The organism is Corynebacterium felinum (genome assembly GCF_030408755.1).
GTDB classification, from domain to species: Bacteria; Actinomycetota; Actinomycetes; order Mycobacteriales; family Mycobacteriaceae; genus Corynebacterium; species Corynebacterium felinum.
The window spans coordinates 3,171,388-3,229,058 of record NZ_CP047209.1 but is presented as its reverse complement, the minus strand read 5'-3'; the positions used below and the strand labels follow the sequence as shown (position 1 = coordinate 3,229,058).

At 54.4% G+C, this 57,671-nt stretch carries 48 protein-coding genes (2 of these 48 only partly in view); 15 read left to right on the top strand and 33 right to left on the bottom strand.

The features are described from left to right. The 5 genes from CFELI_RS13545 to CFELI_RS13525 form a co-directional block, all read right to left on the bottom strand. Positions 1 to 1,138, bottom strand: the 5' portion of a protein-coding gene (locus CFELI_RS13545; RefSeq protein ID WP_277103276.1) for an N-acetylmuramoyl-L-alanine amidase. 44 nt of this gene lie to the left of the window's left edge; only the first 1,138 of its 1,182 coding nucleotides appear in the window; its start codon is at positions 1,136 to 1,138; the stop codon falls past the left edge of the window. 110 nt (positions 1,139 to 1,248) lie between these two features. After that, positions 1,249 to 1,572, bottom strand: coding sequence for a thioredoxin (gene trxA / locus CFELI_RS13540; protein ID WP_277103277.1), 324 nt, complete (start codon positions 1,570 to 1,572; stop codon positions 1,249 to 1,251). Positions 1,573 to 1,668: 96 nt separating this feature from the next. After that, a complete protein-coding gene (gene trxB, locus CFELI_RS13535) occupies positions 1,669 to 2,598 on the bottom strand; it encodes a thioredoxin-disulfide reductase (RefSeq protein WP_277103278.1) in 930 nt (309 codons plus the stop codon). Positions 2,599 to 3,009: 411 nt separating this feature from the next. After that, positions 3,010 to 3,639: an RNA polymerase sigma factor gene (locus CFELI_RS13530; protein WP_277103279.1), complete on the bottom strand. Its 630-nt coding sequence runs from the start codon at positions 3,637 to 3,639 to the stop codon at positions 3,010 to 3,012. Positions 3,640 to 4,230: 591 nt separating this feature from the next. Continuing rightward, complete coding sequence (locus CFELI_RS13525; RefSeq protein ID WP_277103280.1) at positions 4,231 to 7,749, bottom strand: murein biosynthesis integral membrane protein MurJ; 3,519 nt, start codon at positions 7,747 to 7,749, stop codon at positions 4,231 to 4,233. Positions 7,750 to 8,103: 354 nt separating this feature from the next. On the opposite strand from CFELI_RS13525, the gene CFELI_RS13520 reads away from it, so the two are divergent. Continuing rightward, positions 8,104 to 8,229 (top strand): hypothetical protein, encoded by a 126-nt coding sequence (locus CFELI_RS13520; RefSeq protein ID WP_277103281.1) that lies wholly within the window; start codon positions 8,104 to 8,106, stop codon positions 8,227 to 8,229. Positions 8,230 to 8,456: 227 nt separating this feature from the next. On the opposite strand, the gene CFELI_RS13515 is transcribed toward CFELI_RS13520, so the two are convergent. After that, positions 8,457 to 8,897: a hypothetical protein gene (locus CFELI_RS13515; protein ID WP_277103282.1), complete on the bottom strand. Its 441-nt coding sequence runs from the start codon at positions 8,895 to 8,897 to the stop codon at positions 8,457 to 8,459. A 275-nt stretch (positions 8,898 to 9,172) separates the two neighbouring features. Here CFELI_RS13515 and CFELI_RS13510 point away from each other — a divergent pair, with 275 nt between their 5' ends. Beyond that, the gene (locus CFELI_RS13510; protein WP_277103283.1) at positions 9,173 to 9,463 is read left to right on the top strand and encodes a hypothetical protein; all 291 of its coding nucleotides are present in this window, start codon (positions 9,173 to 9,175) and stop codon (positions 9,461 to 9,463) included. 15 nt (positions 9,464 to 9,478) lie between these two features. Here CFELI_RS13510 and CFELI_RS13505 read toward each other — a convergent pair whose 3' ends face one another. Next, positions 9,479 to 12,271 (bottom strand): hypothetical protein, encoded by a 2,793-nt coding sequence (locus tag CFELI_RS13505; RefSeq protein ID WP_277103284.1) that lies wholly within the window; start codon positions 12,269 to 12,271, stop codon positions 9,479 to 9,481. Further along, a complete protein-coding gene (locus CFELI_RS13500) occupies positions 12,268 to 13,131 on the bottom strand; it encodes an NUDIX hydrolase (RefSeq protein WP_310129445.1) in 864 nt (287 codons plus the stop codon). Before CFELI_RS13500 ends, CFELI_RS13505 begins: the two co-directional genes overlap by 4 nt. A 697-nt stretch (positions 13,132 to 13,828) precedes the next feature. Between CFELI_RS13500 and CFELI_RS13495 the strand changes: the two genes are divergently transcribed. Beyond that, positions 13,829 to 15,301, top strand: a complete 1,473-nt coding sequence (locus CFELI_RS13495) for a CCA tRNA nucleotidyltransferase (protein WP_277103316.1) — start codon at positions 13,829 to 13,831, stop codon at positions 15,299 to 15,301. 204 nt (positions 15,302 to 15,505) lie between these two features. Further along, positions 15,506 to 16,114 carry a YqgE/AlgH family protein gene (locus tag CFELI_RS13490; RefSeq protein WP_374724752.1) on the top strand — a complete coding sequence of 203 codons (609 nt, stop codon included), beginning with the start codon at positions 15,506 to 15,508 and terminating at the stop codon, positions 16,112 to 16,114. 93 nt (positions 16,115 to 16,207) lie between these two features. Here CFELI_RS13490 and CFELI_RS13485 read toward each other — a convergent pair whose 3' ends face one another. The 3 genes from CFELI_RS13485 to CFELI_RS13475 are packed head-to-tail and all read right to left on the bottom strand — an operon-like array spanning position 16,208 to position 17,865. Beyond that, positions 16,208 to 16,516 carry a hypothetical protein gene (locus CFELI_RS13485; protein WP_277103287.1) on the bottom strand — a complete coding sequence of 103 codons (309 nt, stop codon included), beginning with the start codon at positions 16,514 to 16,516 and terminating at the stop codon, positions 16,208 to 16,210. A gap of 34 nt (positions 16,517 to 16,550) precedes the next feature. After that, on the bottom strand, positions 16,551 to 17,507 hold the full coding sequence (locus CFELI_RS13480) for a bile acid:sodium symporter family protein (protein ID WP_277103288.1): 957 nt from the start codon (positions 17,505 to 17,507) through the stop codon (positions 16,551 to 16,553). 16 nt (positions 17,508 to 17,523) lie between these two features. Further along, positions 17,524 to 17,865 (bottom strand): Rieske (2Fe-2S) protein, encoded by a 342-nt coding sequence (locus CFELI_RS13475; RefSeq protein ID WP_277103317.1) that lies wholly within the window; start codon positions 17,863 to 17,865, stop codon positions 17,524 to 17,526. A gap of 227 nt (positions 17,866 to 18,092) precedes the next feature. Here CFELI_RS13475 and CFELI_RS13470 point away from each other — a divergent pair, with 227 nt between their 5' ends. From CFELI_RS13470 to CFELI_RS13460, 3 genes are all read left to right on the top strand, one after another. After that, on the top strand, positions 18,093 to 19,199 hold the full coding sequence (locus CFELI_RS13470) for an NADH:flavin oxidoreductase/NADH oxidase (protein ID WP_277103289.1): 1,107 nt from the start codon (positions 18,093 to 18,095) through the stop codon (positions 19,197 to 19,199). A gap of 2,757 nt (positions 19,200 to 21,956) precedes the next feature. Further along, positions 21,957 to 22,109 carry a hypothetical protein gene (locus CFELI_RS13465; RefSeq protein ID WP_277103290.1) on the top strand — a complete coding sequence of 51 codons (153 nt, stop codon included), beginning with the start codon at positions 21,957 to 21,959 and terminating at the stop codon, positions 22,107 to 22,109. A gap of 360 nt (positions 22,110 to 22,469) precedes the next feature. Then, positions 22,470 to 22,631, top strand: a complete 162-nt coding sequence (locus CFELI_RS13460; RefSeq protein ID WP_277103291.1) for a hypothetical protein — start codon at positions 22,470 to 22,472, stop codon at positions 22,629 to 22,631. A gap of 316 nt (positions 22,632 to 22,947) precedes the next feature. On the opposite strand, the gene trpA is transcribed toward CFELI_RS13460, so the two are convergent. From trpA to CFELI_RS13420, 8 genes are all read right to left on the bottom strand, one after another. Then, the gene (gene trpA, locus CFELI_RS13455) at positions 22,948 to 23,796 is read right to left on the bottom strand and encodes a tryptophan synthase subunit alpha (protein WP_277103292.1); all 849 of its coding nucleotides are present in this window, start codon (positions 23,794 to 23,796) and stop codon (positions 22,948 to 22,950) included. 19 nt (positions 23,797 to 23,815) lie between these two features. Beyond that, complete coding sequence (gene trpB, locus CFELI_RS13450) at positions 23,816 to 25,066, bottom strand: tryptophan synthase subunit beta (RefSeq protein ID WP_277103293.1); 1,251 nt, start codon at positions 25,064 to 25,066, stop codon at positions 23,816 to 23,818. Between the two features lie 3 nt (positions 25,067 to 25,069). Next, positions 25,070 to 26,548: a bifunctional indole-3-glycerol-phosphate synthase TrpC/phosphoribosylanthranilate isomerase TrpF gene (gene trpCF / locus CFELI_RS13445; protein WP_277103294.1), complete on the bottom strand. Its 1,479-nt coding sequence runs from the start codon at positions 26,546 to 26,548 to the stop codon at positions 25,070 to 25,072. Next, on the bottom strand, positions 26,535 to 27,563 hold the full coding sequence (gene trpD / locus CFELI_RS13440) for an anthranilate phosphoribosyltransferase (protein WP_277103295.1): 1,029 nt from the start codon (positions 27,561 to 27,563) through the stop codon (positions 26,535 to 26,537). Before trpD ends, trpCF begins: the two co-directional genes overlap by 14 nt. An 88-nt stretch (positions 27,564 to 27,651) precedes the next feature. Continuing rightward, entirely contained in the window at positions 27,652 to 28,293 is a 642-nt protein-coding gene (locus CFELI_RS13435; protein WP_277103296.1) for an anthranilate synthase component II, read from the bottom strand. Further along, positions 28,290 to 29,870, bottom strand: a complete 1,581-nt coding sequence (locus tag CFELI_RS13430; RefSeq protein WP_277103297.1) for an anthranilate synthase component 1 — start codon at positions 29,868 to 29,870, stop codon at positions 28,290 to 28,292. The genes CFELI_RS13435 and CFELI_RS13430 overlap by 4 nt, the downstream gene beginning before the upstream one ends. Before the next feature lie 3 nt (positions 29,871 to 29,873). Next, positions 29,874 to 31,223 carry a tryptophan synthase subunit beta gene (gene trpB / locus CFELI_RS13425; RefSeq protein ID WP_277103298.1) on the bottom strand — a complete coding sequence of 450 codons (1,350 nt, stop codon included), beginning with the start codon at positions 31,221 to 31,223 and terminating at the stop codon, positions 29,874 to 29,876. 385 nt (positions 31,224 to 31,608) lie between these two features. Continuing rightward, entirely contained in the window at positions 31,609 to 32,172 is a 564-nt protein-coding gene (locus CFELI_RS13420) for an SdpI family protein (RefSeq protein WP_277103299.1), read from the bottom strand. 526 nt (positions 32,173 to 32,698) lie between these two features. Between CFELI_RS13420 and CFELI_RS13415 the strand changes: the two genes are divergently transcribed. Then, complete coding sequence (locus CFELI_RS13415) at positions 32,699 to 33,967, top strand: dicarboxylate/amino acid:cation symporter (RefSeq protein ID WP_277103300.1); 1,269 nt, start codon at positions 32,699 to 32,701, stop codon at positions 33,965 to 33,967. A 203-nt stretch (positions 33,968 to 34,170) separates the two neighbouring features. Here CFELI_RS13415 and CFELI_RS13410 read toward each other — a convergent pair whose 3' ends face one another. Both CFELI_RS13410 and CFELI_RS13405 read right to left on the bottom strand, forming a co-directional pair. Next, the gene (locus tag CFELI_RS13410; protein WP_277103301.1) at positions 34,171 to 34,671 is read right to left on the bottom strand and encodes a hypothetical protein; all 501 of its coding nucleotides are present in this window, start codon (positions 34,669 to 34,671) and stop codon (positions 34,171 to 34,173) included. A gap of 823 nt (positions 34,672 to 35,494) precedes the next feature. Then, on the bottom strand, positions 35,495 to 36,454 hold the full coding sequence (locus CFELI_RS13405; RefSeq protein WP_277103302.1) for a hypothetical protein: 960 nt from the start codon (positions 36,452 to 36,454) through the stop codon (positions 35,495 to 35,497). A gap of 272 nt (positions 36,455 to 36,726) precedes the next feature. Between CFELI_RS13405 and CFELI_RS13400 the strand changes: the two genes are divergently transcribed. The 3 genes from CFELI_RS13400 (at position 36,727) to CFELI_RS13390 (ending at position 40,831) form a co-directional block, all read left to right on the top strand. Then, positions 36,727 to 38,220, top strand: a complete 1,494-nt coding sequence (locus CFELI_RS13400; protein ID WP_277103303.1) for a DUF1846 domain-containing protein — start codon at positions 36,727 to 36,729, stop codon at positions 38,218 to 38,220. 226 nt (positions 38,221 to 38,446) lie between these two features. Further along, positions 38,447 to 39,478 carry an HtaA protein gene (locus tag CFELI_RS13395; RefSeq protein WP_277103304.1) on the top strand — a complete coding sequence of 344 codons (1,032 nt, stop codon included), beginning with the start codon at positions 38,447 to 38,449 and terminating at the stop codon, positions 39,476 to 39,478. 114 nt (positions 39,479 to 39,592) lie between these two features. Continuing rightward, positions 39,593 to 40,831 carry a Fic family protein gene (locus tag CFELI_RS13390; protein ID WP_277103305.1) on the top strand — a complete coding sequence of 413 codons (1,239 nt, stop codon included), beginning with the start codon at positions 39,593 to 39,595 and terminating at the stop codon, positions 40,829 to 40,831. Here CFELI_RS13390 and CFELI_RS13385 read toward each other — a convergent pair. Together CFELI_RS13385 and CFELI_RS13380 are read right to left on the bottom strand one after the other, a co-directional pair. After that, positions 40,828 to 41,463, bottom strand: coding sequence for a response regulator (locus tag CFELI_RS13385; RefSeq protein WP_277103306.1), 636 nt, complete (start codon positions 41,461 to 41,463; stop codon positions 40,828 to 40,830). The two genes, CFELI_RS13390 and CFELI_RS13385, sit on opposite strands and share 4 nt — an antisense overlap. After that, the gene (locus CFELI_RS13380) at positions 41,456 to 42,772 is read right to left on the bottom strand and encodes a sensor histidine kinase (protein WP_277103307.1); all 1,317 of its coding nucleotides are present in this window, start codon (positions 42,770 to 42,772) and stop codon (positions 41,456 to 41,458) included. The genes CFELI_RS13385 and CFELI_RS13380 overlap by 8 nt, the downstream gene beginning before the upstream one ends. 376 nt (positions 42,773 to 43,148) lie before the next feature. Between CFELI_RS13380 and CFELI_RS13375 the strand changes: the two genes are divergently transcribed. The 3 genes from CFELI_RS13375 (at position 43,149) to CFELI_RS13365 (ending at position 46,064) form a co-directional block, all read left to right on the top strand. Next, positions 43,149 to 44,234, top strand: a complete 1,086-nt coding sequence (locus CFELI_RS13375; protein ID WP_277103308.1) for an ABC transporter permease — start codon at positions 43,149 to 43,151, stop codon at positions 44,232 to 44,234. Positions 44,235 to 44,293: 59 nt separating this feature from the next. Then, positions 44,294 to 45,007, top strand: a complete 714-nt coding sequence (locus CFELI_RS13370) for an ABC transporter ATP-binding protein (RefSeq protein WP_277103309.1) — start codon at positions 44,294 to 44,296, stop codon at positions 45,005 to 45,007. A gap of 244 nt (positions 45,008 to 45,251) precedes the next feature. After that, positions 45,252 to 46,064 carry a hypothetical protein gene (locus CFELI_RS13365; RefSeq protein WP_277103310.1) on the top strand — a complete coding sequence of 271 codons (813 nt, stop codon included), beginning with the start codon at positions 45,252 to 45,254 and terminating at the stop codon, positions 46,062 to 46,064. A gap of 371 nt (positions 46,065 to 46,435) precedes the next feature. On the opposite strand, the gene CFELI_RS13360 is transcribed toward CFELI_RS13365, so the two are convergent. The 10 genes from CFELI_RS13360 to CFELI_RS13320 all read right to left on the bottom strand — a co-directional run bounded on the left by CFELI_RS13360 (position 46,436) and on the right by CFELI_RS13320 (position 56,570). Continuing rightward, positions 46,436 to 47,095, bottom strand: a complete 660-nt coding sequence (locus CFELI_RS13360; protein ID WP_277103311.1) for a TetR/AcrR family transcriptional regulator — start codon at positions 47,093 to 47,095, stop codon at positions 46,436 to 46,438. A 5-nt stretch (positions 47,096 to 47,100) separates the two neighbouring features. Further along, positions 47,101 to 48,852: an ABC transporter ATP-binding protein gene (locus tag CFELI_RS13355; RefSeq protein WP_277103312.1), complete on the bottom strand. Its 1,752-nt coding sequence runs from the start codon at positions 48,850 to 48,852 to the stop codon at positions 47,101 to 47,103. Beyond that, entirely contained in the window at positions 48,853 to 50,553 is a 1,701-nt protein-coding gene (locus CFELI_RS13350) for an ABC transporter ATP-binding protein (protein WP_277103313.1), read from the bottom strand. It lies immediately after the preceding gene. 269 nt (positions 50,554 to 50,822) lie between these two features. Beyond that, positions 50,823 to 51,230, bottom strand: coding sequence for a transposase (locus CFELI_RS13665; RefSeq protein ID WP_353959545.1), 408 nt, complete (start codon positions 51,228 to 51,230; stop codon positions 50,823 to 50,825). After that, positions 51,226 to 52,335, bottom strand: coding sequence for a transposase (locus CFELI_RS13345; RefSeq protein WP_290259054.1), 1,110 nt, complete (start codon positions 52,333 to 52,335; stop codon positions 51,226 to 51,228). The genes CFELI_RS13665 and CFELI_RS13345 overlap by 5 nt, the downstream gene beginning before the upstream one ends. 331 nt (positions 52,336 to 52,666) lie before the next feature. Beyond that, complete coding sequence (locus CFELI_RS13340; RefSeq protein WP_277104392.1) at positions 52,667 to 54,055, bottom strand: ABC transporter ATP-binding protein; 1,389 nt, start codon at positions 54,053 to 54,055, stop codon at positions 52,667 to 52,669. Between the two features lie 3 nt (positions 54,056 to 54,058). Beyond that, positions 54,059 to 54,850 (bottom strand): energy-coupling factor transporter transmembrane component T, encoded by a 792-nt coding sequence (locus tag CFELI_RS13335; protein WP_277104393.1) that lies wholly within the window; start codon positions 54,848 to 54,850, stop codon positions 54,059 to 54,061. Positions 54,851 to 54,971: 121 nt separating this feature from the next. Continuing rightward, entirely contained in the window at positions 54,972 to 55,562 is a 591-nt protein-coding gene (locus CFELI_RS13330) for an MptD family putative ECF transporter S component (protein ID WP_277104394.1), read from the bottom strand. 119 nt (positions 55,563 to 55,681) lie between these two features. Continuing rightward, entirely contained in the window at positions 55,682 to 56,272 is a 591-nt protein-coding gene (locus CFELI_RS13325; RefSeq protein ID WP_277104395.1) for an MptD family putative ECF transporter S component, read from the bottom strand. Between the two features lie 127 nt (positions 56,273 to 56,399). Further along, positions 56,400 to 56,570: a hypothetical protein gene (locus CFELI_RS13320; RefSeq protein WP_290259063.1), complete on the bottom strand. Its 171-nt coding sequence runs from the start codon at positions 56,568 to 56,570 to the stop codon at positions 56,400 to 56,402. Positions 56,571 to 56,796: 226 nt separating this feature from the next. Here CFELI_RS13320 and leuS point away from each other — a divergent pair, with 226 nt between their 5' ends. After that, positions 56,797 to 57,671, top strand: partial view of a leucine--tRNA ligase gene (leuS, locus tag CFELI_RS13315; protein ID WP_277104396.1) — the start only. It continues 1,978 nt past the right edge of the window; only the first 875 of its 2,853 coding nucleotides appear in the window; the start codon lies at positions 56,797 to 56,799; the stop codon falls past the right edge of the window.

Below are 57,671 nucleotides of genomic sequence, written 5' to 3'. Positions count from 1 at the left end.
AGGTTCCGGTGGGTTGGTCGTCTTGGTCCATGAGGTAGAGCCGTTTGACGGCTACGACGATGGCTTCGGCGATGGCGTCGCGTTTGGAGGGGTTGGTGAGGATGCGTACGTCGCCTGGGTTGCTTAAGTATCCGGTGACTACTTCGATGCAGGGCATTTGGGTGAGTCGGAGTAAATCCCAGCTTCGTCCGTGGTTTCCACAGTTGACGAGTTTGGTGCGGGCCACAATTTCTCGTTGAATGAATCCTGAGAGCAACTCCCCGATCATGGAGTAATTTCCTTTGTCGGAGCCGAAGTAGAAAGTGGCGCAGCCGGAGGCTTTGTCGTTGGGATATCGGTCTGCTTTTAGGCAGATCATGAGGTCGGCGCCGAAGGCGTTGGCGACGTCGGCACGCTCTTGGGCGGATAGGTCGTGTTTGCGGGGGCGGGAAATGATTGTTTCCATGCCTGCGGCAATCATGCGGCCTTCCACGCGGCTGGCGAGGTCCCAGATGAGTTCTTCTTCGGTGATGTCACCGTAGAGCCCTTTGACGGTTAAACCGCTGTTGGTGCCGCCCAAGGCAGGGTCGATGACCACGCGTTTGCCGGTGAGGCGTGGGCCTGCGTCACGCACGCGTTCGCGTTCGCGGAGGATGGTGGGTGAGCCGCCGGTGATTCGGCGCCCTAAGAGGCTTAGGGCGCGGATTGTGTTGGGGCCACAAATGCCGTCCATGTTGAGCCCATAGTTCATCTGGTAGTTGATGAGGGCTGCGTGGGTGCAGGGCCCGAAATGACCGTCGACGCGGTCGGTGTAGAAACCGAGCTCGTGGAGCTGCTGCTGGAGCTGATATACGTCGTCGCCGATCATTTCGTTCTGCGGTACGTATTGCAATACGCGGGCACCTAGGTGGTAGGAGGCTTCGCGCAGCACCCTGAGGGTGGTGTCGTCGATGTCTCCGGAGGCGATGATGCCGCGGGATTGTTGGAATCCCCTTAGTGCACTGACTAAAGCATCATCGAAATACGTGTCTGATTCCTTCAGTACCTGCTCCGACTGGACGTCGTCGCCGAACTCGGGTACGAGTCCCAGCCTCGCCAGCGCAGCACGAACTTCGGCTACGCGTGGGCTTCGGTCTCCTGCCCTTAGAACTTCAGTCACGCTTATCCTCTCTTTTCTTCAGTCAGTAAACAATATTCCTCGACAAATATAATTATTTCCTAAGAATATTGCGTGTTTACTAGGGAATACTGCTGAAATAAGGATACCAGTTAGATGTACTTTTGCAGGAGCGCCACGATCTCGGACTTAGAGCGTGCGCCAATAAATTCATCGACCTTTTCGCCGTTGTTGTAAATCAGCACGGTAGGGATCGACATGATCTGGAACATTGCGCCTAGGGTACGTTCTTTGTCCACATCAACCTTTGCTACAACGACCTTGCCGTCAAGCTCTGCGGCAACTTCGTCGAGGATTGGGCCAAGCTTCTTGCAGGGGCCGCACCATTCTGCCCAAAAGTCGACTAGGACTGGTTTATCGGATTCAACAACGACGGAACGGAAGGTGTCTTGGGTTACTGCTACTGCTTTGCTCATTGTAGGGTTTACCTTTCTTGACGATGTGTGGGTACGTAGAAGTGAAGTGGATAGCGCGACGCATCTGCGGTGCGAAGCGTGCCTTGGATCGTTGTGTTAGTTGGCAAGGGCTTCGAGGTAGTGCTCGGCGTCGATGGCGCCACGGCAGCCGGAGCCAGCGGCGGTGATTGCCTGCTGGTAGTGGCTGTCGACGAGGTCACCGATGGCGAAGACACCTGGAACGTTGGTCTTGGTGGAGGGGTGTTCGACGAGGACGTAGCCGGCCTCATCGCAGTTGACCACGTCGCGGAACATCTCGGAGCGAGGATCGTGTCCGATGGCTGCGAACATGGCGGTGACATTCAGTGTGGAAGTTTCACCGGTGACTGTGTCTTGTAGTTCCAGTCCGCTGACGGCGTTGTCGCCAGTGACGCGGGTAACCACCTTGTTGGTGAGGAAGGTAATCTTCTCGTTTGCCCGTGCGCGTTCGAGCATGATGTTGGAGGCGCGGAATTCTTCGCGGCGGTGAACGATGGTAACTGATCGTGCGAACTTAGTTAAGAAGATTGCTTCTTCCATTGCGGAATCGCCGCCGCCGACGACTGCGATGTCATGGTCGCGGAAGAAGAAACCGTCGCAGGTCGCGCATGCCGATACGCCGCGGCCAAGCAGTTCCTGTTCGCCAGGTGCGCCAATGTAGCGAGGTGCGGAGCCGGTGGCGAGAATGACGGCGCGTGCTTCGAAGAGTTTGTCGTCAACCCAGACTTTTTTCGTTTCGCCTTCGAGCTCCACTTTGGTGACGTTTTCCATGCGCAGGTCTGCGCCGAAGCGCTCAGCTTGGGCGCGCATGTTTTCCATCAATTCGGGCCCTAAGATTCCGTCTTTGAAACCTGGGAAGTTTTCTACCTCTGTGGTTGTCATCAATGACCCACCGTATTCGAAGCCTTCGAAGACAAGTGGTTTCAGATCGGCGCGTGCGGCATATAAAGCCGCAGTATAACCTGCAGGCCCAGAGCCGATGATGATGACGTTATGGATCTCAGACATGGTGCGTCGCAAGTACCTTTCACGGGGAAATTGTGGGCATTGATGGGCGGGTGTGTACTGGTTGTACACGAGGGGGTGAAGATCTTTCTTCTCTATTATCTTTCACTATAAATCAAAAGGCAGTAGTTATAGATGTACTAACCTTCTATAAAGCCTAACAATTGAGAAGTATAGTCTATTCCCTGCCGCTACTTCCCTCCAGCTCAGAAGCGCCCGCTGTGATGAATATAATCGGTCGCCCCTTAATCCTTGTGCTGCTACGCAAGGCTACGCAGCGCCGATTTCCCTCCCCTTCTGAGCGTTTCTTGGAGTGGTGCATGGCGACGATGGCGGGCATGCGGCACTGCATGCTCTCGCCGTGATACGTGCTGACGACGTCGTCACCACCTGTGGCGTGTTCATTGCTGGGGGTTAGCCCCACAGTGTGTTGCCGTTGTATGGGGGCCTGCTTAAGATATTTTTCATCATGGAGCGTCCGCGTGATCGGCGGGTGCGGATGGTGATGGGTTCGACTTTTTGTAGTTCTGCTGCCTCTTCGATGGTGTATCCGAGTAGGTCTACCAGGATGATGGCGGTGCGGTATTTGTGTGAGATTTCGTTGAGAGCGTTTCGGATTTCGGTGCTCATGAAGAGTTGTTCGAGGAATTCTGCGAATGGGTCGTGGCTGAGTATGGAATTGAGGTAGTGGTTGTAGCTAGGGTCGTCCACGATGAAGTCTTCTGGAACGGTTTCTTTGGTTCTGCGGTCATAGCCGGTGTGGGCCACGATTTTGTTGAGCCAGGCTTGCAGCGGTGCGGTACCTTTGTAGGTTTCGAGTTTGGTTGAGACTTTGAGAAGGGCTTCTTGTAGGATTTCTTCGGTGTCTGATTCGCATCGGGAGTATTTCTTGGCCACCCACGTCATTTGTTCTTTGTGTCGCGTTACGATTTCCTCGAAGGCGCTGTGTGCGCCGTCGAGGTAGGCTCGGATCAATTCTTGTTCTCCGAGATCGACGAGTTCATGGGTGCCAGGCATTGTGGATTCTCGCCGGGATTGTGCCATGGTGTCACCTCCGCGAAAGACTAAAGTCTTGCCTAAATTTTATTGATTTCAGTATTTTCTTAGTGGTTGTGATAGTTGGCTTGCCGTGCAGGTGGACTGTGCTTTTCCGCATGTCACCCCTAGTGGGCAAGTACAGTCATTATTGGTTTGAACAGGTGCCTTGTCTAGCAATTAGAAGAAAAAAATTCTTCCCTAAAATATCTTGCAATGCTTTTCCGAACCGAGTAATAAACTCAATCCGAATCACAATATGCCCAGTTTTATGGGGATATGTCCATAGGTTAGTGCGTGTGTCTATTCGTGTTTAAAGCTCGTGTGGAAGCTGAGCGCTCCAGCGTTTCCCCCAAAATGGTGTCCCCACAATCACCCCTTTTATCTTAAGTAAACTGTTTGTATCTGCTTTTTTCGGGGTGAAACAGGGTGAAAACTGCAGGTGTGAGGGGGATGGTCCCTGGGGTATAAGGTCGAATGAGTTCGCGGTCCCATATATTTTTAGTAAGAAAAATAATATCTATTCTTAAGCAATTCTTTGTTGTGCTGATGTACACTCACCACCCTTCTCCCCTGCTGAAATTTCGCACAGAAAAATGATCAGCTAAGGGGTATCGTGGCATGCGAAAACGCCCCTTCTGCGATTGTGGGCAGAAAGGGCGTTGAGTTTACTGCGGGGGTACCGCATGGTGCGGAGCCTAAAGTGTTGTAGGGTTGGCCGACCAAAGTGATTTCAGAGATATCCACACCGGTGGTGGTGTGTGTGTCGTCAGTATTTTTCTTTGGTGCTACTTGTTCGATATAGACCAGTACTTGAGTCACTTTGGTGCGGGATTCGATATCGATGGTGGTCAAGGTTGTATCCACCTGCTTTTCGGCCAAAATGCTTTGGGCAAGAAGTTCGTTCAGCGAGGTGCTGTTCGTGATGGTTTTAGCTTCTTGTACACCGAAGATGCGCACCTTAAATCCAGGTGTGGTGGTGGATAAAGCGACGCGGTTGAGTTCGTGAGGTGCATCCAAGTTCATCAGCACGCCGTGGCCCGCGTCTGCATGCCACACGGTGGTGGAGTCGCGGTCGGTGGCGAATGCGGCGCTGAGACTTTCTTCCCGCCATCCGGTGCTCATGCTCGGTGTGAGGATCACATCGGGCATGAGCATGCTGCTGCTTTCGTGGGCAATGGTTTGTGGCTTAATCGGTGCTTGTTCCTTACCGCTGTTGAACAAGGAGGTGAGGTAGGCGGTAATCACGGCTGCGGCGATAACGAGCGCGGTGGCGGCGATGAATACCACCGTGGTAGCGGCACGGCTATAGCCCTTGCGGCCGAAACCGCCGACGGGTTCTTCCACACGTTGTGGTGCTGCTTGTGCGACCACCTTCAACGCGGGTTCTTCTGGGCGAACAGTGGTGTCGCGGCTAAATTCTTGCTCAGTGTCGGCCACGCCATTGTTATCCTGCGGTGCTTGTTGTGCACGGAAGGCTGCAGGGATCTGTTCGAGTTCGCAGGTGAGAAGTTGTTGGATGTCGCTCGGTGCGGTGGCGGCGTCGATAAGCGCTGAGAGTGCGGTGCGCAGCGAGCGCAGATCGCGTTCATGAGACGCATCATCGAGTACTGCGGGGAAGGCGAGCACGGCAACGCCTGCGGTGTTAATGCGGATGCGGGCACGGTTGTCGAGGCCGAGAGTTTTGTGCTCCGAGGCCGCAACCAGTGGTGCGAGTGCGTGCGCGGCGGCGTAGGGGTTGATTTCGCCTTCGGCATCGGCTGCAACTTTCGCCAGTGGTGAACCGTGCACCCAGTCGGCGATGATCAGGCAGCCGTTGCGGTAGGCGCGCACCTCAATGTTTTTCGCGATTGCTTCCCCACCGATTCCAGCGAGCGCAAGGGTGCGCACCTTCACACGGTCGGCGGCGGCTTGGGCTTCGGCGGGACTCAGCGGCGCCATGGGGGCTTGGCCGGAAGTATCGACGAAGGTCAGTGCCACTTCCCTACCACTGTTTTTCTCAATAGCGCGCCAGAAGCGGGCGCCGGGCACGCTGCCGTGATCGACGAGCAGGCGGAAGCTACCGTCGGATACCTCTGCGCCGGGTACCAAGCGGGGGCCGCGCACAATACCAGCCGACATCGGTGGTGGGACTGGGGTGGCGTTGAAGGTGTCGTCGATGTAGGTCGCTTCGATTCTAAGATCATCGCCTTTGATGGTGGGCAGCTCAACATCGTCTGCTTCCTTGATAATGCGGCTCATGCCTGGGATGCGGCGCAGCATTTGTCCGAGCTTGATCACTTCGCGCAAACCGGAGCGGGAGATCACAAGACCGGTGACAATCAGGAATAAAGTGCCGGTAATGGCAAGCTGGACGAGGTAGCCGACGGAGCCCAGGGCGTCGAAAAGCGACCCTGCAATCATATCCAGGCCAAGCCCCGCGCCGAAGGCTACAGCGCCACCCACAGCGGAGGCACCAAGCGCCCACACGCAGGTGCGGGCAACATCTTTGGTGCCAAGGTTGCCGAGTTTGCGGCGTAGCAAGAATGCGCCAATGACAGCACCGGCGACGAAGCCGAAACCATTAGCCGCACCGAGCAAAATAACCACGCGCGACGGCGAGGTAGCAAAGAAGGGGGCCAGGATTGACAGCGCGACTTTGGTGGCGGTAATTCCGGCGATGATGAAGGTAGGTGTCCAGGCTTCTTCGCGGGCGTAGAACACGCGCAAATGAAGCAGCACCATGGCGTAGGGCAAGAGGGTGAAGGCGGAGAAGCTCAGCGTCCAACCTAAGATGGTGGCTTCGGGGCCGTCGAACTGGCCGTAGGCGAACAAACCGCGGGCGATCCAGGTACCGAAGATGGTGAAGAAAACGACGATGGGGATCAGGGCGATGAAGGTGAGTTTGGAGCCCATCACGAGGTCGCGCGTGACTGCTTTGTCGTCGCCATCAGCGGCGTTGCGGGAAAGCCGCGGCATGATTGCGGTCAGCAGGGTCACGCCGATGATGCCGTAGGGTACTTGCAGCAACAGCCATGCTTGCTGGTAAATGTTGGGCGCTGCGGCGTCGGCGGCAGAGGCGATGCGGGTGGTGACGATATAGCCGAGCTGGCTGATGGCAACATAGACAATGATGGCTGCTGCCATGCCGCCGAATTGTTTGAGGCGTTCGTCGATTCCCCACAAGGGTTTGAGCGAGACTCCTGCTTTTTTGATGTAGGGCACCATGATCAGGGCTTGCACGATGACGCCGAGTGTGGTGCCGACGCCGAGCAGCATGATGTGGGGGTCGAAGATTCCGGCGGCTTCACCTGGGGTGAGTTCGCCGGGCACTAGCCAGTATGCGGCCATGACGATGAGCACGATGATGTTGTTGATCACCGGCGCCCACGCCCCGGGTTTGAATATTCCCTTGGTGTTCAAGATCGCCATGAGTAGCGAGAACATGCCGTAGAAGAAGATTTGGGGCAGCAGCCAGTAGGCGAATCCGGTGGCTTGTGTGAGGTTGACTTTGCCTTCGCTGCCGAGGTTGGCGGTCACGAGCAGTGGTGTTGCTATCACTGCGATGATGGTGACGCTGCCGAGCAGTGTTGCGGCGAGGGTGAAAAGTCGTCGGATGAAGGCTTCGCCGCGGTCGGGGTCTTCTTTTTCGGCGCGCACGAGCACCGGCACTACGAGGGAGGTGAGCACTGCGCCGAGTACGATTTCGATGACGAGGTTCGGCAGTGTGTTTGCGGTGTTGAAGGCGGAGGCGATGGCGCCGCCGAGGGTGGCGGTGATGAAAACATTGCGCAAGAATCCGGTGATGCGGCTGCACAGTGTTGCTACTGCCATGGAGCCGGAGGAGCGGACAACATCTTCGTCGGTGGAGCGCGGGCTGTCGGCGCTTGTGCTTGTCGACGCCGTCACTTGTTCTCCTTCGCGCGCACTGTGTGCCGCGGTGTGGAGTTGTTCACCGGGGGTGAGGGTTGCGACAGTCGTTGTGGTGTCTGCGGCGGCTTGGGGTGCTGATTTGAGGGCGGAGCGGTCTTGGGGGTTCCTGCGCCGAGTGGTGGCTTTTCGCACTTTGGGTACGGGTGCCGGTGGTGCTGGCTCGATTATGCGGCCACGCAAGCCTGGCTGCTGGTCGTGATCGCTCACGCCACTCTCCTTTAACTGTTGAGATTTTGGTTGGCGGGGGTTGTGCTGGCGCACAGCCACCTAAAGCTTTCTATTGTCTCGCTTCTGTGGGCCAGAATGGAAATCAACGCTCGATGGGGTTGAGTGCACAAGGCGTTTCTCCCTCTGCGCCGGTTGATAATTGGTTGCTTTATTGTTTTCCCATTTTATTGCCTGATTCGGTAGTTTTCACCAGTTAGTGCCCAGCGTTAACACACTGAGTTTTTCTCAGCAGAAATCCGCTTGTGAAACCCCAACCTGTGGTTATGAGGATGTGGCGGGTGGAACCTCAAGTCTAAGCACGCGGGAGCGTGTGCATTCAGAATGGTTGGGTTCATGACTATCACACTGATCTTCAACAGCTGCGCGCTTGAGCCTTCCGCCGCATTGGGTAACTCTTTAAGTTTCGACCATGATCTATTCACGGGATCATCAGGGCGCGGAAGTCAATCAATCGCGTGATATTCATCGCATCCACTTTGTGATCGTGCGTGCATCGGTAGCACTGTTCTTAGTAGGGTCGTGGGGCTTTGGATATATAAGAGAAATATTGATTCGACATAGAGCAAGTGCTACCTGTAAAACCGCAGGTCAATTTTTCACTTGTGTGCTGAAAGTCGAATCAGTATTTTTGAATCAATTCCCGCGTATTTATAGGTGTGCTTTTCGCTACGGTGCGTAGGGTTTTTTTAAGAGTCCTCCTCATCAACCATCATGTGGGTGGTAAATTCGAAAAAATTATTCTCATCCAGGATTGTGCCCTGCGGTATCGCACCATGGAGGCGAAGTACGAGGTCAGGGGCGCTTTGGTCTTCCGGCAACTGCGGCCACGTGCCTGGCTCAGGAATGTTGTGGATGTTCTCCCTGAAGAGGCCAAAAGTTGCGGAAGGCCGCCCGTGCGCATTTTCTTTTTCCCATTCAATTGCCTCAACAACATTTTGTGCGCCACCAAGGATGTAGGAGATTTGATGCCAGTAGGTTTCCCCATCACCGGTTGGATCAATTCTTTCTTCCCAGAACGCCACTAAATAATGGGGGTGTATATAGGCCTCAAACCCGTCAAGCGAGGCAAGCTGATTGGTGTCGTATTTTTCTACCGATAGTGAATGTGGGTGGGACTTTTCAGACATCAAGAACCTTTCGTGGATGAAAGCTCAAAGAGACGACAGCTTTGTACAGGTGAGGGGAGATGTCCGTGCGCGTGGGAGAACAACCCTGACAACACCAACACCACCATCGAGCCTAGTAGCTTTGTGGAAGCGTGGTGGCGGTATGAAACTCTGTGGCTTTATCCCTGGATCATACTTCCCTTACCGAGGTGGAATTCATGCACTATTCTTGGGTGTAACTGTATGAGGGCTCAAAGGTACGTCACGCGAATTTTGACAGTAGTGCGGAGGTTTCAATGGCTACGATAAACTCTGATAAACGCTTAGCTGCGTGGAATAATGCGGGGTTTGCATTTCTAGTTGCGCTTGCATTTACACCAGATAGAGAGATCTTTGCCGCTGACCGGTTGCCTGCATGGGCGTACCTTCTGAAATTTATGGTCTTTTTCGGCTTCACTTATGCGCTTCAGCGCGGGTGGGATGAACTGAGTAACACACGAAAGAAAAGAGCTTCACGGCTGCTCACTGGTGTGTTGCTGGTGGTGTTAGCGTGGACTGTCACCTTTATATTCTCCTACTTCCGTTAGCTGTTGTAGCTTAAGTTACGCCCTGTGCTTTTTGCGCACAATCACGCGCCCAACCAGTGTGACAGCTAAACCGATGAGCACTGCTGCAGCAAGGCCGGAGGCGCCGAGGATACCCGAGCGTGTGCGCACACCAATGGTGACAGGATCGGAAATAGCGGCATCATTGTTTGCTGCCAACCACAGGTTCAGGTCGGTGCGGCCTTCGGAATCGTCGACTAGATCAGCGGTCATCTGCACAGTGATCGACCCCTTAGCCGGGATGAATAATGTGTCAGGGACATGGATTTCGCTTCCCTCAGGGCCGGAATAGCGGATGCGGGCATCAACCGGCAGTGGCAAACCATTTTGGGCAACAATCAACAAGGGTGAAGCATCGGAGATTCGGGTGTATACGTTGCCCGGTGGGCGCAAACTCACAGAATTACGCAGTTCGGTAAGAATATCCCGGTTCGCGTTGAGAAGGTCGTTCGCCCATGAAACATGCGAATCGAAGGTGCCCATTGATTGGCGCTGATTGTGTGTAAAAGCCCGAAGTATATCTTTGCGCAGCGGTTCGGTGAAACCGTAAGGGGTCAGCGTGATCACTGGGTCGCTGAGTAGAAGCTGGGTGACGTTATCGATAGATTCTGCTTGCCGACGCGCCCGTAAAATTTCGGTATCGGAAATGGTGGTGGGGTCATCAAAAGGTGCGCCAAAGCGGGTGTTTTCCGCCACCGGTGCAGCGGCCACGAGCTGGTTGAGTTCGGCTTCTTGGCTGCTGCTGGGGTTAAGGTACTCCCGTAAATCCACAGGGGTGGTGATGTTGTGGTCGAAAAGCTCAATGAGAGTTTTCAGCCAGATGGTGGAATCAGTCATGGCTGCAGGGAAGGGGATGAGCATTGGCTGAGTATCGCCCCGACGCTGATGCTCAGCAATGGTCATGCGGATGGCCGAATCGGCGGTGGCGCGACGCGCCGCCTGGGAATCGCTGCGATAGTCGAAGCGGTTGCTGTAATTACTAAACCCAATGGTCACGGGATGGTTGGAGGCTTCAGCGAGGATGGCCGCAAGCGAACCGGAATAGCTCACAGCCCGCACGCCGGGGGCTAGATGACTAAAGCGATCCACTGTGGGAGCTTCCCACACAGTATTGTCGGCCACCATCACAGTGACAGGAGTCGAAGGTACAGGTGCGGGATGATGGTGGCCAGCATTGTCGCGATCATTATCCCAGGCTTGGTCAATGGAATGTGCTAAGCGCGAGGGGTCAGTAAGTCCTTCCATGGTGGTGCCGACGGCAACATCAGTATTCGCCGGTGGTGTTTCCTGTGCAGCGGAGTGTTCGTTTCCACCGTGGGTAGTATCTGGGGCTGCTGTGTCACCCGTGTGGGTGCCATGAGTGCCAGCCACAGCATCTGCTGGACTGTGCGGGGTCTTCTCCCCTAGCAGGTGGGCTTGATCAGCCCAGCCGAGATCAACTGCGGTGGCTTCGCTAATATAACCGGAACCGGGGATCACAATGTTGGTGCGAGGCGCAATATCGAGTACCCGGTTGAGAGTGTCGTTGCCGCGCTGCAGCGCCTCGCGCATCAGCCAATCGTTTCCGGTAGCTGACACCGCATTCAGATCCGTATTTGCCCACGGCAAGGCGATGACGCAGCTGGATTCCTGCGAGAGCTTTTTCACACGTTCCAACCAGTTTTTGGCAGCCTGCACTCCTTGGCCTGGGGTGTGCTCAAATTCATCAGCGCCCATGGTCCAGGAATCGCGCAAACGTCGGTTTTGGGCAACTGAGCTTGGCCGGGTTGCCGCTACCTTATAGCCTTGGGTCATCCTGTCTACGGCGTCGATAAGCTGCGGGTCAAGCGCAAGACACATCGATTGGGCAAGCTTGTCTGAAGCCGCAACGGCGGCAGAATAATCGTCAATCAGTTCATCGAGTCGCCCACCTTGCCCCAGCTGGGTGGACAGATCCTCGGTGCGCACGATCAAGTCTCTCGACTCCCCTGTTTCGCCACCCACAATATCCACAGTCGCACTGATTGGGTAGAGCACCGATGTTTTCACCGGGCTAGATGCTGGCTGGGTAAAATCAGCCGTCGGGGTGGCAAGCTCAGGGTTGTCGGCTACAGTATTTGCCGCATCCTGCGGCAGCGGTGCACTAGACGGCGGAGTGGGCACAGCACCCACACTGAGCAGGAAGCGTTGCGTATCCAACTTCGCCCCCGTCGTTGGATCTTGGAGCGCAATAAGAATGGGGTAGATGCCCGCTGTAGCAATGTTAAGCCCACCTGAAACATCCGGTGCAGTATCGATCACCAACTTCATTTCCCGCACTTCACCAGGACGCAGCTGCCCAGAAATCTCCTGTGTGCGAGCGAAATAGGGGTAGGCGCTGGGGGCATCGGCAAGCAACGCACGGGCACGCGCAAGCGACTCTGGCGCATCCGCATGCTGCGGCACCACAAGAAGCCCCGAATGCGCTTGCCGGGAATTATTCGCAATACGAATATTAACCAGCAACTGCTGCCCCAGATCAATGCGGGCAGGGGTACCCGTGACTGAAATGCTTAACTCACTAGCCCCATCAGCACTGCGCACATCCGGGTTAACCCAGCGCGCAATCGCAGCAGGATCAGAAGGGGAATTCGGCAACGCATCCGCAAACACCACAACAGGTTGAACGCTACCCAACATACCCAACGCCACAGCAACGCACACGCTAATGCCACGACGACGCCACCGCGCACACGCTGCTTCCTTAGCGGTGGCGCGGGTGTAGTGCACTTGATGCGATGGTGTAGTAGAGAGTGAACGATGTGTGCTCACCGCGGGGTCGACCTCCCCTCAGCTTTCTCTTTGCGGGCATATTCGGGGATCATGTCGTGGGCAATCCGAGCAAGCTTACGCTCATCGGCATAAGCAAAATGCTCGGACAATGCGGAGGCAGGAATCCACGCGACTTCGGTCACCTCGGGGTCTTCATCATTGAGTACCCCATCGACATAGCGCAGAAGATGATGGTGCACAGTCTTGTGAATCCTCGTCCCATCTGAGACGAACCAGTAGTCGATCACTCCTAGCTCAGCAATCACCTCACCGTGAATACCAGTTTCCTCCCACACCTCGCGCTCAGCGGTGTGCGCAATATCTTCACCCTGCTCCACATGCCCCTTCGGCATGGACCACAGCAAACGCCCGCGACGATCCATACGCCCAATAAGAGCAACATAAATCTTGCTCAAATCAACGGTCCCGTTGTCGGCAACAGCTTCCGCAAGCCCCGAAATGACCAACCCGCCCGCAGAGGTTTCATCCCGAACAACCATCCGTGTGGAGGAGTCGGAATACTTCACACCCCGGCGCGCCGGGGTGCTGCTGCGGGGGTTGCTGCGGATACTGCGTTTGCGGTTTTTGGCTGGTGTTTTTTGCTGGTTGCGGCCAGTTTTGCTCGGTGCGGTGTCCTTCTCGGCTAGTTGCGCTGGTGCGTGGGTGCCGCGCTGAGTGTCGCGTTGGGTGTGTGTGGTGCGCGTGGCGGTGCGCTGGTTGCGTTCTGCTTGTCGACGCCCAGTGCGTGCCTGATGCCCGTTTCTGCTGACCTCGCTTGAGGTGGTTGTGGGTGGCAGGTTGTGTGGGGTGTCCAGTGCTGAGAAGCGTGGTGGGGTGGGTGTGGTGGCGGTGGGCTGCACGGTGTGGGCTAACTGGTTAGGGGTGGGCTGGCCACTGTGGGTGCGGGATTCGGTGCGCTGCTTGCGGTTTTTATTGTGCTGATGTCCGCTGTTTTTACGTGCGCGCTTGTTCTCGCCTGTGTTTGTGGCACGCGAATTGGCCCCGTCGCTGGTGCGCTGTGGGGCTGGGGTGCCGTGTCGTCGAGCGTTGTTCGTCGACGTCGCTGAGGTGGGTGCTCCGGTGGTGGAGTTTTCGGGGGTGCGTTGGTTGGAGTTTCCGTGGCCGCGTCCCCGACCTCGGCGCCGACGACGGCGCTGACGTGAGTCACCGGTCCGTTTATCCCCGGAGGGGTTGGTCGGTGGCTGGATTTTTTCAGTCATCGTAAGTGATCGTATCCTTTTCCCTCGCCTAGCGCCTGCTCGACACAGCTGAACTGGGCTTTTCTTCTTCTGGTAGGGGGCGCTTGGGTCAATAAGGTGAGGAAAGGAGATTTTTAAACCAGCTGTGCCTTTGGTGGTAGTTGTTCACTGCGGTGGTGTGAATGTGGGGTGACTTGGTTTGTGGTGTGCTGTTTGAGTCAGTGCAGTGCGTGGTGGGTTTGGGGGTTTATGAGATGGTGGTGCCAGTTAGCTTAGGCAGGTGGTGAGAGTTGGGGTGTTTATCCTCACGGGCTACAGGGTAGACTGGGGCAACGTGACTACCCCCGATTTCTGTGAAATGAACTCTTTTGATTCTGCTGCGCCGAGCGTAAACACTGCCGAGGAGGCAATTAAGCAGGCCCGCAAGGGGTTAGAGCCGTACCTTCCACACCTTGTGCCTTTGGCTGAGAAGTTTCATGAGCACGGGCACCGCCTGTACCTTGTGGGTGGCTCCGTGCGCGACGCTCTGCTTGGTGTGCTCGGCAACGATCTTGACTTTACTACCAGTGCCCGCCCGGAACTCGTTGTTGAGATTTTGAACGAGTATGCCGAAGCGGTGTGGGACACGGGGATCGCCTTTGGCACTGTTTCTGCCGAAAAAGCTGGTCAACAGATCGAAATCACCACCTTCCGTTCCGATACTTACGACGGGTGCTCCCGCAACCCCGACGTGCAATTCGGCGACAGCTTAGAAGGTGATCTGATTCGCCGCGACTTCCGCTGCAACGCCATGGCGATGGAGATCACCCCAGCTGGGGAACTAGAGTTCTGTGATCCATTATCGGGCATGGAGGATCTGTTAGCGCACCGTTTAGACACCCCCGATAAGCCGTCGATAAGCTTCCACGATGATCCGCTGCGCATGCTGCGCGCTGCCCGTTTCGCCTCACAGCTTGGCTTCGACATCGCACCGCGCGTGCACGAGGCCATGCGTGAAATGTCGCATGAACTGCAGCGCATCACTCCTGAGCGCATCCAAGTTGAGCTGGATAAACTGATGCTCGGTGCCAGGCCTTGGGTGGGTATTGACATCATGACTGAAACTGGGCTGGCGAAAATTGTTTACCCCGAACTCGACGCGCTCAAAATGACGCAAGATGAGCACCAGCAACACAAAGATGTGTACGCGCACTCCCTGCAAGTGCTGCGCCAAGCCATGGATCGCGAAGACGGCGAGCCCGATCTTGTGCTGCGCTGGGCGGCGCTGGTCCACGACATCGGCAAACCTGATACCCGCGCCTTCGACGAGAATGGCAAGGTCAGCTTCCATCAGCACGAAGTTGTCGGCGCGAAAATTGTTCGCCGCCGCATGCGCGCCCTGAAATACTCCAAAGCCATGGTCAACGACGTATCACAGCTGGTCTTTCTGCACATGCGCTTCCACGGCTTCTCCGAAGGGAAATGGACAGACTCCGCGGTACGCCGCTACGTCACTGACGCCGGTGCTCTGCTCGACCGCCTGCACACACTCGTGCGCGCCGACTGCACCACCCGTAACCAGCGCAAAGCAGCCCGCCTGCAACGCACCTACGACCACCTGCTTGAGCGTATCGACGCCATCGCGGCCAAAGAAGATCTCGCCCGCGTCCGCCCCGATCTCGACGGCAACGCAATTATGCAACTGCTCAACTTAAAGCCAGGACCTGAGGTGGGCAAAGCGTGGTCATATTTGAAAGAACTCCGGCTCGAACTCGGCCCACTCGATCCCGAACTCGCCGAAAAATACCTGCTGGAGTGGTGGAACGACTACAAGGACAACCCCAGCGGTTAAGCGCAAGCAAACACACCCCCACGATGCTAAGGAAGCGTTGGCTTTGATCGGGGGCGCATAGCCCTCGGTGGGTGTGTTCGCACAGGCCTGCACTACACTAAAAAACAACATATCCCCCCTTTCCATCACGTTCTCCCCTACCGCACGACGTACTCGCGTGTAAACGGCAGGATCAGGAGAACACGGCACACAGGGAAACAACGACTGATGTCTTTATTTGCACACACTTCATTCCGCGGAATCGAACGCAGCGAACCAGCACCCGGCATGCTGCTGATCTCTGCACCCGACATGAACAGTGACGACTTTCGCCGCAGTGTCGTCGTTCTCATCGACCACGGACAGCAAGGCACCTTCGGTGTGGTGATTAACGATATTTCCGAACAAGCGGTAGCCAACGTCCTCCCAGAATGGGCACTGTGCATGGCCAAACCCCAAGCGGTATTTATCGGCGGCCCCCTCTTCCCCGAAAACGCCCTAGTACTAGGTGTAGCCAAACCCGAAGTCGATATTGACGCGGCACCCTACCTCAACCGGCTGGCCAACCGAATTGTGCACGTAGATATGCGTGCCGACCCTACTGCACTTGTCCACGAACTCGAAGGTGCCCGCTTCTTCGTCGGCTGGGCGGAATGGGCACCAGGGCAACTCGAACACGAAATTGAATGCGGCGACTGGTTCGTAGCGCCCTGCCTGCCCGGCGATATTATCGCCCCAGGCAAAGTAGATGTGTGGGCAGACGCTTTGAAGCGCCAACCCATGCCCATGCCGCTGCTGAGTACCCACCCTGGCTACGACCAAGAAGAAAATTAAGTGACACACAAGGCGAATGTTTCACGTGAAACATTCGCCTTGTGCAATTGCGGTATACCGCGGTGAAATAAAGTGCCTGTGGATATAAAGCGGTTAAAAGTCGGGGAACTTTACTTTCGCTTCCTGCCACAAAGTATCGAATTCTTCCTGCGAAACGGATGAGGGCTCAATATCAGGGAAATCGGCATAAGAATCAGGATGCGGCACCAACTTCTGTGGGGCAGAAGCCATACCAACCATCTTGTCAGCAGTAGCCATCCCGTGAATCCGTCCCTGCGGATCTAGCTCAATCATGCGCACCAACGCACACATACCTGCAGCCTGTGGTACCAATTCCGCAATGTGCGTAGTGGAACCAGCGCCGGGAATAGTTAAATCAATCCGAACAAATAACGAGCTCATCACAATATCCTTTGTGTACAAGGTGGTAGGTGGTCTAGTCGATTCTACGAGCATACGCCGATGCCAAAGCAGAACACATCATCAATTGAATCTGGTGGAAAATCATCAACGGCAAAATCAACATACCCACATTCGCTCCGCCAAAAATCACCGCAGCCATAGGCAAACCTGTCGCAAGTGACTTCTTTGAACCACAGAACTGAATTGCCTTGCGATCAGCATCGTCAAAACCTAAACGTTTAGCCACCACGAAGCTCAGCCACAGCATGAAGGCCACCACTACAACCGATAAAATGCACAAAAATGCCACGTCAACAAGGCGTACCTTCGACCACACACCAGCAACCACACCTGCGCTAAACGCCGAGTACACCACCATGGCGATCGACCCGCGATCGACTATCTTCGTAGCCTTGAGCGCGGCGAAACTGCCCACTAAAGGACGGCAGAACTGGCCGACAATGAAGGGCAGCAAAAGTTGCACGGCAATATCAACAAAGACCCCGGCGTCGATACGCACACCCTGATCAGCGCGCATAAACAGCATCACGAGCACGGGTGTGAGGAAAACACCGGCAAGATTACTTGCCGAAGCCGCAACAATCGCCCCAGCAACATTTCCCCGCGCAATCGAAGTAAACGCCACCGACGACTGCACCGTCGACGGAACCAAGGTCAAATACACAATCCCCGCATACAACGGCGCACCCACCAGCAACTTCAGCGGCGATAGCGCCAGACCAACCAGCGGAAACACCACAAAAGTAAAAGCTAAAATAACAAGATGCAACCGCCAGTGCTTCACGCCCTGCAACGCCTGCGCCGTGGATAAACGGGCACCGTAGAGGAAAAACAGCACCGCAATACCGATTTTCGTGGCCAAAGAAAAAGCCTGCGCAAAGGAGCCTTGGGCGGGAAAGACAATCGCCAGGATAACCGCCGCAATGATCAAAACAATAAGCGGATCAAGCCGCTGAACAAGTCCTCGCATAGCCACGCGCACGCATCTAGCCGACCGTTGCGGTCTCGCCCGAAACCGCCACATTCAGTGGCTTCATCGGGTCGCGGGCAGGTCCGCTGATCACAGCACCATCAACAATCGAAAACTCCGAATTGTGCGTCGGGCAGCGCACAATATCACCATCAACCTGACTGATCTGCGAATTCTGGTGCGGACACACCGTGGAATACGCCTTGTACTCACCTGCCACCGGTTGGGCCAGGATCACACCATCGACAATCACCGCGCTACCAACAGGGACATCGGCAATGCTCAACTCGACAGGGTCTTTACCGCAGGCTGTAAGGGCAATCCCAGCAAAAGTAGTCGCGGTGCCCAGCAAGAACATCCGGCGGCTACACTTCACCTGCCCCGCGCCAGTTGCGCGTGGGCTACTAGCGTGCTCAGGATCGGTGGGATGGGGGAAATTTTGGGTAGTCATGGTTTCCAGTATCGCACTTTCAGCCCCACAAACTCCATTACCCCCATCTGTGCGCCACGAAGATTCCCGCATGTGCGCTGAGTTGTGGAAAAAGGGCAGCGATTGCTCTGCTCCAACGATTAAGCTTGTGCGGTATGACAACAATCCCTTCCCTTTTCCAACCTTTTTCATTGCGTGGTCTTCAGCTCCGTAACCGCATCGTGCTTCCACCGATGTGCCAATATCAGGCAATCGGCCGCGACGGCATGGTCACTGATTGGCACCTCCAGCACTACGGTGCCCGCGCTGCCGGTGGCTTCGGCCTGATCGTGGCTGAGGCGAGTGCGATCTGCCCTGAGGGTCGGATCTCGCCGCTGTGCGCGGGTATGTGGACGGATGAACAGGCCCAGGCGTGGCGCAGAATCGTCGATTGTGTTCACAGCCAGGGCAGCGCAATGGGCATTCAGCTGATCCATGCGGGGCGTAAAGCCTCAACCTTCCCCATGCTGCCAGGCTTTAGCCCTGGCTCTGTGCCCATTGCTGATGGTGGTTGGGAAACTTCTGCACCTAGCCCTGTGGCGTTTCCGAAGCTGCGTACCCCTTGTGCGATGACACGTGAGGAGATCCAGCAGATTCCGGTTCTGTTCGCCCAAGCCGCGGCGCGCAGTGTCGCTGCCGGCTTCGATTTGGTGCAAATCCATGCGGCGCACGGTTATTTGCTGCACCAATTCTTCTCCCCGCTATCAAACCAGCGCGATGATGACTATGGTGGCAGTTTCGCAAACCGCACTCGCCTCGTGCATGAGGTGGTTGACGCTGTGCGTGAAGCAGTCGGTCCGGATTATCCCGTAAGCGTGCGTTTGTCGGCCACGGACTGGTTTGACGATGATTCTTCCGTGGATGCATGGTCGGTGGCTGATTCGGTGCAGTTGTGTCAGGATTTAGCGGCGCGGGGCGTTGATCTTATTGATGTGTCGTCTGGTGGTGTGGCACCTGCCCCAATTGTGACAGGTCCTGGTTATCAGGTTCCTTTCGCTGCGGCGATTAAAAAGCATGTGTCGGTTCCGGTTGCGGCTGTTGGTCAGCTGGGTGATCCTGCGCTGGCTCAGCAGGTGTTGGATGAGGGGAAGGCGGATCTGATTAATGTTGGCCGCGCTGCCTTGTTCGATGCTGCGTGGCCGGTGCGTGCTGCTCATGCGTTGAGTTTGGATCGTTCGGATTGGCCGGTTGCGCCGAGCTATCATCGCGGTGAGTGGCGCTAACCTCCCCCTTTACTTACATTGCTGGCAATTGAATATAACTAGGGGTTGTTTTTGAGCTTTCCTGCTTTTCGACGCCTCAACCTACCGCACTTCATTGTCACCGACCGCCCGGCTCAAAGAGTTCCTATCTCCCTCGGCGCGGGTGGTGTGTTGGCGATAGCTTGAGTGCCTGACTCTCACAAGACGCCTTCAATAGGTCTCACTCCCCTCCCCGGCAACCATCTGCCAGCGTCACAATTATCGTCACAGTGATGTAAATAAGATAACTTTGTGTACCCGTGCCAACTTCACCCCTCATAGTTGTTTTTTCGGGTTTTCACCCCTCCTTTTATCACTCGCCCACGTTCTCTCACTGACACGAATGTGGCGTGCCCCAACCTCTAATCCCCCATCAATTCCTCGAACAACAAAATTAGCGCCACTGTTTTACCTAGCACGCACACTATTATGTTTTCTTCTAAACCCAGTTCTGCTTTCGTCAGTGCATTCTTCTAGCCCCAATTTTCTTCTTCACCCCTATCCTTGAGATGCCTGCACTGCCGCAATTTCAATTCTTGTACTCCAAGGCGAAGTTTCAATGAACCATTCCCCGCCATCGCTGTGGCACGAGCTCGGTGCATTTTTTAACCCTCACCTAGCCCCGATCCTAGAACTTGAGGCATCGCACATTGAGTTTGGTTATGCCAGGTTGCGCTTTTTGGCATGGGCTCTCGTGTCTATGTTTCACGTGAAACATAGAAAAACGATCGCGCAGAAACCGCATCGTCTGCGCAATCAGGAAGCCCCAACTGCTTGTATGAAGATGACGAGGCGGGTTGAGAAGAATGCCTAGCAACGGTTTTCGGCTGGTATATGAGCGCTAATCGTGAAACGGAGCCCCTCCTGTTTGTTGGTTGGCGTTGCCTTCCGAAGAACAAAGTCACTAAAAAACATACCTCCTATCGTCGACAATTAAGTGTCAAGAGTGTGCGTCCATTGGGTTCACTTAATCGCTTTCGGACGTCTCCTTCAAAGACCACCCCGTTGCGTTGAACTTTGTAGAAGCTGCATACGTAGCATACTTTAGCCCCTCAAACGAGATTTCTATTGTGGTGGATTAGGATTCCAGCCAGGACTAAACCCCCGAAGCATAACTATGCGCAAGGATTTTTTAAACCCTAAGGAAGACGACGATTCCATTAAAATCAATTGCACCCCTGTTGTGAGTACTCCTACTTATTGAGTGGAAAAGGAAACAGTGAAGGTGACGCTATTAAAAATCTGTCGTGGGCTGTTGCGTGGTTTTGCTCCAATGCCCAACACCGCCATCCAACGATGAAACCGTGTATCAAAGCAGCGGATATCGCCATGTCGAAATTGAGATCGTAATGTTCTCAACAAGGTGGCAAAACCCACTACCGCGCTTTACTTCAAGAACTTCAGGGGACTTTGGTGTCGTTGGAAGCTATCCGGCAGTCGCCACTGCCGAAAACAAGACAATTAGTAGGGTGAATGTTTCACGTGAAACACTGCCCTAAAAGTGCACAATGTTGACCTAGCCTGTTGCACTGATGAAAGTCCTCAAGATTCAAACCAACAAAAAAGCACACGTTGCGCGGAAAAGATGTGTCTGGAAAACATAGGGTTCGCGTCCCACCTGAGCCAAAGAGTGCGAAGGATACAGATACCGCCGATGCACAAACTCCTCGACAAAGAAAGCGCGTGCAGATTGGAGTGGGAAGTTTGTGAGCCTACAGCTTTATCCTGAGGTGGATTAAAGGGTGAGACACTTTAGTTTCTGAACCCTGCATAGGCGGTAAATCTTTATCGGTAGATACTAAAACTAGCGCGCACGAGTTGGTGAAATACGAGTGTTCTTCGAGGTTCAGTACTGGGCCAAGATGAGCGCTGGAGACAATTGGGACCTGAGGGAGGAACGAGAAGGACGGCACTGTCGCAACGGTATCCGAATTTAAAGTGAAGTGTGTACGAGTCTCGACCTTCCACTGAATAGCAGCGATCTGAAGCGCGAGAAAAAAGGACAGTGCATCTAGATCCAAACGCACTGTTTTCCTTGGGGTTGTTGCTGAAAGAAACGGAGCGCGATTATGAGGTCGGCCTAAAGTGGTGAAATCATTGTTTCACGTGAAACATTGAACGATGGGCGCGGACTATCGACACCTAATGATTGCCAACGAACACTCCCCTATCCCGTCATTGATTGACTCGTGGATCATTCTCATTTGGGGGTGGGAACAAAAGAAAGAAACCTGCGCAAGTCCCATCGTAAAGAACTTCACTGGTGCAGCACGAGCCTAAGCCGTTGGTCGGGACTGGCGGATAGGTGTTGAGGCAGTAGTAAGAAAACAACATGAAGTGAGCGCACAAAGGTCATGAAGACGGGTTGAATCGCTCGCTTCCTAGCGGTCCTAGAACGACAAAGATGGGTTAGTGGGTGCAATGCCAACGGATAAAACAAGAACGCGTGCCCATTCATCACTAGAGCGGATTGGTTTTTGGTGTTGTGGGATGGCCGGAGGCATGTGGAACAAGCGCCAAGTAGTCCGTCATTCTTTCCGGGAGTATTGATAATCCTCGTTTCGAGCGAGGTGTGGATAAGGATGAATGATGAACCATAAATTTTGAGAGCCGATTTTTCGTAGGGTAACTCTGCGCCGAAAAGAGCCCTAAACGTTGGCCGTTCTTTGAAATTTTCTCCGTTACTGAGTAGGTGTGCGTCGGTAATGTTGAGGGCGAATAAGAGTGTTTCATGAATGCATGAAGACGCAATCCGGGAAGTCGACATTGGTGGGTGAAGCACACGGCGGTTCGGAGTTTGAGGGGAATTGTGGTGGGACTGCCGCTTTGGAAATTTTCGAAGGAATAGTGGAAAACGAGGGCATGCGATGCACAGATGGTGGTGTTGAATAGGGAGTGGAATACCGGCGCGGAAGTTGAAGATGCGGTACGCGCCCGAGGTCGGGTATGAAGTGTTTCCACAATCTGGGGCACAAAGTGGGCTGAAGAAACGCCTTTCATTTCAGGGATAAATTGGGGCTTGCATAGAGGAAACCGAATTCTGCGGATAAGTCATGGGGCCGAGGTGCGGTGGTATGGGAGGGGTGTCTAATGAAGGGTAGGTGGATATGTCGATCAACGTGTCAATTCACCATGCGCAGGTTTGAGTCGAAACTATGGAAATGTTTCACGTGAAACACTAGAAAATTAGTGCCGATGGATATGCTGGCGCAGGCAAGAATGAGATCGAGAGTAAGTGCTTCTGGGGGTTGGATGAGCGGTGTGGATGAAGAGATCGTGGGTGCTGAAGCGAAGTGGGTTGTGGTTTTTGATGCGGTGATTGTGCGGAGGTTGTTCACGGGTGCTTCGGATGTTCGCGAAGCGGAACGCATTGGAAACTTCGTGTTATGGGATCAGGAGGGGCTGTTGCTTTAAGGAGACTGGACTGTGATTCCGGAAGGCGGCAGTGGAAGAAATAGGTGCTGTAGTGGGTGCTGGCGGAGGGATGCTTGCGGTGAGATTTAGGTGTGGGGCGCTGTAAGCGCGGGCGTGGATTGTGTGGTACGCGTGGCCTGTTATGGGTGATGGGTTTAGTGCTGGTGAGCCTACATGCGAGGTCAAACCCCTCCCCTACCCCACCGAGGTGGGAGAGAAATTTATCTAGGGACTTTTTAGCAATGTTTCACGTGAAACACTCAGCCCCGCACCACAGGTATAAGTGGGCGGGGCTGGGAAGGGATGGAGCCACAGATTAGCGTGTGGTTGCAGCTTTCATGGCGGTGAGGAATTCAGTCAGTTCCGCGTGAAGCGAGGCGGAATCGGTGACTGCGGTGGGAAGGGAGTCTGGGCAATGGCGCTCAATGATCGCGGTGATAGCGGAGCCGGTGATAGCGCCGTCGGCACCGGCGGCAATCGCGTCGGCAACATGGCGCGGGGTGGAGATACCGAAACCAAGCAACACGGGGGCGCCGTCGAAACGCTTAATGTTGTCGACAACCTCGCGCAAACCAGTTGTCTGAGACTCACGCTCAACACCAGTGACGCCATCGCGGGAAATCGCATAAATATAACCCTCCGAATGGCGAGCAACACCGGCGAGAGTTGCTTCCGCCGCCTGGGCCGGGGCGATAAAAATTGGGGCGATGCCCGCCTTCTTCGCAGCCGCAATAAACGGTTGCCCCTCACGCACGGGAACATCAGGGATGAGAATGGAATCGGCACCGGCGTCGGAAAACTCTTGATAGAAACGATCCAAGCCGCGGGTGAACGGAACGTTGCCGTAAATCAACAAGCCCAATGGAAGATCAGGGAACTCCTCACGAATCTTCCGGATGAGGGAGAGTGAAGAATCCACTGTTGCGCCCGCGGCGAGCGCACGAATGTGAGAGCGCTGAATCGTCGGACCGTCAGCAACCGGGTCGGAGAAAGGGACACCAAGTTCAAGCGCATCCGCGCCCGCAGCAACAAGAGTGCGCACAATCGCAAGCGAATCAGCCGGGGTGGGATCACCCAACATGACGAAGGGGACGAACGCCCCCTCCCCTGCCCCAGCGAGGCGAGTGAACATGGCGGAATAACGAGAAGAAGAATGAAGCGACATAAGAGAACAACTTTCGAAACTAGACAGACAGTTCAGGGTGAGCTTCCAGCGTGCGGCGAATGAGGTCCACATCCTTATCCCCACGACCAGACAGAGAAACAAGAATCGTGATCTGCTCACCATTCTCTTCAGCAAGACGCGCACGCTTGAGCGCATAGGCCAACGCATGCGAAGACTCGAGTGCGGGAATGATACCTTCCTCCCGCGCGAGAAGTTGGAAGGCCTCCAAAGCCTCAGCATCAGTGACCGCAACATACTTCGCCCGACCCGTCGCAGCCAAGTGAGCATGCTCCGGGCCAACACCGGGATAATCCAAACCAGCGGAGATCGAATAGGACTCCTCCACCTGCCCATCCGAATTACGCATCAGGTAGCTGCGCGCCCCATGCAAAATACCGATCTGCCCACTGTTGATCGTCGCGCCGTGCTTAGCGGAATCAAGACCCAAGCCGCCAGGCTCAGCACCAACCAACTCCACCTGATCCTCCTCAATGAAATCAGCGAACATACCGATCGCATTAGAGCCACCACCCACGCACGCCACCACAACATCGGGCAGGCTACCCGTGCGCTCAATAATCTGCTTTTTCGCCTCCTTAGAAATCACACGGTGAAATTCCTTCACAATAGTGGGGAACGGATGAGGACCAGCCGCCGTACCCAACAAATAGTGCGACTCATGGAAGGTCGCAGTCCAATCACGCAGCGCCTCATTCACAGCATCCTTCAACGTGCCCGACCCAGAATCCACAGGCACTACCGTCGCCCCCATCAACTGCATCCGGTACACGTTCGGTTGCTGGCGCACCACATCCTCAGCGCCCATATAAATCACACAATCCAAACCAAGCAGCGCACAAGCCAATGCGGTTGCGGTGCCGTGCTGCCCCGCCCCAGTCTCCGCGATGATACGCGTCTTACCCATACGCTTCGCCAACAAAGCTTGGCCAATCACCTGATTGGTTTTGTGCGCACCGCCGTGCACGAGATCTTCACGCTTGAGAAAGATACTCGCAAAGCCACGACCCTGCCCGGCAAGCGGAAGGTTTGAGCACTCCGTCAGCGGGGTGGGGCGGCCTAAATAGTCTTGGAAGTAGGCAGACAGTTCCGCCCGAAAATCTTCGTCGTCCATGGCGTCAACGAAAGCGCGCTCCAATTGATCGAGCGCAGGGCTCAAGGATTCCGGAACGAACTGTCCACCGAACTCACCGAAGTATGCGGGAAGAAGGGTCTGCCCGCCAGCCGCGGCGGAGGTGTGTGTGGCATTCATGAGTTAGGCTCCTGTTTTCTTTGATGGGGTGTAGTGGAAGGAACGGATGCGGGCAAAGGCGCGAGCCACCAATCCGAGATCTTTCGTGTGATGGCGGTGGGAATGATCCGGGTACTCCACGCCGGAGTTCAGGTCGAGGCCGTACGCGCCCACTGCTAGTGCTTCATCAAGGTTGTCGAGGTTTAAGCCACCGGCGATGAAGGAGTGCTGTTTTATTTCATCCGGGATGAGCGTCCAGTCGAAGGTTTCGCCGCTGCCGCCCTCCCCCGCGTCGAGCACAAGCGTATCGACGCGCCCAACAAGTTGCTGGGCAATGAAAGGTCCGTTGGGTTTGGTCATGGAGATAGCACGCCACAGGTGGATGTCGGGGAAACCGGCACGATCAAGGTCGCGGCGGGCGGCGTCGATAAGCTTCAATTCCTCCTCGATACTGGCGCATAAAGGCGCGTGAATTTGAACCGCGTGGATGCCAGGCATTGCGAGCTCGTGGAAGTTCTCGGTCCGACGCGATACTGCCACGTAGTGCAGATCAGGTTCGGCGTGGATGATTTTTTGCGCGGTTTCACGTGAAACATTGCGCGGACTTTTCTCTTCAAAAATCAGCCCGCCGTAGACCGCACCCATGCTGCGAACACCCTGGGCGACTTCAGGCGAAGTGATGCCGCAGACTTTGTTCGCGCCGTACACCAACCTGCGGGCAGCGAGATCAACATCGGGTTGGCTTGTTAGTTGCGAACCCACCAAGAAACCGTTGGCGTGAGCGCTAAGTGTGCGTACGGTGTGATTGTCCCGAATCCCAGATTCCGCAACGAGGATCGCGTCGTCGCCAATTAGTGCGGCAAGAGCAGCGGAGCGGGACAAGTCGATGCTGAGATCGTGAAGATTCCGATGATTCACACCGAAGATACGCGCACCAAGTTTCTGCGCCCGCACGACTTCCTCTTCGTCGATAACCTCGGTGAGAATATCGAGATTATAGCGAGCCGCCACAGCCGCCAAATGCCGGTACTGCTCGTCGCTGAGAATGCTGAGCATCAGCAAAATCGCATCCGCCCCGAAATAGCGGGCAGCTATAATCTGGCATTCGTCGATGATGAAATCCTTACACAACACCGGAAGATGAGTGGAAGCAGCCACAGTAGAAAGGTGATCATAATCCCCGCCGAAGCGGGCAGGCTCACACAGCACGGAAATGCCCACGGCGAAGCGGGAGTAGATCCTGGCAATCGCGCCAGGGTTATACTCACTGCGAATAAGACCAAGGGACGGTGAAGCGGACTTGCACTCCATGATGAACGCAGCCCCTCCCCTCCCCCGCTGGGCAAGTCCTTTTTCCAAACTGCGTTCGGAGAGCGGAAGCGTCGCCGGATCGACGTGAGCAATCCGATCGCGAATATCGTCCAAGTGTGTGCGACGGGTGGCCACAATCTCTTCAAGGATGGTTGGCAGTGCCGACTGCGTAGATGAATTAGTGGGTGCCATAATCAGAATCCTCATGTTTCTTCAACCATGCGGCAACGGTGCCGTCAGCAATAAGTTCGCGAGCTTTCATCGCACCATCGCCAATGGTGGGTACTGCACCATGCAGATAGAACATGGCGCCAGCGGAAGCAGCCAGCGCATCGTTGTGCGCTTGGGTTCCGTGACCGGAAAAAATCTTGCGTATAATCGCGGCATTTTCTGCACCATCACCACCGGCTAATGCCGAGAGCGGATGGGTGCTCAAACCCATAGACTCAGGAGTGAGTTGGTAATGTTCAATGCTTCCATTATTTAACTCCCACACATCGGTGGGGCCATGCACCGCGATCTCATCGACACCACTACCGTGAACAACGAGTGCGCGTTCGCGACCCAATTGCTGAAACACTTCGGCGATCACCGGGCCTAGTTCAGGTTTGGCAATGCCCATGATTTGCAGGGCTGGGCGGGCTGGCGACAAGATGGGTCCGAGAATATTAAAGATGGTGGGCAGCTTCAACGCGCGTCGCACCGGCATCACATGCGCGATCGCTGGATGGTAGGCGGGGGCGAAAAGGAAGGTGAAATTCGAGGCTTCCACTTGGCGCACCGCGCGATCTGGGTCAAGATCAAGGGGGATGTTGAGCGCTTCGAGTACGTCGGCGGAACCGGATTTGGAACTCACGGAGCGGTTGCCACATTTGACTACCCGGCATCCCCCAGCGGCGGTGATCAGTGAAGCGCCGGTGGAAATGTTGATGGTGTTCGAGCGGTCGCCGCCCGTTCCGGCGGTATCTAACACGCCTTCGCCTTGCACTGGGAATGGCCTGGAGGCGTTGATGAAGGCGCGTGCGGCGCCGAGAATATCTTCGAGTTTTTCACCGCGAGTGCGCAAAGTGGCCAGCAGCGCCGCGATGTGCACATCGTCATATTCGCCCATTGTGAGTGGGGTGAAGACTTTTTGGGCTTCGTCCGCTGTGGGCTGTGGGTTGTCGAGATAGTTCAGTAGGTTGTCGATCAGGGCTGGTGTGCTCATATTTTTTCCTTCGTGCAGTGCGTGACGACGTCGCCACACTGCACACTAGTATTGTCACTGTGACTTTTGCGGGGGATGTGGGCATACACTAGGTGCGGTGCAACAGTTGCGTGATACAGCGATCGACGATGATCGGCCCGGTAGGGCTGAGCACGCTTTCGGGATGGAACTGCAAACCGATAGCTGAGTGATCATCAGTGATCGCTGCCATGATCACCGAACCAATTTCCGCGCGGGCACTTGCCAGACTCACGATTCCTGCTGGGGCATCCTCCACGCGACAGCCGAGCGAATGATAGCGTGCGACCGGTACGAGTCGACCAGAGAAATTATTCTCGGGTCCCGCATCGGTTGTCAGTCCCTGGAAAATGGGTGACTGAAGACCAGCCTGGGAAAGCTCCATAGAATCTGTGACCCCATGCACGGGGCCGCAGGGACCCACGCTTGCGCCGAAATGTTCCAGCAAAGCCTGGAATCCTAAGCAGATACCGATGATCGGAATTGTCCCGATGCAGGCTTCAATGATGTCCATCATGTTGCCGGCCTCCCGCGGGTGGCCAGGGCCTGGGGAAAGACAAATCAAATCAGGTTCAGCTTGGAGAACCTGCTCAACACTGACTGTATTGCGAAAAACAGTGCAGCGGTATCCTCCGACGGCAAAAACATCAACGAGGTTGTATACAAAGGAATCGTGGTTGTCGATCAAAACCACATGGGTGCCGTTATTCATGCGCGTGAAATCTCCAGCTTCTTATTGGTGGCGGCAGCTAAGGCACTTAACACCGCATATGCTTTGTGCACTGTTTCATCGGCCTCCGATTGCGGGTTACTATCGCGCACCACACCGGCACCAGCCTGCACGGTGGCGATCCCATTGTCAACGAAGGCTGCGCGAATCACAATGGCAGTATCCATGGAACCATCCCCCTTCAGATAGCCCACTGCCCCACCATAAGATCCGCGGCGTGTGCCTTCCACTTCACGCACAAGCTCCATGGCACGCAGCTTCGGCGCACCCGTCAGGGTTCCCATGTTCATGCACGCACGATACGCATCGAGGGCATCAAAGTCGGGGTGCAAGGTTGCAGTCACGCGGGATACAAGGTGCATGACGCGGGAATAGCGATCAACCTGCAACAGGTCGGCGACCCTGCGGGTGGCGGGAACCGCGACCCGGGCTAGATCATTGCGGGCGAGATCAACAAGCATGGTGTGCTCAGCGATTTCTTTAGCATCGGTGCGCATATCCAGTTCAGCCCGGATATCGAGTTCGTGGTTGATACTGCCATCCGGGTTGAGTCCACGTGGCCGGGTTCCAGCGATGGGATAGACCTGTACTTCGCGGGTGTCGGCATTGAATTTGAGATTGGATTCAGGCGACGCGCCGAAAAGCTCATAGGTGCGGTCATTGTGAAAACCGCGTACATAAAACATGTACGGACTCGGATTCATTGTGCGCAATTGTCGGTAGGCGGTGAATGCGTTGGGGCAATCAAGGGTGAAAGCACGGGCCGGCACTACCTGATAGGCATCGCCACGGCGGATATGCTTCTGCATTTCTCCAACATGGTTACGGAAATCGGCGTCGGTGATGGTAGCGATTGCGCTAAGGGTTCCGTTCGTTTCAATCGCCGGTGCCGGCTCATACGGCCGTACTTCATTTATATTGTGCGCAATACTGTCAAGGGTTGCGTGTGCCTCCTCCTTGGTTGTTGCCACACATTCAACGCGAGCACTACGAGTGAGGTGATCAATCTGTAGCAATACCTCCGCAACCAAAAACTGGTAGTCGGGGTAAGTATTAGTGGAATCAGCAACTGCAGGCAGGTGTTCAAAGCTTGCTACATAGTCGAAGGCAAAACCGCCCCCCAACAAAGGCAGGTTCTCGCCCTGATAACCTGCACGAGACTGCAAGGCGCGTAGAACCTCAATGTTGGACACATCCTTCAACCTGTCGCGCTCATTGACCTTTCTTGATGCGCGGAAACGAAATGCCGCCGTCGTCACGCTCTGGGAAATTACATAGTCAGCGAGATCATCAACAAGTCGGGCGAGCATCTGCTGCCCCACGGGTGTGAGCGCATCAACCTGAACATCATGGTGCGTGCAGGTCACACGCAACGCAGCGCGGATAATCGCAAGACAATTAGTGTTTTTCTTCGACTCAATATCAGCGCTTTCCAACAAGATCGCATCGGTTGCTTCTGTGCCCCCAAGGTGGGCAAACAACGCGGAAGCGTCTTCATGGTAGGCCACATCACGCGCCTGGGTGACAAGAGAAAAAGGTGTGTGTTGTTTACAGCTCATGGTCTAGTTACCTTCGTGGTTGCCCACACCTTCCGCCTTATTCGATTCTAAAGTCATCGCTGCCAGAACTTCAGCAACACGAGGATTAGTCACATCGGTTACAGCTGGATCCTCACCGGCAAGATCGCCGAGGATATTGCGCACATAATTGACATCCTTATCGCCCCGACCAGACAAGTTCACCAAAATATTAATAGACTCGCCACTACGCTCAGCCTCCTCAGCCAGCTTGAGAGCATAAGCAAGCGCATGAGAGGACTCAAGCGCAGGAATAATACCTTCGTAACGGCTGAGCATACGGAAAGCCTGCAACGCCTCAGCATCAGTGATGCCAACATATTCCGCACGGCCGATATCGAGCAGGTACGCATGCTCAGGGCCAACACCAGGATAATCCAAGCCAGCAGAAACCGAATGGGAGTGCAGCACCTCGTTATCCTCACCAAGCAGTACATAGGTGTGCGAGCCGTGCAACACCCCAGCCTTACCGCGGTTTAGTGGCGCGCCGTGTCGGCCAGAATCCAGCCCTTCACCCGCAGGCTCAACACCAATGAGGCGCACGCGATCGTTGCCGGGCTTATCTTCGAGGTAGTCCGCGAAAGCACCAATCGCATTCGAACCGCCACCCACGCACGCAACAACGACGTCGGGAAGCACACCGGTGCTTTCGAGCATCTGCTCGCGCGATTCGCGGGAGATAACTGCCTGGAATTCGCGCACCAGCTTCGGGAATGGGTGCGGGCCACAGGCAGAACCCAGCAAGTAGTGGGTGGTGTCGAGATTATCCACCCAATCGTTGAGTGCCACATCAATGGCATCCGACATGGAATCACCGTGCTCGTTAGTCACGGGAACAACGGTCGCACCCATCAACCGCATACGGTAGACGTTTGGCTGCTGGCGGGCGACATCTTTTGCACCCATGTAGATGGTGCATTCCATACCCATCAGCGCTGCAACCATGGCGGTGGCGGTACCGTGTTGGCCAGCACCAGTCTCAGCGATGAGGCGGTTTTTACCCAAACGCTTGGCAATCAATGCTTGTGCGAGCACCTGATTGCCCTTGTGGGCGCCACCGTGGACGAGATCTTCACGCTTGAGGAAAATACGGGCTGTGCCTCGGCCACGACCTTCCAGCGGCAAGTTCGCACATTCGGTGATTGGGGTTGGGCGGCCCAGATAGGTGCGGCGCAGGTGGTCGAGTTCTTCTTCAAAGGTAGGGTCGTCGAGAACCTCAACGAAGGCTTTTTCCAGCTGGTCAAGCACAGGGTAGAGTTTCTCGGGCACGAACTGTCCGCCGTAGGGGCCGAAGTATGCCTCTAGGAGGGTTTCGCGGACGGTGTTCTCGCTCATGTTGTGATGCCTTTCGCTCTAAGTGGTAGTGGAGCTTCAAGGCTTTTTGGTGAGCGGTGGAGAAAAAAATTTAGGCCCGACCGAAAGAAGCGCTGAAGCTTCGAATTTCCGTGGGCTTGAAAGTGAACAACGAAGGGGCCCGCGGGTTACGCGCGCCACCACCAGAAGTTGTTCATAGTATTCATTAACTGAAAAATCTACACACAAGTGTTTAGCCGACGCAACCTTTCACCCCTAGATATTCCCCCACCCCGCATGTGTACCTCCCGATGAAAAAACCTCACCCTGTGTTCCCCACCTCACGCACGCACCACAGATGGAGGTTGTGATGCTGGTCAGGGTTGGGGAGGGTGAGGAGGAGGGTGCGGGAGGGGCGGAAGTGGGACTATTTGTCGGATTCTTCAGCCGCGCGTCGTAAAGCTGCTAGATCGATGGTGGTGGGTGCTTCGTTGCAAATACCAGCACCAGAGCAGCCGGAGGGGTCGCAGCTGCCCGTAGTCTCGCACGGCATATCCCCCTCATCCTCACAGCTGGTGTGCTCGTGCGCATCGGTGTCAGCGTTGCTTGCACCGCCACAGCAGCCACCGGAATCAGAGGAGCAGCCGTCGCTTTCGTGCTCCTGACCCATAACCCCAGCAGCGCGAGTAGCCAGCGATGCGCCAAGCCCAAGGAAGTAGAGGGCTGCAATGAATCCGATGAGGGTGAAGATTAAAAGCCAGGAGATGCCGCTGAATGGGGGCACGGCGGCAATCGCCATGGCGGCGCCGGCTGCAACCCACAGTGGGCCGGCGAACTGGTGTGCCGTGTCCCAGTTTTCTTTGGATTTGCGCACTTCGGGGACTTTAATGCCGACGTATTTATTACCCGGCAGGTGGCGGGTCCACGCGAGGCCGCCAACGATAAGGAGGAAAACGGAGAGGAGGGCGAGGATACTGCCGAGAATCATCATGCTTTCAACTCTAGCGATGAACAGCCAGCGCCTGAAAAATTTTAAGCCTTCACGCTACAAACTCCCACGAAAGCCTTTGATACTCCCCTCGCCCACACAGGGCTTTATCGGCAGTGAGAAAAAGCAGTGAGAAATAACAGCCCGTAACCAGTCACAGCACAGCCAGAAATGCTCTGTGTAATCTGTTTGTGTCGCATAATAGCTACTGGGTGGCTGTCAATCTCCCCGTGCTGTCCCGCGGGTGTAGGTGGTTGCTGAGCTTGGGGTTTGACGAAAAAGAGGGGTGAATTTTATGTTGTGCTTGAGTGAATATATGAAAAGTGTTTAGCTCGCGCTAAGTTTATAGGGAGTGCTTCTTCGGCAGCTCAGCGCTGCTTCGGATGTGTTCGTCGCCCCAGACCCCCGTTACTTAATTATGCACAACACTGTAATAAGTGAATGCTGTTGAGGGGGGTGTGAGTCGGCTTCGGCTCAAAGCCGTATGTTCGGTTTGTCGTTATTCGTCTCTTTAGTTTGGATCTTTCTCATGAATCTACGTCGACTCTCGTCGTCGCTGTTGTTCAAAATTGTCCTCGCCATTGTGCTGGGCATTATCTGCAGCTTCTTCTTCCCTGAAGCATTGGCTCGAGTTTTCGTTACCTTCAATGGTCTGTTTGGTAATTTCCTCGGCTTCTTCGTGCCCGTGCTGATTTTCTCCCTGATCACTCCTGCTATTGCTGGTATGGGTCGTGGCGCTGGTAAGTGGCTGGCGTTTACCACTGGTATTGCCTACGGTTCGGCGGTGATTTCAGGTCTGATTTCGTGGGCGGCGTCTGTTGTCATCTACCCATGGTTGTTGGCTGGTCACGGCGATGTATCGATTGCCGACATTTCTGAGGGCGAGCTTTCGCCGTATATTTCGGTTGAGATTCCCGCACCGATGCCTGTGATGACCGCACTAGTACTCGCCTTCGTGGTGGGCGTTGCAATGACGACGGTGAAGTCTGACACCCTGTATGGCGGTGTTGCTGATCTGCGTCGCGTGGTAATGAAGGTGATTGCAAAATTCATCGTCCCTCTCCTGCCGGTCTACATTTTCGGCCTGTTCCTGTCGCTGGGCATGAACGGTAATTTGGTCGATGTTCTCAGCGCATTCTCCAAGGTTCTGGTACTCGCGATCATTGGTTCGATCGTGCTGCTCACCCTGCAGTACCTGATTGCTGGCGCGCTCACCGGCCGCAACCCATTCACTTCGATCAAGAACATGATGCCCGCATACTTCACCGCACTGGGCACCTCTTCCTCTGCCGCCACCATCCCCGTGACCTACGAATGCGCACGCAAGAACAATGTGTCGCAGTCTGTTGCTGGCTTCGTGATCCCACTGTGCGCGACCATTCACCTCTCGGGCTCGATGATGAAGATTACGCTGTTCGCCTTCGCGATCATGTTCATGGATGGCATGGCGCTGCCACTTCCGCTGGCCTTGGGCTTCATCCTGATGCTGGGCGTGACCATGGTTGCCGCGCCGGGTGTTCCTGGCGGTGCAATTATGGCTGCTGTGGGCTTGCTGTCGGCGAATTTGGGCTTCTCCGATGAGCAGGTTGCGTTGATGATTGCTGCTTACATCGCGATCGATTCCTTCGGCACCGCCTGCAACGTGACCGGCGACGGCGCGATTGGGTTGGTGATCGACAAGTTTGCGAAGGGCAACATCACCCGCAATGAGCTCGATGATGCTGACGATCTTGGCCTCGCCGTCGCCATTTCGGGCGGCGCTGTTGAGGATGCAGACAAAGATGCGACCCAAGCTTAAGCGTATCGACGTCGGCATCACACCGTTGCGATGTTTCACGTGAAACATCACTAAAGAATCCCCCGCTCCCCCAGTGAGAAATGAATTTTCCACAGGCAAGGCAGCGGGGGTTTTGTGTTGTCGAAGGATTAAAGGTTACAGAAGGTTAGGCAAGGTATCCGGAAGTGTACTGAGTGGCTCCACTGAGACTTTTCTTTCCAGAGTCAATACGCCACTGACCGCTTTTTCAGACACACAAAAATCCACTGGTACTCCTTGTTGAAGTTAGTTGGCTGTGGATGTTTTACATGGATTTCAATTCGTGACGGCTTCACCTGCGACACCCCCAAAAGTTCATAGCCAGGAGAAAATTTAGGCGGCCACCCGATCGCTCCACCAAGACTCGCACGCTTCTTGTCCGTGAGGTGGAGCATGGCAATGTCTACGCCTAATTCCAGCTCACGATCAAAGTTGGAATTTTCCTCATTGAGGCGTTTGTTTGCTTCCTTCTCCCAGTGATAGCGCGACTGAATGTAACTCCACACCACCTGTTCGTGGCTTAGCCCTTCAGGCAACGGGCAAATCGGTTTAAGCGCTGTTGGATCCCATGATAGTTCCGGCCAAAGCAAAGGTTGGTCTTCTGTTTTCTTTAAGGGTGCTGGCGCATTCACAGATTCTAAGAAGACACGACAGTTGTCTTTGCCCTTTTCGATGGTCTCCTGCATCGTATTATATCCCCGCCTATCACGATAAGATAGGTCAGTACCTGCTTTAATGAGAATCTTCGAGGCTTCGATTATGCCACTACTAGCAGTAAGAATTGCGGCACTGTGACCAAAAATTCATGCGAAGAAACGCGATTGACGTCCGTACCTCGTCCAATGAGGGTTTGAAGAATGGTAGTTTCTTTTTTCAACTGCCCACATCACTCCGGTGTAACCGAGTGCGGTGCACGATGCATCAATATCTGCTCCACTATCTAACAAAAGTTCAACGGTTTGCTAATGTCCATTGATCACCGCTTCTGCCAAACTGGTACGCCCTGTGCCTTTATGCCGATAATCCAGGGTTTCCCCTTAAGCCAACCGACGTTGAATTTTCTCACAGTCTCCCGCGCTGGCTGCTTTAAATAAGTGGTGAGTCCTGGACACAGAGTTTATAGGCAGCGCCATTGCAGCATTTTCAAAATCCCAAGGAATCATGAAATTTCTACGTTGTCGGCACACAGGTGATGGACATTGTCTAACTGAGCGAGGGGCTGGCGGACATGGAAAAATGCGTCACTGTAGGGAGCAAAGCTCATAAATAAAGGTCAGTGTTTAACGCGGTTTGCTCTAATGTTAAGCCTCAATGTGTGATTCAAAGTTGACGCTGACTAGAAGGTGCTAGACTTCTTAAGTCAATTGTTCACAATTGAAATGTGATGGTTTTCAGTGAGTAAAAACGATCGCCCCTTTTCAGTCACTTCCTTAACTCTTGTGGGGGAATGGATATCTTAGGAGGTGATGGAGCTAAGAAAGTGACTGAAAAAGGGGCGATGGCAGCAGGTTAACGTGGAAGGATGCGGTCGAGGATTGGTTTGATTGCTGGGAATGCGAGTGCAGCAAGTCCTGCCACTGCGGCAATGACACCGGCGACAATACCGATGATTGCGCCGACGCTTAGACCACCGTTGGGCTGGGTGTTGTCCATATTCTTATCTGGGTTGGACTGATTACCATTGCCACCATTATCTTGTGGGTTCTGATTGTTGTCACCGTTGCCTGCAGGCGGGTTTGCATTGTTGTTTCCACCCGGGGTATTCTCGCCCATCCCCTGCCCATTGCCTGCCTTTTCGGGATAGTTCTTGTTTTCCGCGCAGGCTTGGAACGCGACACGGGATTCATTGCGCAAAGTGGATAAGAATGTATTGTGGTCGGCACCCGCTTGTTGGCGGAGGGCATTGTAGGAAGCACTAGAATTCTTGGAAGTTAAAGGTGCAAGATCGATTGGCTTTGCATCGGTGAACCACTTTTGTACCTCGTTGTTCTTCACTGCTTCCCTGGCTGCTTCAGGATTGATCGCGACCAGTTCATTTTTAATAATTGATTTAGGGCTAATCCCAAGAAGGATGTAGTCGAAGTTGTTGAGGATAATGTGGATAGCGCTGGCATAGTCTTGTTGTTCGAAACCATGGTGAGCGCGCAAGTGCTCGACAATTTTGTCGTGGATTTCCTTAGATTGTGGAGTCTGACGAGTTTGTCTTTTGTATGAGTCAATGAGCTGGTACAAGGTCACATCTGAGAGCGCAAGTTTACGGAATACGTACAGTTCAGGGCTCATATCGTAGCTATACCAGTGTGCGGCATCTGGATTGGTCCTGTGTACCTGGATGTGGCAGGTGCCATCGGTGATGGTGTTGGTGATGGGGTGGGAAGAATCGGAGGTCTGGGCAATGGCGTGGATTGGGCTAAGGGTGATAGCGCCGGTGATCGCAGCAGCCCCGAGCTTTGCGCTTAGATTTTGCACAATCAAAACCTTTCTCTTGTGAAAATATCAATGAATGCGATTGTCATTATCTAAAACGTTGTCACTGTTCCGATTTATTCCCACGTGTTGGACAAACTGGAATGTGATCTGCGCCCCATGCTTTCTGGTTCTGCGATGATGCCTATCCAGCGTCGGAGGCGTGGGCTGCGAAAAATGCAGTTCACTGCCTAAAAAGGGGTAAAGGTGTGGGACATGAAAATCTTTTTCTATCGCTTTACAGAATTGCTACGCATCTGATTAAATAAAAGTCCATGGCAAACAAGATTGGCTTTGACCGTGACCAGTACATCGAGATGCAATCTCGACACATCCAAGCCCGCCGAGAAGAAATTGGCGGCAAGCTCTACCTCGAAATGGGTGGAAAGCTTTTCGACGACATGCACGCCTCCCGCGTTCTTCCCGGATTCACCCCAGACAATAAAATCGCAATGCTGGAAAAAATCCGCGACGAAGTCGAAATTCTCATCTGCATCAATGCCAAGGATCTTGAACGCCACAAAGTGCGCGCAGACCTTGGCATCACTTATGAAGACGATGTTTTGCGCCTCGTCGATGTCTTTCGCGACCGTGGCTTCCTCGTCGAACACGTTGTTCTTACCCAGATGGAAGACGATAACCGACTGGCACAGTCCTTCCTTGAACGCCTCGAACGCCTCGGTTTGAAGGTGTCCCGCCACCGCGTGATTCCCGGCTACCCCACCAACATGGATCTTATCGTTTCTGATGAAGGGCTTGGACGCAACGAGTATGCCGAAACCACCCGCGACCTCATCGTCGTCACGGCACCCGGGCCAGGCTCTGGTAAGCTCGCCACCTGCCTGTCGCAGGTATACCACGAGCACAAGCGTGGAATTAATGCCGGTTATGCCAAGTTTGAAACCTTCCCCATCTGGAACCTGCCGCTTGAGCATCCCGTCAATCTTGCCTACGAGGCTGCCACTGTCGACCTTAATGATGCGAACGTGATCGATCACTTCCATCTGTCCGCGCACGGTGAGCAGACCGTGAACTATAACCGCGACGTCGAAGCGTTCCCACTGCTCAAAACACTGCTTGAACGCTTGACCGGCGCAACCCCTTACCAGTCCCCTACTGATATGGGTGTGAATATGGCCGGCTACTGCATCATCGATGATGACGCATGCCGTGAAGCATCGAACCAGGAAATCATCCGCCGCTACTTCAAAGCACTCGTGGATGAGGCACGTAATGGGTTGGATTCCACCCAGTCGGAGCGGGCAGCGGTCGTGATGGCAAAGGCTAACATCACACCTGAAATGCGCCGCGTGGTTGCCCCAGCACGCGCAATTGAAGAGCAGGATGGGCTACCTGGTTGTGCCATGGAGCTTGCCGACGGCACCATCATCACCGGCCGCACCAGTGATCTGTTGGGTTGCTCCGCAGCAATGCTGCTGAATGCACTCAAGCATCTGGCGGGCATTGATGATTCCGTTCACCTACTCTCCCCTGATTCCATCGAGCCGATCCAGTCGTTGAAAACGAAGCACCTTGGTTCGGTCAATCCGCGCCTACATACTGATGAAGTGCTCATTGCACTGTCGGTTTCGGCGGGTACGTGTGAGGAATCACGTTTGGCCCTTGAACAGTTGAAGCAACTGCGTGGCTGCGATGCTCATACCACCACAATTTTAGGATCGGTCGACGAAGCGATCTTTAGAAATCTCGGTGTGCTCGTTACCTGTGATCCGAAGTTCCAACGCAAGTCCTTGTACCAGAAGCGTTAAAGGCACCAGCTGGAAAGTGTAGCTGTACGTACGCACGAGAGGATTATCTTCTTCAGTGGAGAAACCCCGCGTGCGCGCGTGCATTTTTCATGCAGAAATGCATTGGTTCAACGATAAATCGTTATGCATGTTTCACGTGAAACATGCATAACTATGTTGCATAAGTAGACCTGCTGTGGCGGAAAACACTGTGCTGTGAGTTAAGTTTTTAGGATAGCCTAAAACTATGAATATCATGCCCTTTTTCACCGCTGTTACAGTATGTGGCGTCATTGTTGGGCTTGCGCCGCAGGCTAGTTCTATACCTGTGATTGATGATCACCACCCTGCTCTTCCACCGGCATCCGTCCCAGCGCATGTGGTACAGCCGCGTGTGACCGTCACCGATGAGCAGGGTCGTACACTCAGTGGTCCGGTACGTCGTGGTGACACGTTAATTGTCTACGGTACTGGCTTTGATCCGCAGGCTAATCGCGGCGGATTCCTTTTCCCTGTTCCGCCAGGGGTACCCAACGGTGTGTTCGTGCTGTATTCAGCCTTGCCTGAACACTGGAAACCTTCGCAAGGTGCGCCCCCGAGTGCCCGTGTGCACCCGCATGATCGGATGGCATGGGTAATGCCAGCAGGCACGTTGGAGTCGATTCCGACAGCCCCTATTGATATGCGTCGCAGTATTGCGCGGGTGGCGCAGCCGATGGCAGATAATGGGAGTTTCGTGGCGCGGGTTGTGGTTGATCCGCCGGAGAAAACCCCAGGTGATCGGTGGGGTATTTATGTGTATGCCGGTGCTGGCAGCATAAATGCGGCGGAAGAAATCTTCATTCCGATCCCCTTCGACCCCTCCCCCGGTGCGAATACGGTGCCTACGCGCCCTGATTTGCTTGTCGACGCCCACTCCATCGCCGCACTCACACGCACTCTTGGTGGTGGGGTGAATGCAAAGAATGGGGCGGCAATGCACGGCGGAATGATTAGTTTCACTAAGGCGGCGGATGCTGGGGATGGTGTCCTGCGTTTCTCGGGCATGGTGATTATGACTGCCCGTTTTAGTGCGGTGGAGGTGGCGGTGGCTGATCCGTGGTTGCGTCCGGTAGCTGGCGGTTTTGAACTCAGCGCATTGGTATCTCAGTCGCCGACTGTGGGCCCTGATCAGATGCAGCGCCAGGTGTTGGGAACGGTTGCTGGAATTAGTGGCGATCAGGTGTTGAAGAACGGCTCTGTTGAGGTGGCGAAGTTGAAGTTTAACCACGGCTCCTAGCGCCGTGCTTTATGATCATAATGGGCTATTTTGATCACAAAGGGGGACATTCTGGGTGTTATTGTGGTCATAAAGCAGCAAAATGATCACTTTGATGGAAGACGTGGTGAGCTCATGGCTCAATATCGCAGCCTCAAGGCAAAGTTTCATGCCAGTGACCAAGCTCGTGCTGATGAGCTTTATCGGGCGCGGATTACTTCTGGTACAAGCATCAGGTGGGATTTTCCGATTCGGGATTTCAGAAATCAAACCGAATGGCCATTGTGGTGTGAACTCACAGTTCCGATTGTGGGCATGATGGAAAAGATCTATCACAATGAACTGTTGATTGCGACGTTGTATCTGCGACTTTCACCTGTTGCACGAAGGCATTATATGCTGCGACTGATTGCCAATGAGGTGGTGGACACAAATGCTATTGAACAGGTGCCCTCAACGCACACAGAGCTGGCAGTTGCACTTGCACGCCTTGAAAAGCCGCAGGGGGCAAAGAGTGTGCGTTTTCAACACGCAGCACGACTTTTCCATCGATTAGGGGATGGCACGCTGGATATTCCTAGTAGTGCCCAGCAGCTCAAAGATCTCTACTTGCAATTCTTGGAAGGTGAGATTGATCAAGCTGATGCCTTAGATGGCACGCTTTTTCGCGCACAACAGGTGAGTGTCTTTTCGCCTGCCCGTGGTGAGATTCATCGTGGCATTGAGCCTGAGGAAAAGATCATTGAGGCAGTAGAAATGATGCTGGCTACCCTGCATGATGAGAACAACCCGCAACTTATTAATGCATTGATAAGTCACTTCATGTTCGAGTATGCGCACCCGTTCTATGACGGCAATGGGCGTTGTGGTCGGTTTCTGTTGGGTTTGAGCTTAAGCAAAATTTGCTCACCACTGGTTGCGTTGACGCTTTCCACTGTTATTTATGAGCAGAAAGAGGAATATTTTAACGCGTTTGAGCAGGTGGAAAAGCCAGACAATCGGGGGGATGCAACAGAATTTATAGCTACACTTCTAGAGTTTGTGCACAGGGCACAACTGCGCGTTATTGGGCAGCTGCACGTCTTGATACAGCAACTGACCACTGTGCTGCAGAAGATAGAAGAGGCACAGGTAGGTGATCGGCGGATGGAGAAAAATCTTGCTCTAGTGTTGTCGGTGGTCGCCGAAGTGGAAATTTGTGGTTTAGGTGATGGGGTGACGCGGATGGAGCTTGCTCGATGGAGAGAAAAAAGCCCTACGCAAACACGAAGATATTTACGTCAGCTTGCTGAGCGTGGGCTTATTTCTGAAACGTCGACGCGACCGAAGCGGTATTCGCTCAGTGACGCTGGTTGTAAGATGCTGGGGATTTAGATGAGTTTTTGCTGCCGCGCGGTGGTAATGGCGGCGGTGCGGTTATCGACGCCCAGTTTGGAGTAGATGTGCACGAGATGGGTTTTGACGGTGGCTTCGGAGATGAAGAGTTGCGCGGCGAGTTGTCGGTTGGTTGCCCCTGATTCGAGGGCGCGCAAAATCTCAATCTCGCGCCCGGAGAGTGAGGCGTGGGGTTGGCTGATGCGGTTCATCAGTGCTTTTGCAACCTCGGGTGAGAGGGTGCGTTCGCCTTTCGCGGTGGCGATGACGGCGTCGTGAAGCGCTTTTTCGGGGGCGTCTTTGAGCAGGTAGCCGAGTGCGCCGGCTTCGATGGCGGCGACGATGTCGGCTTCGGTGTCGTAGGTGGTGAGGATGAGCACGGGTGGGGCGGATTTGTCGGCGCTGAGTGTTTTGGTGAGGCTGATGCCGTCGACGTCGGGCATTTGGATGTCGGAAACAACAACATCAATGTTTTTCTCAGCAAGGCTGGCGGCGGTGATCCCCTGCCCGGAGCTGGCTTCGGCGGCGACGATGATGTCGTCGAAGCTGTCTAAGATGGCGCGTAAGCCGGCCCGCACTACTGGGTGGTCGTCGATAAGCATGACGCGGATTTCGGTGCTCACTTTAGTCATCTCTCCTGCTTGTTAGGGGGATTTTGCAATTGATGGACACGGAGGTGTGATCGTGTACCCCAAATTCTATTGCGAAAGTTCCATTCAGGTCTACGATGCGTTGGCGCATCCCGCTCAGCCCGAAGCCAAAGTTGGGGTTGTGGGTGTCGGTGTCGAGGGTGCCGTTGTCCATCACATCGATGAGCACTTCATCTTCCCAAATGCTTACGGTAATCACAGCTTTGGTGGCGTTGGAGTGCTTATGAATGTTGCTGATCGCCTCCTGCACGGTGCGCACAATCGCCCGCGACACCGGCTCCGGCACAAGATTGGCGTCGCCTGTGACTTCGAGCGTGAATGTGCGGGCAATGCCCAGCGCAGTATCGCGTTCTTGGGCGCGGTCGATGATGCGCTCCAAGGCGCGCGGAAGGGGGTCGCCGAGGTCGGGGGAGGCGAGGTCGCGCACGAAACGGCGAGCTTCGCTTAACGACGCCTGGCCCTGGCGTGCGATCACCTTCAACTGTTCGGCAACGGCGTCGGTAGTGCCGGAGGAAAGCTGCGCTTGGGCGGCACGCGCCAACAGCACAATGGAGCTTAAGCCTTGGGCGACAGTGTCGTGGATTTCGCGGCTGAGTCGCTCTCGCTCCTCCAACCTGCCTGCCTGGTGCTCAGATTCTGCCAGCTCGGCCTGGGCGGCGCGCAACTGCTGGGCAATCTGCGCGTGGTGGTCGATCTCGCGACCCAGCGCACGGTAAAGGAAATACACGGCGGTGGCGAACACAGAACCGATACCAGGGCCGATGACGTGTGCCAAGGACCAGGATTCGGGGTGTGTGAGCGCGGGGAGGATACCTGCAACACCCCAGCCGAAGATCACCGCAAAAATGGACACACCCAAGGGGAGGATGTGCAGGTAGAGAAAGGCGAGGGGGAACAGAAGCCACACGAAGGAGGGCGAGAGCGCCACGAGGGCGACCCACACGATGCTCACTGCTGCGAGCCAGACAGTAGTGAGGCGGCGAGGAGCGGAACTGGTGGTGCTGCTGAGCTGGCTACCAAGCTTGGCTTGGCTGGCCAGGCTGCGGTTTTCCCATGTTGTGCCCACCAGGTAGATGCCTGCGAGCAAGGCGGTGAACACGACGATGCCGAGGGTGCCGGGTTGGGTAAAGGAGAATTCGCGGGCGGCGAGAGCTTGGATGAGTGCGACACTGAGCAAGAATGCGAAGGTGACGTGCAGGCTGACCCGCAGCATGACCAAGATGTGGTGCAGGCCAGAGCCGGTATCGGCAGGCGGTGATGTGGTGGAGTGTGCGTTGGGGCGTGGGGTCATCGCTGTGCTTTCAGTGCAAAGAAGGAAGTTAAGGAAGATTACGTCAGGTTGGTGAAGGTGAATGAAGCCAGTGGGGATCGCCACGAGCGGTTCAGGGCATCTAAGAAAAGATGATTCCTACTGTAGTGCCCACGACCACACAAAGGCAGTTGGTTGATACTTCATCAACCAACCGGTTGAGTGGAGTTTCGGGCGCTTAGCCGATGTAAACACCCCTGTGGCAGGGGTTGAATAGAGATTATGAGGAACAACCACGCTAACAGGTACACCAGCACAGCATAAAAGCGCAGGCACCTGTGCGAACACGTGCATGACATCATCGGCCTATGCGCCACCATCCCAGGCGTGGAGACTAAAGAAAAGACGAGGTAAAAAGATGTTTTTAAGTATCCGAGAAATCCGCAAAGCCGGCTCTAGGTTTGCGCTCATCGGCAGTGTCACCGTGCTGATTACGCTGCTGATCGTCATGCTTACCGGGCTGACGAACGGTTTAGGGAAGCAAAACACCGGTGCGTTGGAATCCTTAAACCCCGACAAAATAGCGTTCGTTAGCCCAAGTAGCACCAGTGAACCTGAGGTGTCGTTTACAAACTCCGCAGTCAGCGACGAAGCCCTGAACTCCTGGCGTGCGGTGGAAGGTGTTGAAAAGGCAATCCCACTGGGCGTATCCCAAACCCGCCTCGAATCCGAGCATGCAGCTGAACCCGGCGCACTTTTAGCACTCCCTGAGGGTACTGAGTTTGCAGGCGGCACTGTGGGCGATGGCGCGGTGCTATCAGCTGAACTCGCGCGGAAATTGCAGGTGGGAACAGGTGATGTGATCACTCTTGGCGGCCAAGAAGCGTCTGTTGTGGGTGTGGTTGATGCCCCTGAGGGCGCGGTGAGTAACTACTATTCGCACTCGCCAGTGGCGTGGGTAGATACGCACACCTGGCAGCAGGCTGCGCACACGTCGGCACTGGGCACTGTGGTGTTGTTGACGGTGGATTCCCATGCTGGTGATCTTGATGTGCCTGAGCATTCTGTGGTCACGGGGTTGAAGGGTTCATTCGCCGGGCTTGCCGCATACTCATCGGAGCAAGGTTCGTTGCGGTCGATGCAAGGCTTTTTGTATGCGATTTCGGCACTGGTGACGATTTCTTTCCTGACCGTGTGGACAATGCAGCGCACCCGCGATATTGCGGTGCTGCGGGCGATCGGCGCCAGCCGCAGGTATGTGCTTATCGACGCCCTCACCCAGTCCGCGATCATCCTCGGCGTGGGCAGTTTCCTCGGGGCTGTATTGGGGTGGGCTGCGGGTTGGGCAGTGCAATCCACCGGCACAGTTCCTTTCCACAGCGACTGGCAAACCGTAGCCGCTCCCGCAGTAGGTGTGTTCATCCTTGGGCTTATTGGCTCGCTCATTGCAGTACGCACAGTATCAAAGGTCAACCCCCTACTTGCACTCGGCGCAGCCCAATAACACCTCCAACCACCCCTTTGTAACCCCCTCCCACTTTTCTCCAGAAAGCCGTGCACACCATGACTACCCCCACACCCGTTCTTGAACTGACCAACACCAGCGTGGTTTACCCCGACGGACACAGCGAAGTAATCGCCCTCAATAAGGCCAATGTGCAGCTGTACCCCACAACCATGACCGCGCTTGTGGGCGAATCCGGTTCCGGTAAATCCACCCTCCTCTCCGTTGCCGCCACCCTCACCACACCCACGAGCGGCACGGTCACCTTTGAAGGCAACGACATCACCACCATCACCGAAGACCAGGCCGCCCACCTGCGCGCCCACAACATCGGCATTGTCTTCCAATCCCCTAACCTGCTGGGCTCACTGACCGCCGCCGAACAACTACTCATCACCGACCACATCCGTGGCCTGCGCGGCAAAGCCTTAAAGGCGCGCCGGGTGCGTGCCGAGGAGCTGTTGGAGCAGGTGGGTCTTGGTGGTTTTGGTTCGCGTTCGATGAGTCAGCTTTCTGGTGGTCAGCGTCAGCGTGTGAATATTGCGCGTGCGTTGATGGGTAATCCTTCGCTGCTGCTTGCTGATGAGCCTACGTCGGCCTTGGATCACCGTTTGTCGGTGGAGATTGTGGAACTATTGCGTGCTGTTACCCACGAGTTTTCTTTGGCTACGCTGATGGTCACTCATGATCGGAGCCAGTTGGAGTTGGTGGATCAGGTGCTGGAAATGCGGGATGGGCGTCTGCTTGATCCCACCCATGCGCAGCTGAAGTAATGCGGTTTTTCTCGTTTCGATTCCGCTCCCCTTTTCTGTGACCGTGCATGTGTGTATGCGCGGTCAGATAAGAGGGGTGTTGTGATTGTTGAAGGTGGCAAAGGGAAGTAAAATTAGTGCGTTCAGTAGCTTTCTTCCCTTTCTTTATGTATGTGTCTATCTTTTGCTGATTGATCAAAGAGGACGAATTAGAGGGGCTCGAGGAAAGCGTGTCACAGTTTTTAAGGTGAAACGGAGATTTTTCATGACCGCAACAGCTCCTATGCCCCCTGAGCATGAGCGTGCCGAAGCCGTTTTCACCACCGATAATGGCCGACCCATGAATGCCCGTGATTTCGCGGTGCTGGTGACAAATATTTCCCAAGCCACCACTGCCACGGCGAAGGCTTTCGCGGCGAAGTCGGGGGTGGCGCGTAACTGTGGTCGCCCACTGGTGCTTACTCCTACCGCCACTGGTTTTAGTTTGGCAGCTGCCCCACGGCCAAAGCGCCCGAATGACATTGAGCTTGATTTTGCGGTGCGCGATGCCGACGACACGGCATTATGCCAAGTGCTCTCCACGCTTTTTGGGGAAGGTACACAGTTGGAAAATCTGCCGCACCAGGCGCAGCAAGCCACCGCGAACGCGGCGCGGGTACTGCAGAAAAAGCGCAATGCCTTCCACGTTCAAGTACAGCAGCGGGGCATGGAAACCCGTCACTATGTGGGCAATTGTGTGCATGCGGAGAGCCTGGTGGCACAGTTTCGGGAAGAAAAAGTGCTCACAACAATTGTGGAAGACACATTCTTGTTTGATGGTTTCAAAGATTCCTCCGACACCGTGTTCTTAATGATGAACGGAACTTCCCAAGCGGTCAGTGCCACGGAGGAGCTTGTCCGCCGCGTCCAAGAGCTGCTTGCCACGATGAAAAGCGACCAGCATCTGCAGTTGGCGTGCCGTATTGAGCAGGTGCAGGTGACCAAACCTGGGCGTAAGCCAAAGATTTCTCGCACCTTGCTGGACGTGGAAAAGCAGGTGGACACCAAGGTGGGTGAACAGTTTTCCCTGTTGTTCTAAACAGCCCAGCTCACGGGTTTATGAGGGTTGTAGTGGGCTTGCTCATTAGGGCGAGGAATAATTGTTGTGAGTAATTGACCCCCGAACTGGCATGCTGTGTGCACGCTGTGTAAGGTGCGTGGAAATTATCAGTTAGAGATAGAGCGAGTGCTACTTGCAAAACCGCAGGTCAATTTTTGCCTTCTGTGCTGAAACTCTAACTATTAATTTTCAATCAATCAGTGCGCATTGATAGGTGCGCGTTTTTTGGGGCAACGGCTCTAGCTCAATGGGTGTATAGTCCACATTCCCCACCGTGTGGAATAAAACCTGTGGTAGTGAGGTTGTGAGCACGGTGGGGAGTATGGTGTGGTGGGTAAAAAATACTGAGGTTACAGTGTGGTGCTTGATGTTTCAGGGATGGGGCTGTGGACGGCCAAACCTTCAATGATGAGGCTTAGTTTGCGATCCAGAAAGCCGCGCTGTGCCCACGATTCATCGGGGCGGATCACAGCGTTTTCGCTGGTGTGGGCGAAAAGGAAATCAAGTTCACTCTGTCCTTGGGCGTTCGCTGTTTTCATTGCGGTAACAGATACATGCGTGGTCAGTACTGTATCACTAATGAAATCGAGGGCAAGCATGGCGTCGTCTTGCTTCAGCCCTGCCTTGACAAGGAAGGGGACAAAATAGTTGAAATATTCTTCGAGATACACAATGGCGCTGGGGTGGCGCAGGATAGTTAAGGCAAGGCCGGGGTATTTTTCGCACAAGTCCCAGCAGCGCGTCGCCCACAGCATGAGCGCATCTTTCCAGTTAGTTCCCTCTTTGACAGGTTGGGCTAATTCCTCGGCGGCTTGTTTCATGCAGCTATGCACGAGCGCATCGCGGCTGTCGAAAAGGCGGTACACCGCTGAAGGGGCAACGGAGAGTTCTTTCGCTACCTCTGCAAGGGTGAAATCATCGACACCAACACGGAAGGCTGCATCAATCACGTCTTGTCTACTAAACTTCGGTTTCGGGCCAGTTTTGCGACCCCTACGCTGAGCCATCATAGATATTAGGTTAGTCGCCAACCTTGCGCTTGGGAACGTTTATCCCAGAAACTACGATACGTACCACCCCGTGAAAACAAATCTTCGTGGGTTCCCACATCTTCCACAGTGCCCTCAGCACTCAGCGAAACAATGAGATCGGCCTGTGCAATGGTGTGTAGTTTGTGTGCAATCACAATGATAGTGGCATGCTCGCGAAGCTTATCGACGGCGGCCACCACGTTCGCTTCATTTTCCGGATCCAGGGCGCTGGTCGCCTCGTCGAGAAGCACAATCGGGGCTTGTTTGAGCAAAGCGCGCGCAATCGCAACACGTTGCCGCTCGCCACCGCTCAAACTCTTTCCGCCCTCGCCCACTGGGGTGTTCCAGCCCTGCGGCAACCTCGCTACAATCTCACTGACCCCAGCGAGACGCGCAGCCTCATAAATCTCATCCTCCGTTGCCTGTGGATTACCAATCATGATGTTGTTACGCAACGTATCGTCAAACAGGTACACATCCTGGAACACCATGGATAACTGCCGCATCAAATCACTACTGGTTAATTCCCGAACATCGACCCCACCGACCTTCACGCAGCCGGAATCGACCTCGTAGAAACGACTAATGAGCCTGGCAACAGTTGTTTTGCCACAGCCCGAGGGACCCACCAGCGCCACCATTTGATGCGCACCAGCAGTAAAACTCACATTGCGTAAAACGGGTTTATCCGGCTGGTACCCAAAGCACACATCCACCAATTCCACCGTGCCAGGAGTAGGCATAGGCACTGAGTTTACCGGCTCCGGCAACGGGCAGGCATCAAGGATCTCATTGATAGCTTCTAACAGTGGGCGACGTGTTTCCAACCCCACCGAGGCTTCCGTGAGCGCCATCAACACCTGGGCATAGCGCAGTGCCAAACCGATATAGGCTACAGTCACAAGAGGATCTAAGCTGCCGGTAATGGCCAGCCGAGCTGCAACAATAATCAGCGAAATCACCACGATCTGGGTGAGCACACCACCGACAATATTGCCTGCAATCTCAAACCACAGCTCCTTAGACTTGGCCTTGCGCCACTGCTTGTTAGCCTGAACTAAAGGCGGATAGTGCGTACTTAACCCACACGAACGCAACGTGGCCTGGTTATGGGTAAATTCCACAATACGGTCGGAAAGCTCGCGTTCACGCGGCTCCGCGATATTCTTGCCCTTCCGGCTCAAAGCGCCGGATGCGGAAAGGAACAGCAGATAAATAGGGGTGGACACCACCAAGATCAGCCCTAAACGATAGTCCCAGATCAAAGTGAGTACCATGATCACCACGGTGACAGTGATCCGACTAATCATTGGGGAAAACAGGTGGGCGATAACTTCCCCCACCATCAGCAGTTCGGAGGATACCATGCGCGAAATCTGCCCAGCCTTGGCCTGATGGAACCAGCCGAGGGGAAGTTTCGCTATCTGATCGCCCAACTTCCGGTGAATGTTTTTGACCATATCCATGGCGGTGTCGTAGCCATGACGAAATTGGAAATACCCAAACACGCCAGAACACACACCCAAAACAATCGCGCAATACACCCACGCCTGGATACTGAGCCCCCACACATTTTCTTGGGTGGACAGCGCAGTAATTGCGGGAACCAGTAAAAATAGCGACATGGCCTCGGCAATACCCATCACAATGGACATCCACATGGCCTTTGTAATCAACTCAGGCCGCGACAGCATGTTTTTACACATTGGCAGCAACGAAAACAATAGCGGTTTCATTTAAGAATTCTCCTCGTTGACATCAGATGGGGTGAGCCTCTGACGCGACGCCCACAGCTTGCGATACAGCGGATGATCCAACAAATCTTCATGACGACCACAGGCGGAGACCTCCCCTTGGTCGAGGATAATAATCCGATCCACACCCGCAATGGACTCCGGACGGTGCGCAATCACCAACACCGTGCGACCTTCAACCAGCAATGAGAGGGCATTTTGAATTTCAGCCTCGGACTCTGGGTCGGCGAAAGCAGTAGCTTCGTCCAAGATGAGGATGGGGGCGTCGATAAGCAAAGCGCGGGCAATCGCGATACGCTGCGCCTGTCCCGACGAGAAATTCGTCTCCTGACCCACAATGGTGTCAAAACCCTGCGGGAGCGCAGCAATCGCCTCATAAATCTGGGCCTTACGGGCAGCAGCAACAACCTGCTCAAAGGACGCATCGGGGCGACCCAGCGCAATATTGTCGCGCACCGACATCCGACACAGCTGCGGATCCTGCAACACAAAAGCAACCTGGCGATACAGCTGGTGAGTAGGCATAGACGCAATATCAACCCCACCGATCGTGATCCGACCAGAATCAGGATCATTAAACCTAGCCAACAACATCGCAATCGTCGACTTCCCCGACCCCGACGGGCCCACAAGCGCGGTCACAGTATTTTCTTCAAGCGTAAAACTCACATCTCGAGCAGCTACTGTTTCCCCATACGCAAAGCTCACCGCATCAAAAACCACCCGATTCCCCTGCGGATTCTGCACCGAATCCGACTGCGGTAGCACCGGTGTTTCCAACGCCTGAGTCACACGCAACGCCGCTGCACCCGCCAGCTGATATGCCCACACCATTCCCGCCAAAACCTCAATCGAGGACGGAACCATCAACGCAATAAGCGTCGTTGCCAGCACATCGATGGGGCTGACCCACCCAGACGCAACCATCAACGACCCGCCGCCAAGATTGATCGCAAGTAACACCGGAATCGCAATCGACGCCCCAGCTAGGGAAGAACCGCGCAGCATCGGAGTCACCCACGCTTCGTAGAACTGGGAGAATCCATCCGCAGCATCCTGATAGCGCTTATGCGCCTTGCCGACAGTACCGAAAGCTTTAACCACAGAGATGCCGGTGAAAAACTCCACCATAGTGGCCGAAACACGTGTTAAATGGAGATCCATTTCGACTGTTTTCTCACCCATATCCCGCATCATCCGCGCTGTGACACCCAGATAAATCGGAATGGCGGCAACAGCGAGAATTCCCAAACGCCAGTCGATGGTGAACGCGAAACCCACCAGCGCAAGTGGGGTAATGATGGCCTGGATAACATCAACAGGCTGGTGCGCAATCAGGGTGTGGATTTGCGCAATATCGTCGTGCACCGCCTTCCGAATCCGACCCGCATTCGTGCTGCTAAACCACCCCAAGGGGGCATGGGATAAGCGGTGAAGAGTCATTTCTCGGATGAGTGTGGAAATTTTCACGTCCGCAAAATGGGTGACGCTGAGCGCTAAACCAATCACAAACAACCGCACCGCGAACGTATTGATCAGCAAGAACACGTAGCGCCACACAGCATCGCTATCGACGGCGGTATCGGTGGTGTATGCCTGTAAAAGTAGCTCACCAATTTTGACAAGCGCAATATACGGAGCGATTGCCAAAACCCCAGACAACCCAGCAAGAACTTTGCCCACGCGCAGGCGCCACGCCACCGGGCCAAGAAGGTGCTGGAGCGCGGCTCGCCCTTGGGCGCGTTCTTCTTTAACCCAGATTTTTCATGGGGTGGGTTTGGTGGTGGTGGGTTGGGGTGGTGTGTTTGTGGGGTTGGTTGGGGCACCTTCGCCTTTGGTTGTGGTTTTCAATGGCAAGGTGTACGTCCGTGTTTTTGTGGTGGGGTTTTGTGGTGGGGTGCCTGCGGTTGGCTGCCGGTGGTGGGGTCTGCTGCGTGTTGTGGTTGAGGGGGTTAGGTTTTTCGTTTTTTAAGGGGGCGTAGGAGGTTTTGGGTGTATTCCATAAGTGTCACCAGTGTGGGGGTGTGTGTGCTTTGTTGATCGAGGTGGAGGTATATGCGCCTGCTGCTTGTCGTGATTTTTGCAGAGATTGCAATAAACCTTGCTCGAATGGTTTTTGGTGCCCATGTCCACCACGGGTTGTCGGATTGATTTCGTTTCTTGTTGTTGCCGCTGTTGTGGTTGTTGTAGTGATGGTCGAGTAGTTTTGTCCAGGTGAGAAGTTGGTGGGCTAAGGTTATGATGAGACACCAGATTTGGTTAGCTTTGAACTGGCAAAACGGTAGTTTTGCAAGGCCTTGATCTTTGGCGTCTTTGATGTGTTGTTCGCATAGTGATCTTTGGCGATAGTACTGGTCAATGCGTTGAATATTGCAGTTGAGGTTTGTTGCGCATAATTGGGTGCGTATGCCGAGTTGATTGAAAATGCTGTGTTGGCACCCTGCGTGGGGGGGATTCTATCCGTGCGATCACGCGCATCGTGGTGGGGTAATCAGTAAGAAGGTTCACCAGTGGTTTGTCATCTTCTAGGTGTGCGGTTTGTAGTAGTCCGGTGATGTCTTCAAGGAAGTGTTGGTCATCAAAGCTGATATCCCCATTGCCACGCACAATTGGCACACGGGTGTTACGTAATGATCGATAATCTGTGTGACTAGTTGCTTCGTTACCGGATCTGATGTGCTCATTGAGGAGGATACTTGCTGTAGGTGAGGGTGAAAAGCCAACAACATAACCGAGGTCATGGTCGTCTAAGGAGCTAAGGAATTGTTTTGTCCCACCAGCACTGTCAGCACGGATAACAAGTCGTTTGCCCCAAGGTTTGCCATCGCTGTGATCGGGGAGAGCGGTCAGGATTTCTTTGACAAGCTGGCAATGATCATTAGCGGTGTTTGCTCCCGCGTTACCTGGGCGAAGCAGACAGGTTAAAAATTCCCCACCAGTTAACCCTACGCTGGTGTAGTCGATAAAAGCACATAATGGGTGGAAACCAAACCCCTTCTTATAGGTAGGTGCGGCTTTTTCCTTGCCAGAATGCGCACAGATCAGTGTCGCATCAATATCTACTATCAGGGGTTTGTCTACTGTAGCGAGCTTATGTGGGGCTTGATCGCCCAGCAGGTTCCATAGTGTGCTACGGGCGTATTTGATCGCGTGAAGGAATTCTTCACGTATTTTATCGCTGGTGTCTTTATGCTCTGTCAGTCGCCGCCACAGGGTTGATACCGACGGCAATGGCTGAGACGATAATGCTGTCGAAACAGAATCTAACAAGTTGATGTCTTTAACATCGTCACCACCAGCAATTAACGATAACGCTAACCCAGTACACGCATCACCAAAAGTATGTGTTAACCGTTGCCGTGAGAAAACACGATCAAGGCTGGCACCAATCCCGACTAATTGAGCTACATGAGCAAAGGGTAACACCCCCGCGCGGGAAACAAGACGGGTGCAGCTGGCCATCATAGGGGTGTATGTAGTAGTCTTCACCATGAAAGTGCTCCTTTTCTGCTTGGAATAAAGGCTTAACAACATCTCTATTCTAGCAGGTCAAGAAGCACTTTCTTTACTTTTTACACACCTTTTAAGCCCCACCCCATGAAAAATCCGGGTTAAGCTCCTGCACGGTCTTTTCAACTTTGTCCACCGGCGGTTCCGGCGGCAGCTTCAGGTGTGAAGTAGGGTCACTAGTCATAAGGTTACCTTTCGTACATGTGTGTTTTTTATTGTGGGCGTCGCAATGTTCCCGCGAATTAAAGCAAAGGTGGCACAGCACAAAGCCACGCGTCAGCGGCGTTTAACCGTGGGGTTGGAGCTCCACGATGCGGTCTGCACAATGGTTGAGAAATTCATAGTCGTGGCTAATGACAATCACCACCTTCCCCTGCTCAGCCAGAGTGCGAAGCAATTGCGAAATGCTCTGAAGATGGCGGTAATCCACCCCTGAGGTAGGTTCGTCAAAAATAACCACCTGCGCATTCATGCTCATGGCAGTGGCACACACTAAGCGCTGTTTTTGACCCCCAGAAAGCGACAACGGGTGGCGCGAAGCAAGAGTATCCAAACCCATCGGGACAAGAAACTCCATGGGTGCTTCTTTATCCACACGTTCGGCAAACAACTGGCGGTGCACATCCTGCATCACCAAAAATGCAGAGCGCACACCACTAATCTTCGACCCGCGATCAGCTTTTTGCACCCCCACCAGCACCCGCGCCAGCGTGGTCTTCCCCGCCCCATTAGGACCCACCACACCCGTAACCACACCTGAAGGAAAAAACACACCAGCGACATCGAGCACCGGAGTTTTGCCAAAGCTCACCCGAAGGGACTCAATAACCACCCCAGCATCCTTGGGAGAAACCTCAGAAACTGATGGGTGATCTGCTTCAACCTCAAGAGTTGGCGGGAGCGTACGGCGCAAACCCAGCTCATGAACAAAGGACTGATCGAGGCCGAAAAACTCCTCGCCACTAAACCTGTGCGTGACCGTGCCGTTATCTAACACCAGCACCTCATCGACCAAAGCACGAAGGAAATATAGGCGATGTTCAGCAATAACAATCGTCTTACCTTCCTCCTTCAACGCGGCAATCACTGCGGAAAAATCCTCAATCGCCCCTGGGTCAAGATTCGACGTGGGTTCATCAAACAACACAATCGGCGTATATTGCGCCATGGCCTGCGCACAGGCTACTTTCTGCAACTGGCCACCAGAAAGCTGATGCAAACTCCGCCCAGCCAACTCAGTAATACCAATCCTGTTCAATGCCATGGCACTGCGCCTAGCAATTTCTTGAGCAGGAACATGGAAATTCTGCCCCGCGAACGCCAATTCGGAATCAACCTCAGTGGTAAAAAACTGAGTGCGCGGATTCTGAAACACAGTTGCGCATAATTCACCACTGCGATACAGCTCCATCGTGGACACATCCAACTTCCCCACCGTCACTGTGCCTTCAACCTCGGCTTGGTGAAAATGCGGAATCAACCCATTAATCAACCGAAGAACAGAAGACTTCCCACTACCACTAGCCCCACAAATCAACGTGACACTGCCAGGACGAGGATGGAAGGAAAAATCATGAACAACATCCGCCTGAACCGCCGAATAGCGCACATGCGCAATATCCATATGGATTTCCGCGGCGGACGGATGAGGCAAAGACTGTGAAGACGATGTCATGGTTTAGAGCAACCCAATCCAGCGTGACGATGCAAGCCGCCAGCCAAGAACAACGATGGTGAAAAGAAGAAGGACGGCGTCGGCAAGCGAAAAACGCCCCGTGCCCAGTTGCGTCGGCCGACCCGGCGAACCCAACCCACGAATCAGCGCAGCAGCAGCAAGCTCATCGGCGATACGCGCAATCGCCGACAACGTGGGCACCACAATCAGCTCAATCGTGCGCAGCGGATGCAACCACAATTTCGAGCCGGAATAACCCCGAATTTTCATTGCTTCGAGCACCCCACGGCACTCAGAAATAACCACGGGGAAGAAACGCAACATCACACTCAACGGGATAATCAGCACGACAGGCAGCCGCAACGCATGCAAGGACTGGATAAAATGACTGATCTTGGTCGTGCTCAACATCCAATAAGCAATCATGATGCAGATATAAAAACGAAGGCCATAGAACGCAAAACCAGCAATTGCGGCAGTGAGAATATTCGGCAACCATCCTGGGGTGAACAAAAGCAGATACAACACCGCAATAGTTGCGCAAAATTGAATACCTCGCGTGAGGGAACTATCAACCATTAACAGAATCAGCACAACGGATCCAATGGGCAGCACAAGGTGCGAATTGCGTGTACCCAGCAACAATGCGTTGCAGATAAGAAGGAAAAAGAGTTTGGTACGCGGATCGATCGGAAGCCGAGCTCTACGCGACACCCCGCCAGCCCCAAGCAGCGCATGAAGATGTGCACCTTCAGAATGTCCCTTTCCCGCGGTGGGGTTCGTGTGCGAAGTCATCACGTGCATTCACCTACTTGCAGCGAAACACTGCGGGCTCCCGGTGCGCTGTATCGATGCGTGCCAACTAGCGACAAAGGGGGTAACAGAAACTGCCGGAAAGCAAGGGGCAGGGCAAGCACTAGACCACCCCAGCTCGTTCAAAGTGGGTGCGCAGCATCTTCATGCCCAGCATGGCGGTAATAAAACTGACGATGAAGACCACAATGGTCCAGCTAAAAATCAGGGTGGGGCTAAATAACGCCCGCATCTTCTCCGCATAATCCACGCTATTCATGGATTCCGCCACATACTGGAAGTACTCATCGGCGTTGTACAAAATGGGCAGCAGTGGCACGATAAACCACTGGTTAAACACGCCGTAAGCAGCCGCGTTGGCCAGTGGTCTGCGGTAACTTCCAGTTCGCGCAACAAGATCGGCGACTAATCCAATAGGAGTGCTCAGAAGCATCGTGTACCACACATGCCCAGTGAGAGTCATGCCTAAACCAACGAGTGCACCGAGGATTGTGAAGGCACCGACATGAGGCACTTTGGCAATATAGAGCATCACAACGATGCCATTGATGGTGATTCCGATGACCCAACCGACCAGCATCATGACAGGGGCAATGATCCCGAGCATGCCAGAGCCGAAAACAGCAACGAAATACACGCAGGAAAAAACGCCAGCAAGAATTAGGCTTTTAGGTTTGGTAATCGGAAGAGCCACCGCCCCACTCCTTAAAATTTAGGTTTGGCTACATTAACTCACATACCTCCTCAGTATTAGTGGCTTTGCAGCACATCGGTCAAGGGTTTCCCTTCGCGGATACCTCCCAAAGAGGGCAACTACACCACACCCGCCGGAACGAAATGCCGCCGCAGTACCCGCATCCCGACCAAGCCGCAAAGAAAACATACGATGACATTGATCGGGGTCCAGGAAAAGAGAACCACCGGGGAAAACAGCTCACGCATCGCCTCGGCATAGGCCGGATTATTCATCGTGGTAGCAACCTCACGCAGGTACTTCTCGGTGTTGATAATGATCGGCACAATAATCCCCACTGCCCACAGCTGAAACACGCTATATGCAGCAGCGTTGAGAACCGGCCGGCGATACCGACCAATTTGCGCCACCGCATCACCGAGAACTCCGTACACTGCGCCAGTAACCAATGTGACCCACGAATGCCCACTTAAAGTCATCACCGCACCGATAACCACACCCGCTATCGACAATGCGCCAAAACAGGGAACCTTGGCTAAATACAGCATGATCACTATCGAATTAACCGCAAGTGCAATGAGTCCGCCAATAAAGATCATCACCGGCGAAAAAACGCCAAGAAACGCGCCCGAAGAAGTCACCACAACATAAACGCAAGAAAACACGCCCGCCAGAACCAAATTGCGGGGATGTGTGATGGTTGTGTGCATGAACACCTCTCACCGAAAGTGCTTAGGGTTACCTAATTCATTGTGCAGGCTGGATAGGTGGGAAAGTCAAGGGGCATTGGATTTTTGTGAGAAATGTATCTCTTTTCGCCGCAATCTTCGCTACTTGTTATCTTCTTTTCACCTCAGTATCTTCATACTCCCTCGAAATGGGGGAAGGATGCGATTGGCTCTGGTCGACCGCACCTGCGTTGCTGATCGGCGCCTCAAAACACAGGTTGACAAGCATCCCTGAAACAACAATGCCCAGTGTGGCACGGAGTAAAGTGACGGTGGGCATAGTGTGGGCGTCGATAAGCAGAAAGCAAACCCCACAACCCACGTAAGCGTGCGCTGTATATGACGTCATCACCAGCCTCGTCGGAGCGCTCGGTGCTGGTATCGCGAGGGTGCTGCACCTGCTGCGTACCAACCGGATATTCTAAGCACCCCACCCCCACAAACAAGAAAGGTAGCGCACGGCGCAAAGTCTACAACTTGTAATCGGGCGTATTACACTGTTACGCATGACTAATCCGAGTGAGGCACCAATTCACCGCTACTCCCCCGAGTTAGCCGGTGACATTGAGAAGAAATGGCAAGAATTTTGGCGGGACAACGGGACCTTCCACACTCCGAATCCCGTGGGTGATTTAGCAACCGATCAGCCCCTTGCCTCAGATAAGCTCTTCGTGCAAGATATGTTCCCCTTCCCTTCCGGGGTGGGGCTGCACGTCGGTCACCCACTCGGCTACATCGCAACCGATGTTTATGCACGCTACAACCGCATGCTGGGCAAAAACGTGCTGCATACCCTGGGCTACGACGCGTTCGGCCTGCCTGCTGAGCAGTACGCCATCCAAACCGGCACCCACCCCGCGGTGAAGACGCAAGAGTCCATCGATAACATGGAACGCCAGCTCAACCGCTTGGGGCTGGGGCATGATAAGCGTCGCGCAATTGCCACCACCGATGTGGAATACTACCGCTGGACCCAGTGGATCTTCCTGCAAATCTTCAACGCCTGGTTCGATGAGGAAATACAGAAAGCCCGTCACATTGACGAGCTGATCCCGCTGCTGACCTCCGGCGAACGCGAAGTTCCCGCCGATCTTGCTGCGGAGTTTGGCACCGCAGACTTCAACGCGCTCGACCGCGTGCAGCAGGCTGATGTGATCGACGCGTATCGCCTCGTGTACTACTCCGACTCCGTGGTCAACTGGTGCCCCGGTTTGGGCACCGTGCTGGCAAACGAGGAAGTCACCGCCGACGGCAAGTCTGAGCGCGGCAACTTCCCCGTCTTCCGCAAGCGCCTCGGGCAGTGGGTTATGCGCATCACCGCCTACTCCGACCGCCTCATCGACGACCTTGAGCTGCTCGACTGGCCCGAAAAAGTCAAGAG

Excerpts from the sequence above, each read along its gene's own strand:
- trxA (WP_277103277.1), bottom strand. The coding sequence starts at position 1,572 with ATGAGCAAAGCAGTAGCAGTAACCCAAGACACCTTCCGTTCCGTCGTT.
- trxB (WP_277103278.1), bottom strand. The coding sequence starts at position 2,598 with ATGTCTGAGATCCATAACGTCATCATCATCGGCTCTGGGCCTGCAGGT.
- CFELI_RS13530 (WP_277103279.1), bottom strand. The coding sequence starts at position 3,639 with ATGGCACAATCCCGGCGAGAATCCACAATGCCTGGCACCCATGAACTC.
- CFELI_RS13520 (WP_277103281.1), top strand. The coding sequence starts at position 8,104 with ATGACTATCACACTGATCTTCAACAGCTGCGCGCTTGAGCCTTCCGCC.
- CFELI_RS13515 (WP_277103282.1), bottom strand. The coding sequence starts at position 8,897 with ATGTCTGAAAAGTCCCACCCACATTCACTATCGGTAGAAAAATACGAC.
- CFELI_RS13510 (WP_277103283.1), top strand. The coding sequence starts at position 9,173 with ATGGCTACGATAAACTCTGATAAACGCTTAGCTGCGTGGAATAATGCG.
- CFELI_RS13495 (WP_277103316.1), top strand. The coding sequence starts at position 13,829 with ATGAACTCTTTTGATTCTGCTGCGCCGAGCGTAAACACTGCCGAGGAG.
- CFELI_RS13485 (WP_277103287.1), bottom strand. The coding sequence starts at position 16,516 with ATGAGCTCGTTATTTGTTCGGATTGATTTAACTATTCCCGGCGCTGGT.
- CFELI_RS13480 (WP_277103288.1), bottom strand. The coding sequence starts at position 17,507 with ATGCGAGGACTTGTTCAGCGGCTTGATCCGCTTATTGTTTTGATCATT.
- CFELI_RS13475 (WP_277103317.1), bottom strand. The coding sequence starts at position 17,865 with ATGTTCTTGCTGGGCACCGCGACTACTTTTGCTGGGATTGCCCTTACA.
- CFELI_RS13470 (WP_277103289.1), top strand. The coding sequence starts at position 18,093 with ATGACAACAATCCCTTCCCTTTTCCAACCTTTTTCATTGCGTGGTCTT.
- CFELI_RS13465 (WP_277103290.1), top strand. The coding sequence starts at position 21,957 with ATGAAGACGCAATCCGGGAAGTCGACATTGGTGGGTGAAGCACACGGC.
- CFELI_RS13460 (WP_277103291.1), top strand. The coding sequence starts at position 22,470 with ATGAGCGGTGTGGATGAAGAGATCGTGGGTGCTGAAGCGAAGTGGGTT.
- trpA (WP_277103292.1), bottom strand. The coding sequence starts at position 23,796 with ATGTCGCTTCATTCTTCTTCTCGTTATTCCGCCATGTTCACTCGCCTC.
- trpB (WP_277103293.1), bottom strand. The coding sequence starts at position 25,066 with ATGAATGCCACACACACCTCCGCCGCGGCTGGCGGGCAGACCCTTCTT.
- trpCF (WP_277103294.1), bottom strand. The coding sequence starts at position 26,548 with ATGGCACCCACTAATTCATCTACGCAGTCGGCACTGCCAACCATCCTT.
- trpD (WP_277103295.1), bottom strand. The coding sequence starts at position 27,563 with ATGAGCACACCAGCCCTGATCGACAACCTACTGAACTATCTCGACAAC.
- CFELI_RS13435 (WP_277103296.1), bottom strand. The coding sequence starts at position 28,293 with ATGAATAACGGCACCCATGTGGTTTTGATCGACAACCACGATTCCTTT.
- CFELI_RS13430 (WP_277103297.1), bottom strand. The coding sequence starts at position 29,870 with ATGAGCTGTAAACAACACACACCTTTTTCTCTTGTCACCCAGGCGCGT.
- trpB (WP_277103298.1), bottom strand. The coding sequence starts at position 31,223 with ATGAGCGAGAACACCGTCCGCGAAACCCTCCTAGAGGCATACTTCGGC.
- CFELI_RS13420 (WP_277103299.1), bottom strand. The coding sequence starts at position 32,172 with ATGATGATTCTCGGCAGTATCCTCGCCCTCCTCTCCGTTTTCCTCCTT.
- CFELI_RS13415 (WP_277103300.1), top strand. The coding sequence starts at position 32,699 with ATGAATCTACGTCGACTCTCGTCGTCGCTGTTGTTCAAAATTGTCCTC.
- CFELI_RS13410 (WP_277103301.1), bottom strand. The coding sequence starts at position 34,671 with ATGCAGGAGACCATCGAAAAGGGCAAAGACAACTGTCGTGTCTTCTTA.
- CFELI_RS13400 (WP_277103303.1), top strand. The coding sequence starts at position 36,727 with ATGGCAAACAAGATTGGCTTTGACCGTGACCAGTACATCGAGATGCAA.
- CFELI_RS13395 (WP_277103304.1), top strand. The coding sequence starts at position 38,447 with ATGAATATCATGCCCTTTTTCACCGCTGTTACAGTATGTGGCGTCATT.
- CFELI_RS13390 (WP_277103305.1), top strand. The coding sequence starts at position 39,593 with ATGGCTCAATATCGCAGCCTCAAGGCAAAGTTTCATGCCAGTGACCAA.
- CFELI_RS13385 (WP_277103306.1), bottom strand. The coding sequence starts at position 41,463 with ATGACTAAAGTGAGCACCGAAATCCGCGTCATGCTTATCGACGACCAC.
- CFELI_RS13380 (WP_277103307.1), bottom strand. The coding sequence starts at position 42,772 with ATGACCCCACGCCCCAACGCACACTCCACCACATCACCGCCTGCCGAT.
- CFELI_RS13375 (WP_277103308.1), top strand. The coding sequence starts at position 43,149 with ATGTTTTTAAGTATCCGAGAAATCCGCAAAGCCGGCTCTAGGTTTGCG.
- CFELI_RS13370 (WP_277103309.1), top strand. The coding sequence starts at position 44,294 with ATGACTACCCCCACACCCGTTCTTGAACTGACCAACACCAGCGTGGTT.
- CFELI_RS13365 (WP_277103310.1), top strand. The coding sequence starts at position 45,252 with ATGACCGCAACAGCTCCTATGCCCCCTGAGCATGAGCGTGCCGAAGCC.
- CFELI_RS13360 (WP_277103311.1), bottom strand. The coding sequence starts at position 47,095 with ATGATGGCTCAGCGTAGGGGTCGCAAAACTGGCCCGAAACCGAAGTTT.
- CFELI_RS13355 (WP_277103312.1), bottom strand. The coding sequence starts at position 48,852 with ATGAAACCGCTATTGTTTTCGTTGCTGCCAATGTGTAAAAACATGCTG.
- CFELI_RS13345 (WP_290259054.1), bottom strand. The coding sequence starts at position 52,335 with ATGATGGCCAGCTGCACCCGTCTTGTTTCCCGCGCGGGGGTGTTACCC.
- CFELI_RS13340 (WP_277104392.1), bottom strand. The coding sequence starts at position 54,055 with ATGACATCGTCTTCACAGTCTTTGCCTCATCCGTCCGCCGCGGAAATC.
- CFELI_RS13335 (WP_277104393.1), bottom strand. The coding sequence starts at position 54,850 with ATGACTTCGCACACGAACCCCACCGCGGGAAAGGGACATTCTGAAGGT.
- CFELI_RS13325 (WP_277104395.1), bottom strand. The coding sequence starts at position 56,272 with ATGCACACAACCATCACACATCCCCGCAATTTGGTTCTGGCGGGCGTG.
- CFELI_RS13320 (WP_290259063.1), bottom strand. The coding sequence starts at position 56,570 with ATGCCCACCGTCACTTTACTCCGTGCCACACTGGGCATTGTTGTTTCA.